Source organism: Blastopirellula sediminis (assembly GCF_020966755.1).
Lineage (GTDB): Bacteria > Planctomycetota > Planctomycetia > Pirellulales > Pirellulaceae > Blastopirellula > Blastopirellula sediminis.
In genome coordinates, this window is the sequence record NZ_JAJKFT010000010.1 from 2,591,363 (window position 1) to 2,649,033 (window position 57,671).

The 57,671-nt window shown below is 59.6% G+C and carries 46 protein-coding genes (2 of these 46 running past the window's edge); 16 read left to right on the top strand and 30 right to left on the bottom strand.

The window, feature by feature from the left end:
• On the top strand, positions 1 to 47 hold the end of the coding sequence (locus LOC68_RS22165; protein ID WP_230222789.1) for an ABC transporter permease. 811 nt of this gene lie to the left of the window's left edge; the window shows 47 of its 858 coding nt (coding positions 812-858); its start codon lies beyond the left edge, outside the window; it ends in the stop codon at positions 45 to 47.
• Between the two features lie 181 nt (positions 48 to 228).
• Here the strand turns inward: LOC68_RS22165 and asnB are convergent, their stop codons facing one another.
• The 5 genes from asnB to LOC68_RS22190 form a co-directional block, all read right to left on the bottom strand.
• Positions 229 to 2,145: an asparagine synthase (glutamine-hydrolyzing) gene (gene asnB / locus LOC68_RS22170; RefSeq protein ID WP_230222791.1), complete on the bottom strand. Its 1,917-nt coding sequence runs from the start codon at positions 2,143 to 2,145 to the stop codon at positions 229 to 231.
• Between the two features lie 286 nt (positions 2,146 to 2,431).
• Positions 2,432 to 3,727 carry an outer membrane protein assembly factor BamB family protein gene (locus tag LOC68_RS22175; RefSeq protein ID WP_230222793.1) on the bottom strand — a complete coding sequence of 432 codons (1,296 nt, stop codon included), beginning with the start codon at positions 3,725 to 3,727 and terminating at the stop codon, positions 2,432 to 2,434.
• A 37-nt stretch (positions 3,728 to 3,764) separates the two neighbouring features.
• Positions 3,765 to 7,061 carry a DUF1549 and DUF1553 domain-containing protein gene (locus LOC68_RS22180; RefSeq protein ID WP_230222795.1) on the bottom strand — a complete coding sequence of 1,099 codons (3,297 nt, stop codon included), beginning with the start codon at positions 7,059 to 7,061 and terminating at the stop codon, positions 3,765 to 3,767.
• A 50-nt stretch (positions 7,062 to 7,111) separates the two neighbouring features.
• The gene (locus LOC68_RS22185; protein WP_230222796.1) at positions 7,112 to 8,506 is read right to left on the bottom strand and encodes a c-type cytochrome domain-containing protein; all 1,395 of its coding nucleotides are present in this window, start codon (positions 8,504 to 8,506) and stop codon (positions 7,112 to 7,114) included.
• Between the two features lie 376 nt (positions 8,507 to 8,882).
• Complete coding sequence (locus LOC68_RS22190; RefSeq protein ID WP_230222798.1) at positions 8,883 to 10,826, bottom strand: hypothetical protein; 1,944 nt, start codon at positions 10,824 to 10,826, stop codon at positions 8,883 to 8,885.
• A gap of 277 nt (positions 10,827 to 11,103) precedes the next feature.
• Between LOC68_RS22190 and LOC68_RS22195 the strand changes: the two genes are divergently transcribed.
• The 3 genes from LOC68_RS22195 to LOC68_RS22205 all read left to right on the top strand — a co-directional run bounded on the left by LOC68_RS22195 (position 11,104) and on the right by LOC68_RS22205 (position 16,079).
• Entirely contained in the window at positions 11,104 to 12,492 is a 1,389-nt protein-coding gene (locus LOC68_RS22195) for an HD domain-containing protein (protein WP_230222800.1), read from the top strand.
• Between the two features lie 352 nt (positions 12,493 to 12,844).
• The gene (locus tag LOC68_RS22200) at positions 12,845 to 14,281 is read left to right on the top strand and encodes a magnesium chelatase (protein WP_230222802.1); all 1,437 of its coding nucleotides are present in this window, start codon (positions 12,845 to 12,847) and stop codon (positions 14,279 to 14,281) included.
• A gap of 94 nt (positions 14,282 to 14,375) precedes the next feature.
• Positions 14,376 to 16,079, top strand: coding sequence for a hypothetical protein (locus LOC68_RS22205; RefSeq protein WP_230222804.1), 1,704 nt, complete (start codon positions 14,376 to 14,378; stop codon positions 16,077 to 16,079).
• 10 nt (positions 16,080 to 16,089) lie between these two features.
• On the opposite strand, the gene LOC68_RS22210 is transcribed toward LOC68_RS22205, so the two are convergent.
• Entirely contained in the window at positions 16,090 to 16,719 is a 630-nt protein-coding gene (locus LOC68_RS22210; protein ID WP_230222806.1) for a hypothetical protein, read from the bottom strand.
• 109 nt (positions 16,720 to 16,828) lie between these two features.
• Positions 16,829 to 17,890, bottom strand: a complete 1,062-nt coding sequence (locus LOC68_RS22215) for an NAD(P)-dependent alcohol dehydrogenase (protein ID WP_230222808.1) — start codon at positions 17,888 to 17,890, stop codon at positions 16,829 to 16,831.
• A 287-nt stretch (positions 17,891 to 18,177) separates the two neighbouring features.
• On the opposite strand from LOC68_RS22215, the gene pepF reads away from it, so the two are divergent.
• Positions 18,178 to 20,019, top strand: coding sequence for an oligoendopeptidase F (gene pepF, locus LOC68_RS22220; RefSeq protein ID WP_230222810.1), 1,842 nt, complete (start codon positions 18,178 to 18,180; stop codon positions 20,017 to 20,019).
• A gap of 217 nt (positions 20,020 to 20,236) precedes the next feature.
• On the opposite strand, the gene LOC68_RS22225 is transcribed toward pepF, so the two are convergent.
• Genes LOC68_RS22225 through LOC68_RS22235 form a run of 3 tightly spaced genes read right to left on the bottom strand, consistent with a single transcriptional unit; the run spans position 20,237 to position 22,614 of the window.
• Positions 20,237 to 21,520 carry a S1C family serine protease gene (locus LOC68_RS22225; protein ID WP_230222812.1) on the bottom strand — a complete coding sequence of 428 codons (1,284 nt, stop codon included), beginning with the start codon at positions 21,518 to 21,520 and terminating at the stop codon, positions 20,237 to 20,239.
• Between the two features lie 7 nt (positions 21,521 to 21,527).
• Positions 21,528 to 22,058: a hypothetical protein gene (locus tag LOC68_RS22230; RefSeq protein ID WP_230222814.1), complete on the bottom strand. Its 531-nt coding sequence runs from the start codon at positions 22,056 to 22,058 to the stop codon at positions 21,528 to 21,530.
• On the bottom strand, positions 22,048 to 22,614 hold the full coding sequence (locus tag LOC68_RS22235) for an RNA polymerase sigma factor (protein WP_230222816.1): 567 nt from the start codon (positions 22,612 to 22,614) through the stop codon (positions 22,048 to 22,050). Before LOC68_RS22235 ends, LOC68_RS22230 begins: the two co-directional genes overlap by 11 nt.
• Before the next feature lie 460 nt (positions 22,615 to 23,074).
• On the opposite strand from LOC68_RS22235, the gene glgA reads away from it, so the two are divergent.
• The 5 genes from glgA to LOC68_RS22260 all read left to right on the top strand — a co-directional run bounded on the left by glgA (position 23,075) and on the right by LOC68_RS22260 (position 30,107).
• On the top strand, positions 23,075 to 24,580 hold the full coding sequence (gene glgA / locus LOC68_RS22240; RefSeq protein ID WP_230222817.1) for a glycogen synthase GlgA: 1,506 nt from the start codon (positions 23,075 to 23,077) through the stop codon (positions 24,578 to 24,580).
• 250 nt (positions 24,581 to 24,830) lie between these two features.
• Positions 24,831 to 25,832 (top strand): galactose-1-phosphate uridylyltransferase, encoded by a 1,002-nt coding sequence (locus LOC68_RS22245; RefSeq protein ID WP_230222819.1) that lies wholly within the window; start codon positions 24,831 to 24,833, stop codon positions 25,830 to 25,832.
• 127 nt (positions 25,833 to 25,959) lie between these two features.
• A complete protein-coding gene (locus LOC68_RS22250; protein WP_230222821.1) occupies positions 25,960 to 28,131 on the top strand; it encodes an alpha-amylase/4-alpha-glucanotransferase domain-containing protein in 2,172 nt (723 codons plus the stop codon).
• Positions 28,132 to 28,164: 33 nt separating this feature from the next.
• Positions 28,165 to 28,665: a hypothetical protein gene (locus tag LOC68_RS22255; RefSeq protein WP_230222823.1), complete on the top strand. Its 501-nt coding sequence runs from the start codon at positions 28,165 to 28,167 to the stop codon at positions 28,663 to 28,665.
• A 182-nt stretch (positions 28,666 to 28,847) separates the two neighbouring features.
• Positions 28,848 to 30,107 (top strand): metallophosphoesterase, encoded by a 1,260-nt coding sequence (locus tag LOC68_RS22260; protein ID WP_230222825.1) that lies wholly within the window; start codon positions 28,848 to 28,850, stop codon positions 30,105 to 30,107.
• 78 nt (positions 30,108 to 30,185) lie between these two features.
• Here the strand turns inward: LOC68_RS22260 and LOC68_RS22265 are convergent, their stop codons facing one another.
• A complete protein-coding gene (locus tag LOC68_RS22265; RefSeq protein WP_230222827.1) occupies positions 30,186 to 30,692 on the bottom strand; it encodes a DinB family protein in 507 nt (168 codons plus the stop codon).
• Between the two features lie 138 nt (positions 30,693 to 30,830).
• Here LOC68_RS22265 and LOC68_RS22270 point away from each other — a divergent pair, with 138 nt between their 5' ends.
• The 4 genes from LOC68_RS22270 (at position 30,831) to LOC68_RS22285 (ending at position 34,066) form a co-directional block, all read left to right on the top strand.
• Positions 30,831 to 31,625: a DUF4198 domain-containing protein gene (locus tag LOC68_RS22270; protein ID WP_230222828.1), complete on the top strand. Its 795-nt coding sequence runs from the start codon at positions 30,831 to 30,833 to the stop codon at positions 31,623 to 31,625.
• Between the two features lie 36 nt (positions 31,626 to 31,661).
• On the top strand, positions 31,662 to 32,447 hold the full coding sequence (locus LOC68_RS22275) for a DUF2185 domain-containing protein (RefSeq protein ID WP_230222830.1): 786 nt from the start codon (positions 31,662 to 31,664) through the stop codon (positions 32,445 to 32,447).
• 99 nt (positions 32,448 to 32,546) lie between these two features.
• A complete protein-coding gene (locus LOC68_RS22280) occupies positions 32,547 to 33,314 on the top strand; it encodes an energy transducer TonB (protein WP_230222832.1) in 768 nt (255 codons plus the stop codon).
• 2 nt (positions 33,315 to 33,316) lie between these two features.
• Positions 33,317 to 34,066, top strand: a complete 750-nt coding sequence (locus LOC68_RS22285) for a DUF1559 family PulG-like putative transporter (RefSeq protein WP_230222834.1) — start codon at positions 33,317 to 33,319, stop codon at positions 34,064 to 34,066.
• Positions 34,067 to 35,261: 1,195 nt separating this feature from the next.
• Here LOC68_RS22285 and LOC68_RS22290 read toward each other — a convergent pair.
• The 11 genes from LOC68_RS22290 to LOC68_RS22340 form a co-directional block, all read right to left on the bottom strand.
• Positions 35,262 to 35,996, bottom strand: coding sequence for a 3-keto-disaccharide hydrolase (locus tag LOC68_RS22290; RefSeq protein ID WP_230222836.1), 735 nt, complete (start codon positions 35,994 to 35,996; stop codon positions 35,262 to 35,264).
• 124 nt (positions 35,997 to 36,120) lie between these two features.
• On the bottom strand, positions 36,121 to 38,640 hold the full coding sequence (locus tag LOC68_RS22295; protein WP_230222838.1) for a serine/threonine-protein kinase: 2,520 nt from the start codon (positions 38,638 to 38,640) through the stop codon (positions 36,121 to 36,123).
• A gap of 94 nt (positions 38,641 to 38,734) precedes the next feature.
• A complete protein-coding gene (locus LOC68_RS22300) occupies positions 38,735 to 39,310 on the bottom strand; it encodes an ECF-type sigma factor (protein WP_230222840.1) in 576 nt (191 codons plus the stop codon).
• 156 nt (positions 39,311 to 39,466) lie between these two features.
• A complete protein-coding gene (locus LOC68_RS22305) occupies positions 39,467 to 40,063 on the bottom strand; it encodes a DUF4291 domain-containing protein (protein WP_230222842.1) in 597 nt (198 codons plus the stop codon).
• Positions 40,064 to 40,108: 45 nt separating this feature from the next.
• Positions 40,109 to 41,470: a tetratricopeptide repeat protein gene (locus LOC68_RS22310; protein WP_230222844.1), complete on the bottom strand. Its 1,362-nt coding sequence runs from the start codon at positions 41,468 to 41,470 to the stop codon at positions 40,109 to 40,111.
• A 493-nt stretch (positions 41,471 to 41,963) separates the two neighbouring features.
• Positions 41,964 to 42,335: a DUF488 domain-containing protein gene (locus tag LOC68_RS22315; protein ID WP_230222846.1), complete on the bottom strand. Its 372-nt coding sequence runs from the start codon at positions 42,333 to 42,335 to the stop codon at positions 41,964 to 41,966.
• A gap of 2 nt (positions 42,336 to 42,337) precedes the next feature.
• Positions 42,338 to 43,639: a hypothetical protein gene (locus LOC68_RS22320; protein ID WP_230222848.1), complete on the bottom strand. Its 1,302-nt coding sequence runs from the start codon at positions 43,637 to 43,639 to the stop codon at positions 42,338 to 42,340.
• Positions 43,640 to 43,641: 2 nt separating this feature from the next.
• Positions 43,642 to 44,169, bottom strand: a complete 528-nt coding sequence (locus tag LOC68_RS22325) for a c-type heme family protein (protein WP_230222850.1) — start codon at positions 44,167 to 44,169, stop codon at positions 43,642 to 43,644.
• Positions 44,166 to 44,597, bottom strand: a complete 432-nt coding sequence (locus LOC68_RS22330) for an RrF2 family transcriptional regulator (protein WP_230222852.1) — start codon at positions 44,595 to 44,597, stop codon at positions 44,166 to 44,168. Before LOC68_RS22330 ends, LOC68_RS22325 begins: the two co-directional genes overlap by 4 nt.
• Before the next feature lie 91 nt (positions 44,598 to 44,688).
• Positions 44,689 to 46,167: a M81 family metallopeptidase gene (locus tag LOC68_RS22335; protein WP_230222854.1), complete on the bottom strand. Its 1,479-nt coding sequence runs from the start codon at positions 46,165 to 46,167 to the stop codon at positions 44,689 to 44,691.
• Positions 46,168 to 46,176: 9 nt separating this feature from the next.
• Positions 46,177 to 46,566, bottom strand: a complete 390-nt coding sequence (locus tag LOC68_RS22340) for a RidA family protein (RefSeq protein WP_230222856.1) — start codon at positions 46,564 to 46,566, stop codon at positions 46,177 to 46,179.
• A 121-nt stretch (positions 46,567 to 46,687) separates the two neighbouring features.
• Between LOC68_RS22340 and LOC68_RS22345 the strand changes: the two genes are divergently transcribed.
• Both LOC68_RS22345 and LOC68_RS22350 read left to right on the top strand, forming a co-directional pair.
• On the top strand, positions 46,688 to 47,989 hold the full coding sequence (locus LOC68_RS22345; protein ID WP_230222858.1) for an aspartate aminotransferase family protein: 1,302 nt from the start codon (positions 46,688 to 46,690) through the stop codon (positions 47,987 to 47,989).
• Complete coding sequence (locus LOC68_RS22350; protein WP_230222860.1) at positions 47,980 to 48,831, top strand: fumarylacetoacetate hydrolase family protein; 852 nt, start codon at positions 47,980 to 47,982, stop codon at positions 48,829 to 48,831. The genes LOC68_RS22345 and LOC68_RS22350 overlap by 10 nt, the downstream gene beginning before the upstream one ends.
• Before the next feature lie 71 nt (positions 48,832 to 48,902).
• Here LOC68_RS22350 and LOC68_RS22355 read toward each other — a convergent pair whose 3' ends face one another.
• The 8 genes in view from LOC68_RS22355 to LOC68_RS22390 are tightly spaced (at most 52 nt apart) and all read right to left on the bottom strand, a layout consistent with a single transcriptional unit that may run on beyond the window.
• Positions 48,903 to 50,114: an SGNH/GDSL hydrolase family protein gene (locus LOC68_RS22355; RefSeq protein WP_230222862.1), complete on the bottom strand. Its 1,212-nt coding sequence runs from the start codon at positions 50,112 to 50,114 to the stop codon at positions 48,903 to 48,905.
• A 52-nt stretch (positions 50,115 to 50,166) separates the two neighbouring features.
• Positions 50,167 to 51,027, bottom strand: coding sequence for a HEAT repeat domain-containing protein (locus tag LOC68_RS22360; RefSeq protein ID WP_230222864.1), 861 nt, complete (start codon positions 51,025 to 51,027; stop codon positions 50,167 to 50,169).
• A 28-nt stretch (positions 51,028 to 51,055) separates the two neighbouring features.
• Entirely contained in the window at positions 51,056 to 52,117 is a 1,062-nt protein-coding gene (locus tag LOC68_RS22365) for a pyridoxal-phosphate dependent enzyme (protein ID WP_230222866.1), read from the bottom strand.
• Positions 52,118 to 52,141: 24 nt separating this feature from the next.
• Positions 52,142 to 52,960, bottom strand: coding sequence for an SDR family NAD(P)-dependent oxidoreductase (locus LOC68_RS22370; protein ID WP_230222868.1), 819 nt, complete (start codon positions 52,958 to 52,960; stop codon positions 52,142 to 52,144).
• Positions 52,953 to 53,867 carry a succinylglutamate desuccinylase/aspartoacylase family protein gene (locus LOC68_RS22375; protein WP_230222870.1) on the bottom strand — a complete coding sequence of 305 codons (915 nt, stop codon included), beginning with the start codon at positions 53,865 to 53,867 and terminating at the stop codon, positions 52,953 to 52,955. The genes LOC68_RS22370 and LOC68_RS22375 overlap by 8 nt, the downstream gene beginning before the upstream one ends.
• Complete coding sequence (locus LOC68_RS22380; protein WP_230222872.1) at positions 53,864 to 55,528, bottom strand: sodium:solute symporter; 1,665 nt, start codon at positions 55,526 to 55,528, stop codon at positions 53,864 to 53,866. Before LOC68_RS22380 ends, LOC68_RS22375 begins: the two co-directional genes overlap by 4 nt.
• A 14-nt stretch (positions 55,529 to 55,542) precedes the next feature.
• A complete protein-coding gene (locus tag LOC68_RS22385) occupies positions 55,543 to 56,451 on the bottom strand; it encodes a dihydrodipicolinate synthase family protein (protein ID WP_230222874.1) in 909 nt (302 codons plus the stop codon).
• Between the two features lie 42 nt (positions 56,452 to 56,493).
• Positions 56,494 to 57,671, bottom strand: partial view of a sialidase family protein gene (locus LOC68_RS22390; RefSeq protein ID WP_230222876.1) — the 3' portion only. Its footprint extends 103 nt past the window's final position; 1,178 of the gene's 1,281 nt are visible here — the last part of the coding sequence; the start codon falls outside the window, past its right edge; it ends in the stop codon at positions 56,494 to 56,496.

Sequence of the window (57,671 nt, forward strand, 5' to 3'; positions counted from 1 at the left end):
GGGTCTTTAAGCGGGCGCTGCTGAGCTACCGCAGCGCGTCGTCGTAGGTCGTGACCCTAATCACTAACCCGAGGCGCGAGCCGAGGGAGTGCGGTCTCCAGGCGATATCGAGCTTAGAAGCGTGGGGCGATGAGTCGTCAATATCGATGCCGTTCGCGCTTCGACGTTTGACATCTACTAGCGTCCGCATTCCCTCGGCTCGCACCTCGGGTTAGTGTGCGGTTCGCGCTAGGCGTCGATCCATTCCCGTTGCCAGAGCTCCAGCACCAACAGCGCCCAAAGCCGGGCGCTATGGTCGAACTGGTTGCTCATATGCTCATCAAGCAACTCGCGAACCGTCTCTTCGCGGAAGAGCCCGCGGCTGAGCGCTTTCTCGGAGAGGAGCGAATCGGTGAGGAGCTCTTTCAATTCGTGCCGGAACCAATAGTCGAGCGGCACGCCGAAGCCCATCTTGGGGCGGTTCCAGATCTCCTTCGGCAAGCGATCGCCGAAGACCTTGCGCAAGATTTGCTTTCCCCGGCCGCGACTATATTTGCGGCTGATCGGCAAGGCCGCCGCATATTCGACCAACCGGTAATCGAGAAACGGCTGCCGCACCTCTAAGGCGTGCGCCATCGACGCGATGTCGACCTTGCAGTTCAAGTCGCACGGCAAGTAGGTCACCAGGTCGGCCAGCGAAGCGCAGGTTACTGCGTCTCGTTTGCCGCACCGTTGCCAGGCGGCTTTCAAGAAGTCGAACGGATCATTGTCGCCCAGCTGAGCGACGAACTCATCGCTATAGAGTTGCCCGCGTCTCGACTCGTTGAAGATGCTGATCCAGTCGAGATACCGCCGCTGCGGCGACATCGAGATGGCTTCCGAGAACCGTCTCCCTTGCCGCAGCCAAGACTTTTGCCGCCCGCTCGACGGCAGCTTCTGCCACACCTTGGCGCCCAGCACGCGTTTCAGCGGACCAAGCCGATCGATCATCGCCCCCAGGCCGACTGCCCGGTAACGTCGATACCCGGCGAACAGTTCATCGCCGCCGTCGCCGCTGAGCGCCACGGTCACTTCGGCCCGCGTTTGCTGCGAGACGTACCAGGTTGGAATCGCCGAACTGTCGGCCATCGGTTCGTCGTAGTGCCAAATCAGCTTCGGCAAAATCTCAAGGGCGCTCGGCGTGACTTGAAACTCATGGTGCTCGGTTCCCAGATGGGTTGCGACCTGCCGAGCGAAACTCGTCTCGTCATATTCCTTCTGCGGAAAGCCGATCGAGAAGGTCTTCACCGGGCGATCGCTGAACTTCTGCATTGACGAGACGACCAGCGACGAATCGATCCCGCCAGAGAGAAACGCGCCGAGCGGCACGTCCGCTTGCAGGCGAAGACGAACGGCGTCGTCAAACAGTTCGCGCAGTTCCGCCTCTTGCAGATGGGCAGGGCGTTTATCTTCGTGGGCGAAGTCCGGTTTCCAGTAGCGTTCGACATGAAGTCCGGCGTCGCTGAAGACCGCCAATTCGCCAGGCGCCAGTTTCTTGATCCCTTTCAGGATCGTGTTCGGATGGGGAACGTATTGATAGGTCAGGTACTCGTCGACCGCCGAAGGATCCACTTCACGCGGCACGTCGGGCAGTGCGAGGAGCGTTTTCAGTTCGCTGCCGAAAACGATTCGCCCGGCGTGGTGATAGTAGTAAACCGGCTTCTGGCCAAGTCGATCGCGGCCGAGAACCAGTCGCCGCTCACGCTGATCCCAGATTGCGATGGCGAACATCCCATTGAAGTGGCGAAAGCAGTCCGGCCCTTCGTCTTCGTAGAGATGGACGATCGTCTCGGTGTCGCTATGGGTGCGGAAGGTGTGCCCGGCGCCTTCAAGTCGCGAACGCAACGCGTGGAAGTTGTAGATCTCGCCATTGAAGACGGTCCAGACCGTTTCGTCTTCGTTGGCCAACGGCTGATGACCGCCGGCCAAGTCGATAATCGACAAGCGGCGATGTCCCAGGGCGACGCCGGGGATCGGCGGATAGGGACTGCGCGACTGAAAATCGCGCTGATAATAGCCGGCGTCGTCCGGACCGCGATGCGAAATGCTGTCGGTCATTCGCCGCAGCGCATCAGCCGAAACCGCAAGTTGTGGATCGGTCCAAGCCGCTCCGGTAATGCCGCACACGCGCTAGTCCGCCTTGCTGTCAGTCAGGTAAGTGCCGTTTTATCTTTAAGAATAGAACACGGAGGCCACGGATGGGCCACGGAAAAACAGGGTAAGAAAAGAAGATTCTGCAGTTAGAAAGAGGATCGGTTCTCAAAACCCATTCTCTCTTTTTTCCTACCGTGTTGCTCCGTGCTCTTCGCCGTGGCTTCCGTGTTCTATTCTTTCCGAATCGCCGATAAGCGCAATTACAAAGATTGTAATCGGGCTCAGCGGGGCGACTAGCTGCAGAAAAAACAGGCGAAAATCAGCGTTTGAGGCTGACGCAGACGATTTCCTGGTCATTCCGGACGAAAACCGACCGATCGGCGAACGCGGGATGCGCCCAGGTCACCCCGCCGCGACGGGAAAGTTGGGCGGTCGTCGGCGCGATGATCGCAGCCCGGTCGATTTCGTGATACCCCTGCTTCGAGAGTTCGGCGATGATCAACTCTCCCTTTTCGTTGAACAGCCAATAGAGCGTGCCGTTGCGAACGAAGTGGATGTTGCTCCAGCGACCGGGCGGCGTCGCCGTCAGGTCGGTCCAGAGGCGATCGCCGGTGTTGGGATCAAGACAGCGGAGTTCGCCATGGCTGTCGCAGCCGTAGATCGCGTTGCTGGTGAAAACCGGCGTGCTGATGATCGACTGCAGCGCGTCGGTGTCTCGTTCGCTCGGCCCGACCCGTAGCCACAGCTTTTCGACGGTCGGCTGATTCTGATTCTGGTTCAGCTTGAGCATCAGCGAACCGTCGTAGAACGACGTCAGAAACAACCGGTCTCCCTGCACGACTGGGGTCGAAATCCCGATCGGCATGTTCTTCGGCGCCCATGGGAAACGCCAATAGACGTTCCCGTTTTTCGGACTGATCCCGGCGACGCTATCTCCGGTCCAGCAGACGACCACGTCCTTGCCCCCTTGATCGATCAGGATCGGCGCCGAATAGCCGGCCCGGTCATTCAGGGCGCGCCATTCTTCTTCGCCGGTCTTGGTATTCAGCGCAACAATGCAGGCGCCATCTGATCCGCCGATCTGTACGATGACGCGATCGCGATAGACAAGCGGCGCTGCGGCGATTCCCCAGTCGGGCATCCGAATCTTGTAGTCGGCGTTGAGATCGCGCTGCCACAAGATCTGCCCTGTCGCCGCGTCGAGACAAAACAGATTTCCCATCGTGCCGAGGGCAAAGGCGCTGCCGTTATCGATGGTGACGCTGGCCCGCGGACCGGCCTGATAGCCGACGCCGACGTAGGGGCAGTCATATTCATGCGTCCAAAGCTTTTGGCCGGTACGCTCGTCGAAGCAGTGAATTCGCTCGATCTGCTTCGGTTCGACCAGGCGATCGGTCACATAGACTTTGCCAGCGGCGACGGTCGGGCCGCTATAGCCGGAACCGATCGGCGCTCGCCAAACCACTTCCGGTCCCTCGGCGGGAAACTTGCGGAGGATTCGATCTTCGCGCCAAACGCCGTCACGATTGGCGCCGCGCCACTGCGGCCAGTCGTCGGCCGTCGCGACGGAGCAAACGGCCAGACATACGGCGAGCGAAAACCAGGTTGTACGCATCTGTCGAATCCTTCCGTGCGAACTGAACTGCCGCGACTTAACGATTGAACAAAAAGGCGGGGCTGTTGATCAATGCCCAGGCCAGGTCTTGCACGCCGGTCAGACGCTGATTCTTTTCGAGCTCGGCCAGCTTGGCGACCTTCTCTTGCAGTTGTTTCAGTCGACCGTCGCGCGAGCGATAAAACTCGGTCAGCTTTTTCGTCTGCTCTTCGGTTCGCTCGGCTGCGGCGACCGCCAGGATTTGCTGAATCTCTTCCGGCAAGCTGCTCTTCAGATGGAGCGGCCGCGGGCTGGTGGTGACCGAGACGCGGAACTTGCCGAGCAAGTGATTGCCGTCGGTATACTGGAAGCTCATCCGCGCGGTCAAGTTCGTCCCGTCGGCGAAGCCGGCGTCGTCGGCCGTTTCGAAGATCGCCACGTGGGTCTCGTTGAACCGCGGACTAACTGCCCAGCCGCTGCCAGGATTGCCGTCCACGGCGCCGCGGACGTCCCAGCCTTGCTGCGAGAAGGTGGCCTCGCCGCCGGTCAGCGGCACTTCTGCCGACTGATTGGCGTCTTTGCTGCTCGTCGCCGTCAGCTTCAATTCGTTCAGCACGAAGTTGCCGTTCTGGGCGCGACCCGGTCCGCCGGCTGGCAGATTGGAATCGGCGAGCGCTTCGATCCGCACGCCGGTAATGCCGGTCAGGTCGGTCGGAAAGACGAGTTCATATTCATCCTTGGCGAGCGGGCCGGTGACGAAGATCGACTGATCGTCAAGCGATTTGAACTCGGCGCCGACGGTCGACTTCATGCTGGTCGCGGTGAGCGGCTTCCAGTCAGGCGTGCGAGCTGAACCGGCTTCCCAGTCGGCCATTTTCGCCATCAGCTCGGCGTCGTACTTGGCCAACTCTTGTTGGGCCTGTTCGTAGTCGCCGATCGATTCGTGCAACGTGCGGATCGCCAGTTCTCGCTCTTCGGCGGTCGGCTTGCGAGCGAAGAACCGCAGGAAGAGCTCTTCGACCAGCTGGCCGTCGTCAGGCGTCGACTGGGTCAACTTGGTCAGGGCGTTGTTCGGATCGACGATCGCGTCGGCGATGGTCGGACCGTTGATCAGCTTCATCACCGGGCCAAGCATCACGCCGCCAGAGCGTTCGCATTCGCAAGCGCTTTCCCGCGGCGGACGACCGAAGTCGTCGAGGAACGGAATGCGGGCCGAGACGTCGGTCAGCTGCGTCGCCCGGAAGCCGGCCGGAACGCCAGGAAGCTTCGGCGTGCTGCCGGTCGCTTCATGAATTGCGTCGTATAGCACTTCGGCCGGCAAGCGACGCGGCAACGCGTGCGAATAGTTGATCGCGTCATCTTCGTTCCAGCGATTCGTGTCGACCGAATGTTGATAGACCCGCGACGTGCAGATGCGACGGAGGATCGCGTGCATGTCGAAGTCGGTGTCGATGAACTCTTGCGTCAAACGATCGAGCAACTGCGGATTGACGGCCGGGTTGCCGGCGCGGATGTCGTCGATCGGCTCAATGATGCCGACGCCGAACAGATAGCCCCACAGTCGATTGACGTAGCTCTTGGCGAAATACTGGTTCTCCGGCGAGGTCATCCAGTCGGCCAGCTTTTCGCGGCGTGAGTCAGCCTCGACCGCCAGGTCATTCTGATAGGGGAACTCCGGCGGCGCGACGCTCCCGGTCAGCAGATGCTTCACTTCACCCGATCCGGTGTCGTAGATCACTTCGGCCAGCGGCGTGGCGCCTTCGACCGCGGTGCCGCCGATCTTTTGACCGGCGAAATGCTTATCTTCTTTGCGACCGACTTGGGCGAAGAAGGCGGAGAGGTGATAGTACTGGCTCTGCGTCCAACGCTCAAACGGATGGTCGTGGCACTTGTTGCAGTTGAAGCGAACCGCCAGGAAAAGCTGCGTCGTGTTTTCCATGGCGCCTTCCGGATCGCGGAGGATCTTGTAGTAGGAGCTCGGCGGGTTGTCGATGTTGGAACCGGAGGCGGTCAGGATCTCATGGACGAACTGATCGTACGGCTTGTTCTCGGCGATCGATTCTTTGATCCAGTCGCGGAACGCATGGACGCCCGGCTCGCCGAGGAACTTTTCGTTCACCTGCAGCAGATCGGCCCATTTGTTGGTCCAGTATTCGATAAACGGAGCGCTGCCGATCAGCCGATCGACCAAGGCTTCTCGCTTCGCTTGGGTCGGCGCCTGATCGGCGAGGAAGGCTTTCACCTCTTCGGCGGTCGGGGGCAACCCGGTCAGGTCGAGCGAAACGCGGCGGATAAACTCTTCATCGCTGCAGATCGGGCTCGGCAGCACTTTGACGCGCTGCAGCTTGTCGTAGACCAGCTCGTCGACGTAGCTTTCGGTCGGCGGATTGTTCCACTCGAAGCCGGTACGATCACCCATCACGGTGACGGTGGTCGCCGCATAGGCGCCGTCGAACCGCGCGAGCACCGCCGCTTCGCCGCGACGCATCAGCGACAACACGCCGTAAGCGTCGGCGACCGCCACTTCGATATTGCCGCTTTCGATAAACGCGTCGGCGGTAACGTCTTTGACCGTGCCGTCGGCATACGTGGCGAGAATCACAAACTGCTGCTTCATCTTCGGCAGCGGAATCACCGGGTTCTTCGGCAGGATCTCGATTGAAGTCACCTTGGGCGATTCAAGATTCAGTTTCACGCCGCCGGCGATCCAGTTGCGCAAGATCTCGTAGCGGCGATCTCCCGGCTTGGTCAGTTGCCCGCCGACATGCGGAATGGCGCCGCTCGTCTTCAGCAGCATCAAGCTTTGATCGGGCGCCGCCCGATTGAATCGGCGGCCGGCGATATCGTCGACCAGCGCCCGGTGATCGTAGATCGGATCGTAACCACGGAGCGAAAGCTTGAAGCCGTTCTTGCCGTCCTTCGCCCCGTGACACGTTCCTTGGTTGCACCCCATCTTCGACATCGCCGGGTTCACGTCGCGGACATAGTCAGCGTGGACTTCCGCTTCCTGATTGCGCACGACGACCGGGATGTTGACGCTCTGATCGCCGTATTTTAGGACTAGCTGAGTCTCGCCATCGGCGGCGGGAGAAACGAGCCCGGTCGGCGAAATCTGGAATTGAGTCGACTGATCCTGGCGCTGGGCGACGCGGGTCAGGTCGACGATCTCGCCCGAGTCGAGCGTGCCGGTGACCAGCACCTGGGCGTAGGCGAACGGCGAATCGAGTTCGATCCGCTCGGGCCACGCTTCGACTTTCACCAATTGCTTGCCGGCGGGAATCGTGTTCTCAGCAGCAGCGGCGGCCGCAAACATGGCCAGCAGCGACAACGTGCTGTAGATGACGTGCGATTTCATAAAAGCGTTTCCTTGCCGAATGGATGTGCGCCGCTGAGCGGAAGGAAGGTTTAGTTCGTGGAGACCGTTTGACCCGTCAGCGGGACTGCCGAGAACTCTCGCACCAGCGAGCCGTCTTCGACCTTGTTGATACGAATGACGCCGTCAAATCCGACCGACGCCAACTCTTTGCCGTCAGGACTGAACGCGATCGAATAGACCGGGCCATGCTGCCCCTCCATCTGCCGCAGCAGTTTGCCGTCGGCCGCGTCGAAGAGGTGAATCTCGCCGGTCTGGTCCTTGCTGCTGCCAGCGGCGACCAACTTGGCGTCGGGCGAAAAGGCGACGTCGTACACGCGGCCCGGCAACGCCGGGAACGCGCGGATCAGGTTGAAGTCGTCGCCGATCTTGCGATCTTTTTCGCGGAACATCTTGTAGATCTTCGGCGCCCCGTCGGCGCCGCCGATCAGCAGTTGATCTTCGGTCGGATGACGCATCACCGACACGATCCCTCCTTTGAGCGCCCCCGGCGTGATGCTGGTAATGTTGTCGATAAAGCGTTCGGTCTTCACCTCGTACAGCTTCATCGTCATATCGCGGCTGACCGAGACCAAGTGCGAGCCATCTTTGGAGAAGGTCGTATCGAGAGCCCAGTCTTCATGGGCGCCGTTGAAGAGTTGTTGTTCGCCGGTCTCGGCGCTGAAGACGCGGACCGTGTTGTCGCCGCAGCCGACCGCAACTTGCTTACCGTCCGGGGACCAACTGCCGCCGTAAATCGTGTCGTACGAAACGGGAATCGAGAACGACAGTTCGCCGCTCTTCACGTCCCACATTTGCAGTTCGCCCAAACGTCCCGGCGAACCGCCGGCGACGACCAACTTTTCGCCGTTGGGAGAGAAGCGGGCCGATTCGATTCGCTCCGACATCCCGACCAAACGTTTGGCGATCCCGCTGCCGTCCGCATGTTGCAGCAGCACTTCGTGGTAACCCGATACGGCGAGCAAGCCGCCGTCAGGCGAGTATTCGATCGACGTGAGGACCGGCGGCATCGAATAGATCGGCGGATGATCTTGATCGAAGATCGGGCGAGCCGACTCCGGTGTATCGTCTTTGGCGCCTTGCGAGATCCAGAGGCTCAGCGTCTGGCGATCGGCTTCGCTCAGCGGCGGCTTCCCTTTCGGCATGTCGGCCTTGCCATCGGTCGGCGTGGTCTGCGCGACCAGCGAGCTTTCGTCCGGCTTGCCGGGCACAATCGCCGCTTCGCCGCTTTCGCCGCCGGCGATCAGCTTGGCGAAGTCGGTCATGACGTACTCGCCTCCTTGCTTGGCCGGTTGATGGCAGCCTTGGCAATTGGCCTGCAAGATGGGACGAACGTCACGATAGTAGCTGACCGTGCGCTCTTCTTCTGCAAAGAGTGGAGCGGAGCTGAATAGGAGCAACGCAAATACGAACAGCTTCGACGGCATCGCAACGGATCCTTTTCGAAAGCGCCGGCTTGTGAGCAGGATTGGGGAGTAGGGAAGGGAAGGGGGCCGCTGGGGATTTGCGGCGCGGGATGACGTGAGATTAATGCTAACCGAAAAGTTGGCGAGATTGCAAGAATTTCCTACCCCCCCGGCGGAATAATGGGGCGTAACAAGAGGTTAGCCGCGATAGCTCTCGCTATCGGGGCGGCGCAGCCGCTAGAAGCATCAAAGCTCGGCTGGGAAATAAATGGGGGTAGACCACTTCAGAATGGACTCGACCGCCGTGGGGCGGTGCGCGGCTAGATGCTTCCTGCCGACTTCGTCGGCCCAGATAGCGGGAGCTATCTGGGCTAACCCGTTGTCGTTGATTCGACGACTACTTTCGCAGCGTCACGCCGGTTTCCATCCAACCATCGGGCTCGGTGGTGACGAAGAACCCGGCCGGGCCAAGGTAGGGCGCCATTTGCTCGAACGGCGGCAACTTCGACGCGTCGAGCTCTTGCATGCGATGCTTTTCATCTTCGTGACCGATCGCCCAGATGCGATTGATCGCTTCGCCCAGCAGCGACTTCGACTGCGGCATTTGATTGGTGCGAAGCATTTCGTGGGTGACGCGGAACGATTCGTCGGTCCGGCCGAACTGATAGAAGCTGTCCTGGTCCAAGCCAAGCGAAGCGAGCGCTTTTTGGACGCGAACGAAATCGGTCGCTCCGGCGAGATCGGATTTGCTCAGCAACGTCTTTTCCAGCAAGCCGACATGCGACGAAACCAACAACCATTTGTCATGGATGGTGATCGCCATGTTCGGCATTTTCGGTTGCTCTTCTTCTTCCTTGGCGGTCGCCATTACCAGGGCGGTCGGCATCGTCGGGCCGACAATCGTCAGGGTCGGCAGTTCTTCTTCGACTTCCTCCAGCTTCCAGCCTTCGATCTGGTTGCCGTCGGCGTCTTTCAGTTCGAGCGGTTCGGCGTTCGGTTCGTTCTTCAGGATCTTCCAGACCGCCGCTTTCACCTTGGCGACGTCGGTCAGTTCGACCGCCATCAAGCGGCGTTCGCTTTCGGTGGTGACCGGAATGGCGCAGTCGGAAATCAGAATCACTTCGTCGCCGAGATACGGCACGATGTCTTGCGGAATGTCGACCTGCGGACCGAGGTTATCTTCCTTCAGGCTTTCCATCACTTCGTCGAAGATCTCGTCGTCGGCGTAGGCGTTGACGATCGTCTTCACGTACTTGAAGGCGTCCTGCATGTCGAAACGGAAGGCGAAATAGGTCGCCACTCCATCCGGAACCCATGCCGGCGGAGCGATCATCGCGCCGTTGGGGAAGTCCATCACGCGGGCGCCGCGGACGAAGCGGTCGCCGGGAGCGGCGCTGGGATCGTTGGGAGCGTAAGCGAACGAGCGGTGCAGAATGTCGAATTCGTTGTTCGGGCCAACGTTGAAGTTGACGACGCCGCCGCCACCTTGGATCGCTTCAAAGCCTTCCCCTTGGAGCAGCTTCAGCAGGTCCTTGCCGCGCTTCTTGCGACCGCCCGATTGGGCCCGCATCACTTCGACCAGGCCGAACGGTTCGACGAACCAGCGGATATCGGGCGCCAGGCCAGCCGCCGCTTTGTCGACGCGGGCTTGCACTTCCATGTAAGCCTTCAAACCGGAGAGGGGAGTGGCCGCTTTGCCAGCCGCTTGGGCTTTCACGACGGCGGTCATCACGTCCAGGTTATCGCCGGCGAGGAGCTGGTCTTGGTTGATCAGGTAATAAGCGATTCGCGCTTCGACTTCCCCTTTCTTTTTCGGGAAGACGTATTTGACGCCGGGGGCGCCGCCGATGGTGACGCTCGACTTCACGGCGCCTTGCTCGACTTGATTCTTGTCGATCTTGGCGAGCAGCGCGTTCGCTTCTTTTTGCTTGCCGGTCACGTCGACGATCAGCATCATCGCGTGGGTCGGGTTATCCATCTTCGGGTAGTCTTCGTCTTTGCCCGGTTGGAGCAGCGCGAAGGCGATTTCGCCGGCGTAGACTCCCTTCAGGTCGTCGACCTTGATCCCCAGCTTTACGCCGCCATCCGAAAGCCGCTCCTTGAACTGCTCCAGCAGGTCGTCGGTGAACGGCTTCATGTTTTCGTGCTGAGCCAATTCCCCCAATTGGGTCTTGTCAAAGTGAGCGCTCAGCTCGTCGAAATCGGGAAGGGAGACGAAACCCTTCGTCGTGTCGGGCAGCAGGTCCACAGCCGGAGGGACCGCTAAGGCCAGGGAGGTGGAAGCGGCAACGCAAATTGCGCAGATTGCCAAACGGAGACTCGGTGGCATGCGAAATTTCACTTCTTTTCTTCCTCCGCCTTACTTTCTATCTGCCTGATCGAGAGAGTGTGCCGGCATTCGCCTGTCGCGCACTCTTCCTATATCGGCAGCGGCGATCGCAAATAAAAACAATGTGTGGTCAGGAAACGCTTGCCGGTTGGTCTGCTATCACAAACCGGTCAAATTGTGCCGGATTTTCCGGATCCATGATTCTGAAGCGCCTGCGCAGTTTATGCAACCTGACTGGTCAGGGCAAACCCGGTGGACGCTACCGGGGACAAGTTTCATAATCGGCCGGATGAATCCATATTCTAGCGAAAGCCTCTGTAGCGACCCGATCCACGGCTATATCCCCTTCGTCGTTGATGGCGAGCCTGGGGAAGTGACCGAGCGTCAGATTATTGACTCTCCCTGGGTGCAGCGGATGCGGCAGATTCATCAGCTGCAAACTGCCTGGTGGGTCTACCCAACGGCGGAACATACCCGCTTTCAGCACATTTTGGGGGTAATGCACCTCGCGAGCCGGGCGATCGAGCAGTTGTATCCGAGCTTGAAAGAGTCGTGCCCGGACGTGCCGAGCCGCGGATATGTCGAAACGCTGTTACGCATGGCGGGGCTCCTGCACGACGTCGGCCATGGTCCGTTCGGCCATTTCTTTGACAGTCATTTTCTGTCGCAATATGGTCTGACGCACGAGAAACTAGGCGCCCAGATTATTGAAGAAAAACTTGCGGGGATGCTCTCTCAGCTCCGCCGAAACCCCAATAGCGCCCTGGAACCAGACGAACAGCTCAATCCGAGCGAGATCGCCTGGCTGATTCAACGTCCGCGTGAGGAAGAGCAGTCCGCCTGGCCGCAGTGGCTTATTCACTTGCGCAGCTTGCTGAGCGGCATCTACACGATCGACAACATGGACTTCGTCCTCCGCGACGCCTACATGACCGGCTACAGCAGCCGTTCGTACGATCTCGATCGCTTGCTTCATTACAGCTTTTTCACGCCGAAAGGGCTGACGATTCATCCGCGCGGCATGGGAGCGCTGAATCGCTTCATGAATGCTCGCGCCGATCTCTTTCACAATGTCTATTTTCATCGCGAAGTGATCGCGATCGACAAAGGGTTGGAAGACTTGTTCCGCGATAGCCGCGATCATTTCTTCCCCGGCGATCCCTCGCACGATCTCGAGCGTTATCGGCAGCTGACCGAGTTTTCGCTGCTGGTCGACGTCGCTCGCTGGAGCCAAAGCGAAGATCCGCAACTGCGGGCACTGGGCCAGCGGTGGGATCGCTTGTTGGAGCGGGATATCCACTGGAAGTTCGTCTGCGAACGCTCGATCAGCTTCAATGATGCGACCGCCGAACAGTCGAACATTTTGCGCTCGGACCGCATGGCCGAAGTCGCGATCCGCGATGGACTGCCGGCCGAGCTGAAAGAGTTGCCGCTGAAGGTGGCGGTCAGCCGGTATATCTTCCGGCACGAAACGGCCGGATCGCAGCAGAATTATTTGTACGATGCCGCACACAACGAAGTGCGTCCGCTGACCAGCGATCAGATTTTTCGCAGCCTGCCGATCAGCCGCAAGATTTGCCGGATCTACGCGGAAAATACCGACCACGCGCGGCAGCTATCGTCCGCATTGGACGCACTGTTCGGGGGACATCGGATCGACGATCTGACCAACATGTGAACCTGGTTCCTGGTTTCCCCTACTTCTTGAAGAATGGAACACGGAGGCCACGGATAAATCACGGTATTTCACGGCAAATCGAAGATGTAGGGCGGCTGGAATAAACGGAAGTCGAAATGCCACAGCAACGTGGAGTTGTTCGCTTTCCTGGCCCGCCTTTTGGCTTGCAGTCGCAATGTTGGGTTTCGCTTCGCTGCACCCAACCGACCACAGAGACTTTCTCTTGCCGTGTCTTTCCGTGGTTCTTCACCGTGGCCTCCGTGTTCCAGTTTCCGGTCAGTTGGCGATTTGTCGGAGCGCGCTATAATGCCCTGCGACGCGACCACTTACGAATCTTTGCGACAGGAATCTCATGGCGTCTGAATCGTCCGCAGAGCGGACCCATCGACCGCACACGCTGCGCGAGCTTCGCGACAGCGGCTGGAAATCGAAAAGCGTAAAAGACGAAATTCGCGACAACTTTGTGCGGATGCTCTCGGCGGGAGAGCCCCTCTTTCCGGGCATCGTCGGTTATGACGATACCGTGATCCCGGAGATCAACCTGGCCCTGTTGGCCGGGCACGACATGCTGTTCCTGGGCGAAAAGGGGCAAGCGAAAAGCCGCATCATGCGGATGATCTCGCGGTTTCTGGACGAAGAGGTTCCGTATCTCGACATCCCCGGCTGCCCGGTCCACGAAGATCCGTTTCATCCGATCTCGAGCGTCGCCAAAACCTACCTGGCGACCCATGACGAAAACCAGGTCCCGATCGGCTGGTGGAAGCGGGACGATCGCTATGTCGAACGGCTCGCGCCGGGGACCAAGTTCGCCGACGTCATCGGCGAAATCGATCCGGCCAAGTTGGTCGGCGGCGTAAGCATGTCGACCGAAGACGCGCTTCACTTTGGTTTGATCCCCCGCATGCATCGCGGCATCTTCGCGATGAACGAATTGCCGGAACTGGACGAGCTGGTGCAAGTCGGTCTCTTCAACATGCTGGAAGAACGCGACGTGCAGATCCGCGGCTATCCCGTGCAGTTCGACATCGACTTGCTGTTGCTCTTCTCGGCGAACCCGGCGACCTACAACCGAAGCGGCAAAGTCATTCCGCAGCTGAAGGATCGCATTGGTACCGTCGTGCACACGCACTACCCGCGCGAGCGTGATCTTGGCATTCAGATCATGGAGCAGGAAGCGGCGGTCGATCTCGGCGGCGACTTTCCGGTCGTCGTTCCGTATTTCATTCGCGAGATCTTGGAGCAGATCACCGTCTGCGGTCGTAAGAGCAAGTACATCGATCACCAGTCCGGCGTCAGCGCACGCTTCAGCATCGCCAACTATCGAACCGCAGTCGCCAGTGCGCGACATCGCGGCGTGATCCTGGGCGAAAAGCCGTCGGTCGTGCGACTGTCGGACCTGGGGCATCTCTACTCGTCGTCGCTCGGCAAGCTCGAGCTCGACATGATGGGGAGCCATCAGATGTCGGAACGCCAGGTTCTCGACGCTTTGATCGCCGAAGCGGTCCGCATCGTCTTCAGTGAGTATGTCGAACAGCACGGGCTGGAAGCGATCGGCGACATCTTCAGCCGCGGTGTGAAGATCGAAGTGGGGGATTTGCTCCCGTCGAGCCAATATGCCGAACGGCTGAAACATGTGCCGCCGATCTGGGACAAAGCGTTTGAGCTGAACGCCTCCGAAAACGAAGCGATGCGGGCCTCCTGCGTCGAGTTCGTGTTGGCCGGCTTGCACGCGATGGATCGCATATCCCGCTCGCAGCAGCATGGTCGGATCGAGTACGAGTTCGAATAGTAGTGACTTGCGTTGAAATTGACTGGTGCCATGCTCTTGCGGCGTCTTCGCCGGATGAGCATGTCTTCCCCGCGCGAAACGAATAGGGGCTAGCGTGAAACAACCTTACCGTCCCGGCGGCGTCATCCACACGTATCAAAAGTACGATCCGCAGCGGTTCCCCAGCCCGACGCAGGAGCCCCCGGACCTCGTCTCGCCGGCGATGGAGCATATGCTGATGTACGGCGAGATGCGCGAGCTGACGCCGGAAGAGTTGGCCCGCGCGATCAAGCTCGATCCGAGTCAGATCGCCGGTCTCGGTCCGAGCCTCGAAGCGCTGATCAAAATGCTCCAGGAGCGGAAGCGGAAAATCCTGGAGACGTACGAAACCGACAGCGTCCAAAAGAAGGCCCGCAAGAACTACTACAAAACCGCCAAGCAGATCGACTATCCGAAAGGAAAGCTGGGAGACGCCGCCCGAGCTGCGGTCGATCAAGAGCAGATCTACTCGCTGGAACGGTTGTGGTATCTGGCCGATGACGCCCGCTCGCCGCTGGCCGGCGAATTGGTTCACTTGATCGAACGGCTCGGCGAAAAGTACGAAGTTGACGAACTCGCTGCAAAGTGGGACTTCACCGGGCGGACTTCAATGACGATCCCCGAAGCGATCGCCATCAAGGAAGAGCTAGAGCGAATCGACGAGCTGCTGAAGCAACTCGACGAGGCGAAGGAGACCGCGCAGATCGGCGTGATCGACATGTCGGAACTGTCGCAGTTCGCCGAGCCGGGGCAGATGGAGCAGTTAATGGAACTGCAACGTCAGCTGGAAGAATACGTCCGCAACATGGCGGAGCAGCAAGGGCTGACCGGCAACAAGGGCGCCTTCCAAATCACTCCCCAGGCGTATCGCATCTTCCAAGGAAAGCTGCTCGAGAAGATCTTCTCGAATCTGCAAGCGGCTCGGACCGGTCGTCATCAAGGACCGATTCTCGGCGAAGGCGCCGTCGAACTGCAGCAGACGAAGCCGTACGAGTTTGGCGATTCGATCACGCAGATGGATATCCCGCAGTCGATGATCAACGCCATCCTGCGTCAGGAAGGAGAGTTGCCGCTCCGGCTCAAACCGGAAGATATCGAAATCCACAAGACGCGCAACAGCCCGAAGTGTGCGACGACCGTCATCATGGATATGAGCGGTTCGATGCGATACGAAGGGCAGTACGTCAACGTCAAGCGGATGGCGCTCGCGCTGCAAGGTTTGATCCGTAGCGAATATCCCGGCGACTATCTGCAGATGCTGGAGATGTACTCGTTCGCCAAACCGGTGAAGCCCGGCGATGTGATCGGCCTGTTGCCGAAACCGGTGACGCTGCACGATCCGGTCGTTCGCCTGCGGGCCGACATGAGCGACCCCAGCGCCAGCGAATTCCGAATTCCGCCCCACTTCACCAACATCCAGCACGCGCTGCAGCAGTCGCGGCTCTTCCTGGCCAACCAGGACACGCCGAACCGCCAGATCATTTTGATCACCGACGGTTTGCCGACGGCCCACTTTGAAGGCTCGCAGCTCTTTTTGCTTTATCCGCCAGACCCATCGACCGAAGCGGCGACGCTGCGTGAAGGCGCCCTGTGCGCACGCGAAGGAATCACGATCAACATCTTCCTGATCCCCAGCTGGTCGCAAACCGAAGAAGATGTTCGCTTCGCCTATCGCTTAGCCCAAAGCAGCAAAGGAAGAGTCTTCTTTACCGCGGGGCGCGATCTCGACCGCTACGTGATCTGGGACTATGTCCAGCACAAACGCGAGATCATCGGCTAACGCAAGCAAGCTAATCCGTTTCCTTCCCCTCCAGCGCCAAAGTCAAATAGCTCTCCGGCCCGCCAAAGATTTGATCCAGCTTCTTCGACGCGTCGAGCAGCAGTTGCGTGTTGTCAGGGTGCTGCGTACGTAGTGCCGGCGCGCGGGTAATGTGGGCGGTAGCGGCGATGCTGTACGCGGGATAGTTGTAGAACAGCCATGCAGTGTAAGGATCATGCTGCATCATCGCTTGGAGATAGAGTTCAGCCAACTCGTTGGTCATGACGATCGGCTCCCCTTCGACCGGAGTTACCCGGCCTGAGCCGATCGCATCGGCCATGACGGCGCGGCAATACGTGATCGAGCCGGTCAGCGATTCGCCAAGCAGCAGGAGCAGCGTCCAACCTGTCAGCAGCGGATCCCCTCCGGCTTCGACCAGCAATTGCGACAGCTTCGTAAAGCGATTCGTGACTAAACGATGGACGCGTGCGTCCGCCAAGACTTCTTGCGCCAGCGTGAGCGACTCATTCAACTGCTCGACGCTCGACCCAGGGATTGCATCCTCGACCCCTTTGACCGCCGCGTCGATCAGATCCATTGTCGCTTGAGGAGATCGGGCGATTTCGGCCAACTGGTTCATCGCTGCGGGCAAATCAGGCACGTCGTTCTGGCTCCATGAAAAGAAAAGGGGCGTCCGACTCTCGCTCAAGTCGGACGCCCCAAAAGTTTGACGCAAATCTCAACAATTTTCCAGTCGTAGCAAACCCGGACTACTCCGCTTTCAGCGAAGCCATATCGATCGAGAAGCGATACTTCACGTCGCTCTTGACGATCCGTTCGTACGCTTCGTTGATCTTTTGGATCGGGATCACTTCGACGTCGGCGGTGATGTTGTGCTGGCCGCAGAAGTCGAGCATCTCTTGCGTTTCGGCCAGGCCGCCGATCGGGGAACCGGAGAAGCTGCGGCGTCCCATGATCAGGCCGAAGACGTTGACCGAGAGCGGTTTGTCCGGGGCGCCGACCATGGTGATGTTGCCGTCGCGGGTCAGTAGTTGGATGTAGGCGTTGATGTCATGCTGGGCGGCGACGCAGTCGAGAATGAAGTCGAAGCTGCCGACATGCTTGTTCATCTCGTCCACGTTTTTGCTGATCACCACCTCGTCAGCGCCCAGCCGTTTGGCGTCTTCGACTTTGCTCGGCGAGGTCGTAAAGACGACCGTATGGGCGCCCATCGCATGCGCGAGTTTCACCCCCATGTGTCCCAAGCCGCCAAGGCCGACGATCCCCACCTTTTTTCCCTTGGTCACGCCCCAATGTCGCAGCGGCGAATAGGTGGTGATCCCGGCGCAGAGCAGGGGAGCGGCCCCGGCCAGATCCAAGTTTTCGGGAATGCGCAGGACGAACCGCTCGTCGACGACGATCGAGTCGCTATAGCCGCCATAGGTGACCGGCGCCGTCCCATGCCGATCGGGCGAACCGTAGGTCAGCACCTGACCGGGGCAGAATTGTTCGAGCCCTTCGCGGCAGTTGGGGCACGTATGATCCGAGTCGACCAAACAGCCGACGCCAACCAGATCGCCCGGCTTGTATTTGCTGACTGCCGAGCCGACGGTGACGACGCGACCGACGATTTCATGCCCAGGGACGGCCGGATAAACGGCCGGCATCACTTCATGCCATTCGTCGCGAGCATAGTGAATGTCGGAGTGGCAGATGCCGCAGAAGAGGATTTCGATCTGCACGTCGCGCTCGGTCGCGGTCCGGCGTGCAATGGTCGTTCCGGCCAGCGGCGAAGTTTTACTAGCGGCGGCGTAGGCTTTGGCGGTAAACATCGGATCGGGGTCCTTTTTGGTTGTCTGTTCCTGACGTTGGTCAGTCCTGATGAAACCATTAAAGGCCCTGGCCCCCGCGATTCGTAGCGACGATCCTCCTGACGTTTTGCCTAATCCTGCGACATCCAAAGATGGGCCGCCGTTTTTGATCTGACCGCGACTTGCCGTGGAGCTGTTGTTCCATTCTTCTGACGATGCGGTAAATCTTTGCCAGGTTCTCTCTTTTCGCAGCGGGCCCGTGGCGTTACGATTGCGACCAGAACCGCTACAAATTGCCGAGGATAAGAATGGCCGCCAAGAAGAAAACTGCGAAGAAGTCCCCGAAAACGAAGTCGAAATCTCTCCCCAAACGCTCGGAAGTCGCCGTTGGCGATACCTGGGATCTCACGAGCTTGTACGACTCGCCGGAAGCGTGGGAAAAGGACTTCGCCAAACTGGCCAAAAAAGAAGCTGGGTTTGAGAAATTCAAAGGGACCTTGGCCGAAAGCGGCGCCGCGTTGGCCGCCTGTTTGAAGTTTGATCTGGAAGTCGATCGGCTGGCCGAACGGATCGGCACCTACGCCTTTTTGAAGACGACCGAAAACCAGGCCGACGACGAAGCGCAGCGGCGGATCGCTCGTTACCAATCGGTCGCCAGCAAGTTGGGTCAGGCCGCTAGTTACATTTCGCCCGAGATCCAGGCGATTTCCTCCAAACGGCTCGGCGAACTGCTCGACGAAAAGCCGATGAAGCCGTATCGACTGATGGTCGAACGGATGACCCGCTACAAGAAATATACGCTGAGCAAAAAAGAAGAGCGCATCCTGGCGATGCAGAGCGAAATGTCGTCGGCCGCCGGCCAGGCGTTTCGCCAGTTGCTCGACGCTGACTTGAAGTTCGGCACGCTGAAGAACGAGCATGGCGAAGAGGTCGAATTGGCGAACTCGAACCTGAGCGAGTTCCTCGTTTCGCCTGACCGTAACGTTCGCAAAGCGGCGTTCCACCAGTATTACGCCCAGTTCAAGGCGCACGAAAATACTCTGGCCGCGACCCTCTCCGGCTCGGTCCAGCGCGACGTCTACTACGCCAAGGTTCGCGGCTACGACAGCGCCATTCACCAGGCCCTGTATGCTGACGACGTGCCGCAATCGGTCTACGACAACCTGATCCAGTCAGTGCACAACCATTTGCCGGCGCTGCATCGCTATTACGATCTGCGTCGCCGCAAAATGAAGCTCCGCGACATTCATCACTACGACACCTACGTCCCGATCCTGAGCGACATCAAGACGCGTCACTCGTGGGACGAAGCGGTCGAGGTGATCATGGACGCCCTGATTCCGCTCGGCAATGAATATTGCGACGTCCTGAAGAAAGGGTTGACGACCGCTCGCTGGAGCGATCGCTATCCGAACGCCGGCAAGCAAAGCGGCGCGTTCAGCTGCGGGACGTTCGACGGGGCGCCCTACATCCTGATGAACTACAAGCCGGACGTGCTGGACGACGTCTTCACCCTCGCTCACGAAGCGGGGCACTCGATGCACAGCTACTATTCGGCCGGCAATCAGCCGTATCAGTACTACAACTACACGATCTTCGTCGCCGAAGTGGCCAGCACGTTCAACGAGCAGCTGCTCAGCCAGTACATGCAGGAAAACGCAGACGACGACAAGCAGCGGGCCTACCTGGTCAACCGCGACATCGACGCGATCCGCGGCACGATCATTCGCCAGACGATGTTCGCCGAGTTTGAGAAGATCACGCACGCGATGTGCGAAGCGGGCGAACCGCTCACGGTGCGAACCTTCCAGGAAGCGTACCTCGGCCTCTTGAAGAAGTACTTCGGTCCGGACTTCGCGATCGACGACGAACTGTCGCTCGAATGCTTCCGGATTCCGCACTTCTACCGCGCGTTCTACGTTTACAAGTACGCGACCGGGCTCTCGGCCGCGATCGCGCTGAGCAAGCGAGTGCTGAACGGCGGCGCGAGCGAGCTGAACGATTACCTGAACTTCCTGAAGGGAGGTTGCTCGAAGTATCCGCTCGACCTGCTGCGGGACGCCGGGGTCGACATGGAACAACCGGCCGCCGTCGATACGGCGCTGGCCCACTTCGAAGGGTTGGTCGACGAGTTGGACGGTTTGCTGTAAGCGACCGTCGTTTGATACGTCGCATGGTTAGCCCCGATAGCTCCGCTATCGGGGCGGCGCAGCCGCAGGAAGCATCAATCCCCGGCGATCGCCATGGGGAGGTGCGCACGCTCAAACGACGAGCCTTCCTCCGCTAGAACTCAAGCTTCGGCCTGATGCTTCCCGCCGACTACGTCGGCCTCGATAGCGGAGCTATCGCGGCTAACCGTCCGTTCGGTTACTTTTCGGCTTCCAGCTGCTTCACCTTTTCGCGTTCGGCGTCCAGCTGTTGCTGGTAGAACTCGATCAGCTTGGCGTAGCGATCGATCGCGCGTTGCAAAATTTCGATTTGCTCGTCGCGAGGATCGACCGGCTGTTCGTCTTCGCCGGCCGCTTCCATCACGGCGAGCGGATCGCGCGGCTCTCTTTCTTTCGCGGCCAGGCGAGCCAGTTCGATCCGCGGATCGTTGAGCAAACGGCGATCGGGGCCGAGTAGCGCGATTTGATTCGGAAACTCCACGCCGCCGCCGAGCGTGACGTCGATCGTCGCCAGCTTTTCTCCCTGCAGCACTTTCAGACGAATCTTGTCGCCGGGCTGCTTGGCGAGGACCGGGCCGATCGCCTGGTAAACGGAACGAATGTAGAGCCCGTCGACCGCGAGGACCTGGTCTCCTTTGGCGATGCCGGCCTGAGCGGCAGGGCCGTTTTCTTCGACTTTCTCGACCACGACCGTTTCCGCTTTTTCGCCGGCGGTTAACGTCAGACCGAGCGTCGGACGCCGGCGCTGCAGCACGACTACTTTGTCGGCCGCCTCCGAAGCGAGCAGCCGCTCAATATGTTTGCTGGGGACAGCATACGTACGGGGAGCGTCGTCATTCGGCTTTTGCACGGCGACGACGATGCCGGCGAGCGTGGCGTCAGGATTGGCGATCCCTGATCCAGCCGCGGTTGCAGCGCCGCGGAGATCGCACTCGAGCAGCGGCGGAAGTTCGGCCCCGGGGATTTTGCGGTCGACCGCTCCGAGCATGCCGAAGGTTTGCACCGCTTGAGCGGCGCCCCAACCAGCGGCCGAAATCACCCAGCGGCCAGAAGCAGGTTCTTTCGGCGACAGCGTGATCGCGGGGACTTCCAGTTCGGTCAGCTCGAGAATCGCCAGGGTCGAGAAATGGTCGATCACTTTCAACTGCGCGTCGGCCTGACGACCGTCAGCCAGCGTCACGCGGAGGCGACTCCCAGCTTCGTAGCGGAGGCAGGTGACGATGCGCTTGGGCGCAATCGCGACGCCGGTGCAAACGGTGACCCGCGACGGCGAGTTGGGTTGCTTGGCGAGCGGATCGGCCTCTGCGCCTTGCGGCGCGGCCGGCAGCGCGATCATCCGGACCGTGACGGTGGCGTCGGTCAGCTTCTTCGCGGCAGCTTCGAACTGCGGCAGCTCTTCCGCGCAGACCAGGCCGGTAGCCAAGCCGCAGGCGGACAACGCCAGCAGGATTGCTGCGAATCGAATTGTCGACGTCAAAGTCATGGGCGAATTACAGCGAAACGGCGACCGAAGCGGCGTCGTGCTGCATCAAGTCGAGCAGCGCGTCGAGTTCAGCGGCGTTAGGACCTTGTTGGACCGGCTGCGGAGCCGGCAAGGAAACCTGGTGAATGTTCGGCGAAAAGTCGACCTGCGGCGCGACGATCGGCGTCACGGCGACATGGGGCGCAACCGGGGTCGGCGGCGACGCCGGGCGACCATTCCAGACGAGCGCGGCAGTGACCAGCGCGACCGGCAGCATCCACAGCAGCGCCCGCCAAGGGGACGGTCCGCGGGGAGGAGCGGCCAACTCGGCTCGCTGCGCACGTTCCGGTTGCAGCAGTTCACGCTGCACGCGATCGGCACGATTCGACTCGTGCAGACGCAAGGCGTCGCAGCGGAGTTGATCACCCAACAGCAACAGGTCGTCGGGAAGCGCGGCGGTTTCCCACGCTTCGTCGGTTAGTTCAACTTCCGGCAGATCGGCTTCGGGCGAAGCGTCGTCGAAATCGCCGGGATCAAAAATTCGTGGTTCAGATGGCATCGGATCGTGAATCTCCAAGTTCGCGAGGGATCTCGCGTAGTTGGCCGGGGCTTTCGGCAACCAGTTTTCTGAGGGTACCCAATCCATGGAAAATGCGACTCTTCACCGTTCCCAAGGGACAGCCGAGGATATCGGCGATCTCCTGGTAGGGGAGCTCTTCGCCAAAGCGGAGGACGATCGCTTGACGTTGACCGTCAGGCAGCTCGGCCGCCAGGCTCCAGAGGCTCCGTTTCCATTCTTCCGATACGACCGGCACATCCGCTGCGACCGCTGCGGCCGACCCGTCTTGCTGCTGGGCCAGCTTCTCGGTTTTTTCCTGATGCATCCGCCTTTTGCGGCGCAATCGGCGCTCCAAGTTCAGCAGAATCCCGTACAGATAGGTGTAGGGACTACTCCGTCCTTCAAACTTGGTCGGGTCGTTGGCGACGATCAAAAAGACCTCTTGGGCTAGATCGTCGGCATCCCAGGCGTTGCCGCACATCAGCAGCGCCGCCCGGTGGATCCGGTCGAAATAGAGGGAGGTCAGGTTTTCGACGTCAAGTCCGCGAATTTTCATGAAAATTTTTTCTTGAAGTTCGGCCGCTCTGGTAGGGGATTCAAGGCGAAGTTACGCCGCAAAGGATTCGATTTAACGGTATATTAACGCCCTGCAATTCACTCCCGCCCTGATTGGCCTCCGGACTTGGTCGGAAGTCGCCGCACAAAGGTTAGTGCCCTCCCCACGGGCGTAAGTTCAAATACGCAGGCAGATTGCGTAACCTGCCCCCTTCCTCGGCGTCAAAATAGAGGTATTTGCAAGTAAACCGATACTGTGCAACACTTTAGCCAAAAGAGGTTTGAGTTTGTCGGCACGCTAGTACAATCGTTGAATATTTTGCAGAGCACACTGTTTGCGCAGATTTCGGAAACCCCCAGTCTTTCCTGTTGTCTTACCAAAGCGCCTATCTGTGTGGTATTATTTTTCGCAACTTTGCTGTCTCCACCTTAGATAGCCCCGCCCCAGGAGTTTGGCGACTTTGAATATTCTACTCGCCAGCAGTGAGGTATACCCGTTCGCCAAAACCGGCGGCTTGGCAGACGTTTGCGGTTCTCTTCCCTTAGAATTGCGACGTTTGGGCCAGGATGTCGCGGTCATCATGCCCGCGTTTCGGCAGTGCTTTACATGCGGTCAGCCCATTGAAGAGCTGCCCATCCATTTCGACTTGCCGATCGGAAGCAAGGTCGTCAGCGGCCAATTGCTGAAAAGCTTTTTGCCGGGATCGGACATTCCGGTCTATCTGGTCAAGAACGACGAATACTACGATCGCCCTCAGTTATACCGCGAAGACGGCGAAGACTACCAAGACAATTGCGAACGCTTCGTTTTCTTCTCGCGCGCGATCCTGGAAGCGATTCGGTTGCTCGAATTGCCGGTCGACATCATTCACTGCAATGACTGGCAAACCGGCCTGGCTCCGGCCTATCTCGATATCGAATACGCCGCGACGCATGGCTACGAAAAGATCGCCACGTTGCTGACGATTCACAACATGGCGTACCAGGGCAATTTCTGGCACTGGGACATGGTCCTGACCGGACTCGACTGGAAGTACTTCAACATGCATCAGATGGAGTTCTACGGCCATCTGAACTTCCTGAAGACCGGCATCGTCTTCGCCGATTCGATCAGCACCGTCAGCCCCCGTTACGCCCAAGAGATTCAAAGCAGCCCGCTCGGTTGCGGTCTGGAAGGCGTACTGCGTGATCGCGCCAACGTCTTGTCGGGCGTGGTGAACGGCGTCGACTACGACAAGTGGGATCCGGCGACCGACGACGCGATCGCCGTGAAGTATGGCCTCGGCGATTGGGAAATGGGGAAGCCGGCCTGCAAGAAGGCGCTTCAGCAAGAATTCAACCTGCCGACCGATCCTCAAGCGCCGATCATCGGCATGGTCGGTCGTATGGCCGATCAAAAAGGTTTCGACCTGGTCGCCGAAGTGATTCAGGAATGGGCTCGCACGCGAAACACGCAGTGGGTCATCCTCGGCACCGGCGAACCGGGACACCAGACGCAACTGGCCCAGCTTGCCGAGCAATATCCCGACAAGGTCGGCGTGAAGGTTGAGTTCTGCGAAGCGAAAGCGCGACGCGTCGAAGCGGGCGCCGACATGTTCTTGATGCCGAGCTTGTACGAGCCGTGCGGTTTGAATCAGCTCTATAGCTTGAAGTATGGCGCCGTGCCGGTCGTGCGCGAAACGGGCGGTCTGGCCGATACGATTACCGACGCCGACGAAGACAGTTTGGCGGACGGTTCGGCGAACGGCTTCAGCTTCCGCGAATACAGCTCGCACGCGCTCGCCGACACGCTGCAGCGAGCTTGCCGACTGTATCAAACCGACAAAGCGACCTGGAAGAAGATCGTTGATAACGGCATGGCCCAGGATTGGTCGTGGAAACGAAGCGCTGCCGAGTACGTTCGACTGTTTGAAGAGACGGCCGCCCGCAAGCAGAGCAAGGTCAGCGGCAACAAGAAGAAACGCTAAACTAGCGTTTGGCGTCTTGCTGTAGGTTAGCCGCGATAGCTCCGCTATCGGGTCGGCGCAGCCGCAGGAAGCATCCATCCCCGACGCATCGCGATGGGGAGGTGCGCATGCTCCAACGACAATCGTTTCGCCGCTAGAAAGCGAGCTTCGGCTTGACGCTTCCCGCCGACTTCGTCGGCCCCGATAGCGGAGCTATCGCGGCTAACCGGGAAATGAGACGCAACTTCACAAGGATGCTCACACCGATCTTATGAGCGAGATTCGCCGCGAGCCTCTGTTAGGGTACGAAGTCGTCATCGCCGCGCGCCGCGCCGAACGGCCCCATCAATGGGATCATGCTCTGCCGACGGCCAAGCCGCTTGATTGCCCATTTTGCGAAGGAGCGGAAGTTTCGACGACTCCGGAGTTATGGGCGGCTCGCCCGGAAGGTTCGCCCCCCAATGGACCCGGCTGGAAAGTGCGCGTCGTGGCGAACCGCTTTCCGGCGTTCGACATGTCGGGAGAGGTGAGCGAAACCCACCCTGACGATCCCTTCTTCCCCAGTCAGACGGCGCATGGTTGGCAGGACGTGGTGATCGAGACGCCGGAGCATCTGGCCAGCTTCACCGAACTACCAGCCGAGAACGCTCGCCTAACGTTCGTCGCCTATCAGACTCGGCTCTCCGCCCTAAAAGAGGCTGGTCGTTGCAACTATGCGCAAATCTTTAAGAACGTCGGCGCTGCGGGGGGAGCTTCGCTGGAGCATAGTCACAGCCAGATCATGGCGACCGAGCGGACGCCGCTGCATGTGCAAAAGGAATTGGACGCCAGCCGCGACTATTTCCACCACTATGGCCGCTCTTATTGGGCCGAACTGATCGAGCGCGAGTTGGCTGCGGCTGAACGTATCGTCTATGCAGACGACGACTTCGTCGCGTTCTGCCCCTTCGCGTCGCGCGTGCCGCTGGAAACGTGGATTCTGCCGCGGCAAGCGAGTAGCGATTTTTGCGGGGTTGATCTTACTCGATTGGAACAGCTTGCCCAGCTTACTCAACGCTGCCTGGCGCAGATCGAAAAAGCGTTAGAATTCTCGGCTTACAACTATCTGATTCACACGTCTCCGTTTGACATAAATGCGCAGGCCTACTATCACTGGCGGTTAGTGATTTTGCCGCGCGCAACGACGCAAGCCGGTTTTGAGTGGGGGACGGGGATGTTCGTCAATCCTGTTCCGCCGGAACGAGCTGCGGAGCTGATGCGACTGGCGAAGTAGGGCGGACTGTTGCGAATCGTCGCTTGTCGGCGCCGACCGCAACCTGGAAAAGCGCTCCCCTCGTCGGCGGCTTTGCCGATTTGCAAAGTTAGCTGTCGTATTCACCTTCCTCTTGAACGACCAAGCGATGAGCAACTCGATCCGCCTTTGCCTTGTCCTGCACAATCATCAACCGATCGGCAACTTTGACGGCGTCTTTGAGCAGGCATATCAAGACAGCTATCTGCCGTTCCTCGACGTCTTCGATCGTTTTTCGGATGCGATCAAAATCGGTCTGCATACCAGCGGACCGTTGATGGAATGGCTCGACATTCATCATCCCGAATATCTTGATCGCCTGGCCGCGCATGTTCGCGCAGGCCGCATCGAGATCATCGGCGGCGTCTTCTACGAAGCGATCCTGACGATGATTCCGGGTCGCGATCGCGTTGGTCAGATTCGCAGCTACACGCAGTGGCTCGAGAATCGACTCGGCGCGACGATCGGCGGGATGTGGATGCCGGAACGCGTTTGGGAGCAGCAGCTAACCTCCGACATCGCTGACGCCGGCATTCGCTACACGCTGCTCGACGACTTCCACTTCAAGAACGCCGGCGTGCAGCAGGACAAGCTGTACGGTTATTACGTCACTGAAGAAGCGGGCCAGGTGTTGTCGATTTTCCCCGGCAGCGAACGGATGCGATACTTGCTGCCGTTCGCCGAGCCGCAAGAGACGATCGATTATCTGCGCGGCATCGCCGAGAATCATCCGAACAGCGTCGTCGTCTTTGGAGACGATGGTGAGAAGTTCGGCACGTGGCCTGACACGAAGGCGCACGTCTACGATCGCGGCTGGTTGCATAACTTCTTTACGGCGCTGGAGCAAAACCAGGATTGGCTCCACACCACCACGCTCGCCGAAGCGGTCGATTCGCTGCCGCCGGTCGGTAAGGTCTTCCTGCCGGAAGGCAGCTACCGCGAAATGACCGAGTGGGTTCTCCCGGTTCCGCAGCAGGTCGCGTACGAAGACCTGGTTCACGAACTGGAGCACGAACCGAACTGGCCCCGCATCAAGCAGTTCGTCCGCGGCGGTTATTGGCGGAACTTCAAAATTCGCTATCCCGAAACCGACGAGATGTACAGCCGCATGATGGCGGTCAGCAAGCGCTTGGATCTGGCGCGTCGCAAGAGCGGCGCCGATCAACATCTGCTCGATTACGCACAAACCGAACTCTATCGCGGGCAGTGCAATTGCAGCTATTGGCACGGGGCGTTCGGCGGCGTTTATCTGCCTCACCTCCGGAACGCCGTCTACAACCATCTGATCGCGGCCGACAACATTATCGACTCGGCGATCGGTCAGCCCGGTTCGTTCATTGACGCGGAAGCGGCCGACTTCAACTTTGACGCTCGCCAAGAGGTGAAGCTGGTTGATGAAAAGCTGCTCGCGCTCTTCGCTCCTTCGCAGGGTGGAATGATGTACGAGCTCGACGTTCGTACCATCTGCCACAATCTGCTGGCGACTCTCACGCGTCGACCGGAAGCGTATCACCGCAAGGTGCTCGCCGGACCGTCGTCGGCCGGCGGCGAAGTCGCGAGCATCCATGATCGCGTCGTCTTCAAGCAGGCAGGACTCGACGAACGTTTGCAGTACGACTCGTACGCGCGCAAGAGCCTGGTCGATCATTTCTTCGACAACGACGTACCGGCGCCGCTGGTCGCCAATGGCGAAGCGCAGGAACGGGGCGACTTCGTCCACGGCGCTTACGAAGCGAAGATTCGCCGCAATCCCGATCGCATTCAAGTGCAGATGAGCCGCGAAGGGAACGCCTGGGGCGTGCCGCTGAAGATCACCAAGGGGATAACCCTTTCGGCCGGCAGCTCGACGCTGGAGCTCGCCTATCTGATCGAAGGGGTCCCGCAAGATCAGCCGATGCACTTTGCGGTCGAAATGAATTTCGCCGGTCTGCCGTCAGGCGCCGACGATCGCTTCTTCCATCAAGGAGACGATCGCTTGGGACAGCTCGGTCAGCGGTTGGACCTGCACCAGACGACGACGCTGGGTATGATCGATGAGTGGCTCGGGGTCGACGTCCGTTGGGAGGCTGATCAGCCGACCAGCGTTTGGACCTTCCCGATCGAAACGGTCAGCCAATCGGAAGGGGGCTTTGAATTGGTTCACCAAAGCGTGGTGATGATGCCGCATTGGTGGATCCAAGGGGACAAAGAAGGGCGCTGGAGCGTGACGATGAAGCTGGAAATCGACACGTCTCTAGCCGAAAGTCGAATGCCATCGCAGGAGGTAGCGGCGACGACGTAGAACTTCCAGCAGGTCCTAGGCGGATCTAATGCGATGGTTTCTGCGGATATGATCGCGCAATCGCTCAAGGCTCTCTTGGGCGAAGCGCTGGACGGCGGCAAGCCGGAGGGAAGTTGGTTTATCAACCGAAACGACCCCGGGCTGATACGTTTACTCTATCGTTATTCGGCGCTCGAAGCGTCGACTCCACCGGCCCCGGGCCGGATGCCGATCGCGGCACATGCCGAACATCTTCGGTATCACCTCTCGTTGATCGAGGCGACCTTGCGCGGCGAAACCGACGCGTTCGCCAACGCCGATTGGACCGCGGCGTGGCAAGTTCGCGAGATCCGGGACACCGACTGGCACGCCACGATCGCCGAGATCGAAGCGCTCGGCCGCGTCTGGCTTGAAGCGTGCGAATGTCCGCACGACTGGGACCAGACGATGCTGACCGGCGCGTTCGCCTCGGTCGCGCATTTGGCCTATCACATGGGAGCGATTCGCCAGATCGGGCTGATCAACGAGTCGCGCGACGACTACAGCTATCGCTAGTTGACTCGTGATATGATCGGCAGGTTGCCGAAGTTTGGCGTCTGTTGCCCGGCGATCCGGTCGCTTTGGGGGAAAGACTTTACGTACCCACTGCGGGCGGTTAAACCGGGAGAATCGCGGCTGCGCATTCTGCCTTTTCGCACGCCGCTTTGAACCATCCCGCCCTCTCGGAATCCTTCCCCATGAGCGATCCTGCCCCGCGTGCCGATCGGCGCGAATTCATCACCCAGATGTCGACTTTGGCCGTTGGCGCCGGCGCTTTGGCGGCGCTCGCCGCGCCTACGGAAGCGGCGGAAAGCGAAGTCACGCTGCAACCGGGACCGCCGGTCTTGCAAAACCCGACGTCCAGCGCGATGGCGGTCGCGTGGTCGGTCAATCGGCTGGCGACCGGCTATGTGGAATATGGAGAGACGCCCGAGTTGGGGCAGCGGGCTTACGCTCCGGAAACTGGTTTGAACCCGCTCAGCAGTCGGTTCCTACAGGCCCGTCTCACCGGACTGACGCCAGGGAAAAAGATCTACTACCGCACGGTGACGACGCCGATCACCTTCGCCAACGCCTATAGGATCGAACAAGGCGACCCAATTGAGAGTGAGGTCTACGCGTTCGAGACTCCGAGCGCCGATGCGGCCGCCGCATCGTTCGCCGTGATCAACGACACGCACGAGAAGCTGGAAGTGTTGAAAGCGGCGACGTCGCAGTTGGCCGCCGATCCGGCCGACGTGACCGTTTGGAACGGCGACATCTTCAACGACATTCGCAGCGATGATCAGATCGTCGCCCAAGTATTGCGTCCCGCCGATGCGCCGTACGCGTCGACCCGGCCGATTCTGTTTACCAGCGGCAATCATGACGTTCGCGGATCGCACGCTCGCGCGTTGTCGGCGGCGCTGCTCGATTGGCCGGATCAAGGCGCTTTGGGACGCAACTTCGCGGTGCGGCAAGGTCCGCTCGCTTTGATCGGTTTAGATACCGGAGAAGATAAGCCGGACGCGCATCCGGTCTTCGCGGGGCTAGCCAACTTCGAGCCGTATCGCGAAGCGCAAGGAGCGTGGCTGGCCGAAACGCTACAGCGTGCCGAGATCGCATCGGCGCCCTACCTGGTGATCTTCTGCCACATTCCGCTCTGGGGACTTCCCGGCGACAACCCCGGCGACACTTTGGAAGGTTACGCCAGCTATTGTCGCCAAGCGCAACGAGCGTGGCATCCACATCTGGCGAAGGCAGGCGCCCAGCTACTCATTTGCGGGCACACCCATCGCTTCCGTTATGATGCGCCGACCGATGAGCGGGCCTATGGACAGATGGTCGGCGGCGGGCCGAGCTTGAGCGGCGGAACGATCATCCGCGGTCGGGCCGATAGCAAAGAACTGAAGATCACAGCGACGTCGCTCGACGGCAAGTCGCTCGGCGAGTGGAGCATCTCGCCGCGGCAAGGATGATCCAGAGCGGAATCACTCGAGGGAAAAAAACGGCCGCAAAGTGCGGCCGCTTACCTTGAGGTATTTTAATCTGATTTGTTAGCGAAGAGCCTTCCGGTTCTCTTTCACGTGCTCCAAATGGTGGTGGACGTGATTGATCGCGTGCAGCACCAGGTGACGCAGCGTCAGGGTGCCGAGCTCGCTGAGGGTCGCTTCGCGATTCCAGGCGTCACGCGGCAACAGTCGCAAGGTGCGAGCCATTTGGCGGCGGGTCGCTTCGATCAGCAGCAGTTCTTCTTCCAGGTCGTGATGCTGATAGTCCATCGCGTCGTTGTAGCGAAAGCCATCAACTTCAATCAATTCCGGTCGATCGGTCGCGGCGGTCCGCTTCATTCGATCGGCGTAGAATTGCTCGCAGTCGGCCAGGTGGCAAACGACCTCGAGCGTGCTCCACATATCATCAACCGGCTTGGCGGCGATTTCCTCTTCGGTCATGCCCGCGATCGCGGCGCGGATTTCAGAAGAACCCTTTTCGTAAGCGTCGATCAATTCTTCGATCGAAAACTCCTCGTGCTTGGGAGGCACGGGAGCAAGTGTGGTAGGCATTTTGGTATGGTGGGTAGTGGGCGGATCGCTAGGGACCAGCGCCGCAGGTATCATGTAGCGGAAAGTACATCATTTTTATTCTACGGCTCGAATTCAAGTCGGGCCGTAGATTTTCTCGGCTTTTGAGGGTTTCCACGAATGTACCTACGGGCACTTTTATGCGTATTGTGCGTTTCTACGCCTCTGTGTGCGCACGATACATGGGTCGAAACCAACTCAAATGTAATCCGGACTGGGGATGCGATTTACGTCGACCTCAAACTCGGGAATCACGGCAATGATCATCGCGATTTTAAACTAGCGAGCAAGATCGATTTGACCGACTGCAAGCTGGCTATCGCGGGTCCTAGTGGTAAGGAATTTGACCTTATTCCCGAGCTGGTTGACGTCGGTTACGCGCCCAAAGAGGGATACTGGAACGCCAAGTTCGCGGCCGCAAAGCCCGGCCTCTATTTGGTTTCCCACTCTTTGGACAAGCTCGTAAATCACGGCCATCCAGTTCGTACTCTCAAAAGCGGAAAAGCGTACTTCCTTGTTACAGACAGTTTGGACAAAGTTGCTGAAAACGTTCCCGGGTACGACAAGCCGCAGGGACACCCGTTGGAGCTCGTACCGCAGGTTAGCCCGGTTGCGCCGATGGGACCGGGGCAGCCGATCACCGTTCAATTGCTACTTCACGGCAAGCCTTTAGCGGACGCGGTCGTTTCGTTCATCCCGCGGCGGCAGACGCTGAAGCCGGAGTTCGACGAAAACTTCGAACGCAAAACCGACGCCCAAGGGATCGCCTCGTTCACGCCGACCACCGGCGACCAGTACCTGGTCGTGGCGCATCATCATGCTCTCGATGAAAAGACGGCCGACTATGACGAGACCGCTTACTCGGCGACGTTGACCGTCTTTGTCCCTGAAGTTTGTCCTTGCTGCGGCGAGTAGTCGCGGCGCGTTGATCTTCGCAGGAATCGAATCTGCATGACTGAAAAGAAGTTTCGCTTGGCCGCGGATCAGATCGAGTCGCTCATTGAGCCGATGGGAGGCTGCATCGCCACCGATCGAATCACGGTCGACGGTCAGCCGGTCGGCTATATGTATCGCGAACCTCCTTCCAATCCGGATGACAGCGGCTGGCGGTTCTTCGCCGGCGACGAATCGGACGATTATGTGAACGACGCCGACAACCTGGAGGTGTACGACGTCAACACGATCGCCAACTACGATCGCGAAGTGATTCCGCTGCTCGACTCGCCGATCGGCAGCGCCTTCGCGCGAGAAGGAGACGAGGGGGAGTTGATCGCCGTCGAAAGTCCGTTTGAAGCGGACGAACTGTTGCACCCGGACTTTCCGATTCTGGAGCCCGGCGTCTTTGCGCTCACCGATCGCTGGTCGCTCGATTTGCCCCTGCGCTTCAACAAGCGGCTGGAAGAAGATGGCCAGATGGTGCTGTGGCGCCCCGGCGTCACCATCTACGCTAGCGTCTGGGGGATTCCGGAAGATTACGATTCGTCCTTTGAGCTTCTCCGCGATCTGACCCGTGACCGGGACCCGGACGCCTTTGACTATCAAGAGCTGAAAGAGGGAAAGCTGCTCCGGATCGCCTATCGTCTGGTCGAGGATCATGACGGCGTCGACGTCCATGCGCTCTACTGCTTCGTCGCCGACGCCGATGGCTACGTCCATCTGTCGATTTACTTCGACGCGCCGGAGGATGTAGATCTCGCGAAGTCGATTTGGCAGGGGATCGCTTCCTCCGCCCCCTAACGCTCCAGGTCGACGCTAAGGCCCTCTTCAGCTAATCTGGACTCTTTGTCAGAGCGGGTTGGTCCCGCTCCTGTTTCGCCGTATTTGCTTTCACGCTCGATGCTCGCTCGGACTTCCACAATCTCGTACTTCACCAGCATTTCCTTGCACGTCGCAGCGGCGGCGGCGCTGGTGTCATGGAGCATCCGGCCCGAAAGTTGGCGGCATCAGGTCGACGCCGGCGGAACGGTCACGCTGACCGCGACGATGGCTTCGGCCGAGTCGCAGCTGCAAGACGCCCCGGCGGTCGAGATCGAAGTGATCGAGACGGCGGAGGGGAGCGACGAAACGACCGAAGAGGCGCCGCTCGATCTGCAAAAGCAGCCGACCGCGATTCCGCTGCCGCTTGAGTCGTCGGAGGTGATCTTCACGCCGCGCAGCGCCCCGGCCGCCATGTCGCGAAAAGAAGCGGCGTCGCAGCCGACTCCGGCCGAAACCCAACCATCCGAAACGCTCCCCCGCCGCGAAGCGACGAAAGAGCCGCTCCCGGAGTCGGTCGTCGCCGAAGCGTCGCCCCCGACCGTCGATAGCGTCGCCGGCGCACGGATCGACGTTCCGCCGCAACCTACGCCGACGAACGCAGCGCCTGGCTATCCGCCCACTTCCCGTAGTCGCCGCGAAGAGGGACGGGTTATCTTGCGGGTCACGATTTCGGCGACCGGCGAAGTGGCCGAAGTCGAAATCTTTCAGTCGAGCGGATTCGAACGACTGGATCAGGCGGCGCTGCTGGCGGTAAAACAGTGGAAGTTCACGCCGGCGCAAAGCGAAGGACGCAACGTGGCGACGCGTGTGAAGATCCCCGTCTCGTTTTCTCTGCGTACCGATTGAGTATGCCGCGACTATTGTCCACCTTCCAACGACTCACGCGGGGGATGATGGGCCTGATTGTCGTCTTGCTGCTGGGTGCCGCGGCCTTTTCCTGCTGCTTTCCCTATCAGGCGAAGAGCCAGGCCGATTTAGAAACGATAGCGCGGGCAGTCTATAACTATCGGGATTTGTTCAACGATTTTCCCCCGCTGGTTGTGACCGACGCCGAGGGAACTCCGCTCCATAGCTGGCGAGTGCTGATCGTTCCCATGGTCGAATCCAATGGCTTCTATGACGCATATGATCTCGACTCTGCCTGGAACGGCGAAGCGAATGTCGACTTGCGAGATGGAACGCGGCGAGATGACGGGGCGAAATTCCCGAATCCCTCCGACGTCGCTGGGGCCTTCACTTCGGAGCGAAGGCCCCACATCCTTGAGACGATCTACGTGGCGGTGGCGCGGGGACCGTTGCAGGAACGCCCGTTTGACCATGGCAATGAAGCGCCGCAGGCAGGGCATTATCTGTCGCGCGATCAATCGTTCATCATTCTCGAAGTCCAGAACTCCGGCATTCATTGGATGGAACCACGCGACGTAAAGCTGCAGTTAGAGAGCTTTCCTGAGTGGACGGGCGTCGACGATATCCGTGATCAGATCGTCCGTTCCGTCGAGGTCTTTCGTACGACGTCCTATGACTACAAGGATGCGTGGCGCGTGCGTGATCGGGAGGAGACGCTCGCTTATCTTGACTCGCTGCGCGAACGTCCTTAGGCTTTCTCGTCTCCTAATTGCTCATCGTTGATGGAAAGTCCTTCTCTTCGGAGTAAGGCGTTCCGCCGAGCTCCGCCCCTGACCAGTGGTTGAATTCTCTCTTGACCTGCGGGTTGAGATTGTAGTATAAATTTGTACAGGCGTTGAGCCCTCCCTTCGTTCTCGAAACCGTCGAGAAATCAGCAGGTACGCGCTCGCGAAAACGGAATTGGCGATCCCAATTGTCGTTGGATGCGAGGTCGGCGTTTGATGGGTTCCGCCCAGTCTGACGGATGAATAACGTCGAAATGACGCCAGCGTTCTAGCGCTAGGATGTGCCGGAGTCTGCCCGTTCGCCGTTTGCGAAACTTGCATGGAAATGCGACTGGCGCCGCCGATCGCTTTCGATGCGAGCGCGTCGCGCCGTTCTTGTGTGGGATCCAGAGCGGCTAAAACGGGCCCAGAAAAAAAATTACGCAGTCCAGTCCACTCCGACGCGAAAAAAAATTGCGCTGCGGTCCAGTCCACTGCGGAGCCAAAAGAATGCGGCTTGAAGTCCACTCCGCGCCGAAGTGAAAAAAGTTTTGCAGTCCAGTCCACTCCTCAGCCCCAACGGGGCGACGCTAACCTAGCCCAGGGCGACAGCCCTGGGAAAATCGGGCGCAATTGAGCGTTGACGTTGGACTTAGCAATTTCCGGTTTAGATCGCCCCATTGGGGCTTGCGATGGATCGGCAGACTTGACCCGGGGCTGCGTCGCCTGGCGGCGACTTACCCCGGGCTATATTAGCACCGCCCCGTTGGGGCTGAAGAGAGAATTGAACTGCTAATGGTCCAGTCCACTCCGGCTTAAAAAAAAATGCGCTGCAGTCCAGTCCACTGCGGAGCCCAAAAAAATGCGGTTTGAAGTCGACTCCGCGCCGAAGCGAAAAAAAGTTTCGTGGTCCAGTCCACTCCTCAGCCCGAACGGGGCGGCGCTAAAGCAGCCCAGGGTGGAATCGCCGCAGGCGATGCAGCCCTGGGATTGCGCATCGCCAAAAAACGTTGACGTTGAATTCGGCCGAATCGGTGTTTGGCAATTCGTTGCGCTGGTGATCCTGTCGAAGGGAGATGGGCGCCGCATTCCCTTGCTTGCTCTGCGGGCTAGTTAAGAGAGGGCGCAAAAAAAGGGTGCGACTGATCGCACCCTTGGAGATTCGCTTGTCCTCGTGTCCGCTTTACGGCAGTTCGCGGATGCGGATGTTGCGGAATTCGATCGGGCTTCCTTCCGATTCAAGGCAAAGGTAGCCCGTCGCCGGTACCGCGTTGTTGCCGCCGGAGACTTCTTCGCCGTTGACCCACAAGCGGACTTCGCCGTTGATCGCGCGGACGTAGTAGTGATTCCACTCGCCAACTCCTTTGCTCAGCTCCTTAGAAGGAAAGCTGCGCGAGCCGTTGGGCGACAGAGGAGGGAAGGGGGTCAGCTTCGACTTGCCGACCGGGAAGATGTCGCCGTTGGTGCTGAACCAATCTCCTTCTTTGCCGGTCGATTTTTTGTAGGAGTCTTTGTAGCCGTGATCGAGAATCTGCACTTCGATGCCGCCGGCCGGCAGGCCCGGTTTGGTCAGCTTTTCGACTTCGGCCGGAATGGTCCAGACGAAGCAGCCGGAGTTGCCCCCCGATTTCAGATGCTTCCACTGCAGCACCAACTCGAAGTTGGTGAACTCCTTCTTGGAACGCATCACGCCGACCGGTTTGCCGGTGCACTGGATGCCGCCGTCTTTGAAGGTCCAAGTATCTTCAAAGCAGTTGACGTTCTGGAAGTCTTCTTCGCCGAGCGAACGCCAGCCGTCGCCGGTCCCGTCGATGAACGCTTTCGGCAGCGAACCGGAAGCGGGCTCTTCGGCAATCGCCAGGCCCAAGGAGAGAAGCGAAACAGCGAACGCGGCGGTGATTTTGGAGGTGATGTTCATGCCGACAGATTAGGCCGGTTCGGCGCCGTTTGCAAGCAAATGCAACGTTTTGCCGAAGAGCGCAAAGGAATGACCATTCGATTAGGTCATTCCTCAACAGGGAGGGAGGATCGAAGCTACGTCGCTACTCCTTCGCTTCGAGCAGCTTCCACTGAATCTTGCAGTCGGGTAGTGCGGTTTTCAGTTGTTCATAGCCTGCTTGCGAGATCCCCGATCCTTCGAGATTCAACTCGGTCAGCTGTTTCAGTTGCGACAAGAAGGGAATCGTCGCATCGGTGATTTCAGGAAAACGAAACTCCAACTTGCGCAAGTTGCGAGCGACGGCGAACGGTTCCAAGTCGGTGGGAAGCAGCTCTTGCGGAGCGTCAATTGAAACTTCGCAAAGTTGCATGTTTGGGTTGTCTGGCGTCTCGCCGTGATGATAGGTCTTGTCGAGCGTGCGAATGGTCGAACCCTTCCACGACAGAGCGTAGCTGCCGAGCTGGAAATCATTCCAGGTCGCCTGCGACTTGTATTCGCCGGTCGGCACGTCGGGGAAACCTTCCCACAGGACCGTCCCATCGGGCGCGGTGACTTTCAGATTGCGCCAACGCGTGACCGTGTTGTGCGAACCGAGGCCGATCATGCCGCGCGGATGCGAATCGTCATGACGATCGAACATCATTTTTCCATCGACGAAGCAGCGAATATGGTCGCCGCGAACTTCCACCTTTTGCGTGTACCACCGCCGGAATTCATGCTCGATTCCATACGGCATACCAATTCGAATCCATTCTCCTCGGACCCGTTTAGTGACGTCCATGATGGTGCCGCCATAGCTGCCGGTGATCAGCACGCAATTATCGCGATCGGAAAGGGCTCGAAAGAAAAGGGCGCTCCCTTCCGACTTGGGACCAGCGTACAAGCTCCTCGCTTCGACGGTGACGTCATAGTCGGTCCAGTTGGGCGAACCGAACAGCATGACCGCTTTGCCTGGCTTCTTTTGGACCAGTTCATCTCCCTCCATGACCCAATCGCCGATCCCTCCCGCTTCGCCGGCGAAATGCGGTTTTCGGCTTACCGGGGCGCCCGCGTCAAACGCTGGCATGGGTTCCAACAAATGCTGGGCCGGCGGAACGCTCAGCGGGCCTTCCTGCGTGACGCGAACCGTCTGGCGGCCATTCTGGGTGATGGTGATCAGCTCTTGGCCGACCGGTCGGCCATCCTTGGTCGCTTGCAACTGGTACTTGCCGGGCCGCAGGCGAATCTCCTGCACGCCGGGCGTAGAGATTACCAGGTCTTTGCCGTCGATTCGCACCGCAACGCCAGGATCGTCGATTTCAACGACCAACGTTCCGGTCTTCGTGAAGAGACGCACGACCGTTTGCGACAAGCTGGTCGTTCCGGACGCTTCGCTCCAGCCGACGCCGATCACGGCGACCAGAAAAATCGCGACCGCCGCGGCCAGTGGCCATCGATTACTGGTGCGGCGATCGCGTCTTCCTGTTTCGGCAAGCGTAACCTTGTTTTCATTTCGGGATTGGAGGAGATGTCCATCTTGCGCGTAGCGACGTTCAAAGTCGGCCAGCTGCTTTGCGACTTCGGCCGCCGTTTGATAGCGATCGCTCGGATCCTTCGCGTGCAACATCGCGATCAACTCCGTCAGCGGAGCCGGGACGTCCGGAATGATTTCGGCGATCGTGCGCGGCTCGTCCTCGATCACCCGTTTCAAGACGGCGATCGTCGTCGCAGCGCGGAAGGGAGGTCGGCCGCTGCACATCAAATAGAGAACGCCGCCGAGACTGAACAGATCGCTACGCGGATCGACAGCCTCGCCGCGAGCTTGCTCCGGCGACATGTACAACGGAGTGCCGGCAATCACGCCGCTTTGCGTAATGCTGGCGTCGTCCGCCGTTCGCGCCAAACCGAAATCGCTGATCTTGATCCGCTGCGAGCTGGAGTCGAGCAAGATGTTGCACGGCTTGATGTCGCGATGAACGAGTCCCGTGGAATGGGCGACGGCGAGACCTTCCGCAATCTGGCGGCCGATCTGCAACGTTTCGGCCACGTCGAGCGGTCCGGTTTCATCGACGCGGTCTTGCAACGTTCCGCCATCGAGATACTCCATGACCAGGAAAGGAATCGGCTCATCCTCCACCGAGTAGATGCTGACGATATTCTCGTGGTGCAGACTCGCCGCCGCTCTCGCTTCGCGCAGAAAACGTTTGCGAGCCGGCGACGTCGTCGCCAACTCAGGCGCGATCACTTTAATCGCGACGACGCGGTGCAGTTTGTTATCGAACGCTTTCAACACAATCCCGCAGCCCCCTCGTCCCAAGACTTGCAGCGCTTCGTAATGCCCGAGCAAACCGAGCGAATTGGGAGAAGCGGAAGGCTGCAAGAACGACAAGTTGATTTCGGCCGGAGAATCGCCAGGCTCACATCGCGTTGGCGAACTGCAATCGATCGAATCGTCGGCGGCGGGAGCGAATTGACGCATCGCGGGCACCTTCAGGAAGTCGCCCGATCGCTCGTCGGCTTCCAGCAGAGATTCCACTTGTCGCCGCAGCGCAACGTCGTCGCCGCAAGCTTCGTCGAGATATTCCGCTCGCTGATCGGGGTCGGTCAGTTCGAGAGCTTGGCAAAAGATCGATTGTTCGTTCATGGGAAAACGACCGTCGCGGGGGTTTCGCAATGTGAGGTAAGACTGGCCTGGAGTAATGTGCGCAAACCAGGACGCGACGCGGCCAAAAAACTTTTTAAGCGTCTGAGTTCGCCTCGCCCTGCTCCAATTCACGGCGTAACCAGGCCCTGGCGTACGCCCAGCGGCGACGCGTTGTGCGGGGGGAAATTTCCAAGACTTTCGCCGCTTCAGAAATCGTAAGTCCGCCGAAGTAAAGGAGTTGTACGACGTCAGCGGCGAGCGAGTCGATTTGCTTCAAGCGATCGAGCGCTTCGTCGAGGGCAAGCAAGTCTTCACGCGGCTCCGGCAATGCGGCTGCGACGACATCCAAATCGTGCCGGGCGAGATCGCCTCCCCGCTTTTGGCTTTGTTTGCGACGCGCGTGATCAATCAAGATCCGGCGAATCGCGATGGCCGCCGCCGAGAAGAAGTGGCCGCGGCTGTTCCAGGTCGGCGACTCGTCGTCGCCCAAGAGACGCAAATAGGCCTCGTGTACCAAGGCGGTCGGTTGCAGCGTGTGCCCTGGCTTTTCCCGAGCTAGGTGGGTCGACGCGAGCGCTCGCAATTCGTCATAGACAAGCGGAAACAAGCGATCGGCGGCGTTTGGATCGCCTGAGTGCACGGCTTGCGCGGCTTCGAGAAACTTACTCATTTTGCGTGGGGCGTTAAGCGGCGAATCGTACGCGCGAACCGAGCCGTGCGAAAAACGCGCAAGCCAGGTTCGCGTCGTACTATTCTAAGCGCCGAGACGATCTCGTTCGACGAGATTGTCTCACAAAATGTTGGTTTCGAAATTGGAGACTCGATTTCACGATTCGATCCCCAGCCGCGCAGCGGTCGCTTCCTCCACCTTGTAGATCGACTCGCGCGGCAACAATCGCTTCGCTTTGTCGTAGTCGCCAGCTTGGCGGAACTGACGAAGCTTGGCGGTCAGCGGCGTGAGGTCGACGATTTCGCGAGTCCACTTTTCCGCGTACTCGGTGATCAGATGACGTCCGACGCCAACCTGGATCGAGCGGTACTCGAGCTTCTTGCCGCGAAGCGATCGTTCAGGGTCCCATTGGACATGGACGATCGCATCAGCGAACTGCGAGCGCCACTCGTCTTGCGAACGATGGACGCCGCTGTGATAGGAAGTGAGGACCGCTTGCCGCAGCGCTGCGTCCCAGCCGCTTCGCAAGATGCGCACGGCGAGGATCCGCGTTTGATTCGGCTTGGCGCCCCAACCGCTCCGCTCCATCAGCCACAAGTAAGAAGGCTTGATCCAGGTCATCCGCTGAAAGGAGAACGGAGCGACAAACTGGCCGGCCGAAAGCGCAGCATCGGCGATGGCGTCGTTGTACGCCTGATAGACGACGATCGTCTCGCGATCGAAGTCGGCGCGGATTTCACGAAAGTTGGACATGGCCAACAGGGAGGGACGATGCGTACGATAGGTTCGCGCTTCGATTCACTTACCGGGCCAAAGTTCAACTCGCCCCGTCGGGCCAGGTTCGGCGATGCACGAGAAAACTCGCTCGCCGTAGATCAATTGCCCCTTGGGCAAGAATGGACGATGGAGCCACAGGTCGACGTACCAGACGAGCGGGCCGCCGGTCAGCTCGCGCGGCAAGGGGCGACGCCGATTGAGCGAACCCATCTCGTGCGAGACCATAATCGCGACTTCGTTTTCCGCGGGGTTGGTAGAGACGGTTCCTTTGAGGTTGCCGACGCGAACCGCCAGGTCGGAGAGAGCCTGAGGGTTTTCGCAGTACGGCTTTTCAAACGAGAGGACCCCAAAGGCGAACCGGCCGGTGTCGCCAGGGAGGTAGAGATCTTGGTTGGCCATAACGATCGCCAGCGGGAGTTGCGTTCCCTTTTTCGCGATCTCCGTGACGCGGCGGCGGAAGAGTTGGTCGATCTGGTGCATCTCACGGCGAACTTGGTCGTTCTGTCCGAGCGCCTTGTAGGCGAGCAACCGATTGCAGTAGTTGGGGATCCAGTCGGGATCGATCTCGATCGCCCGCGAGTAGTCCCGAATCGCTTCCTCATAATGTTTCGCGTCAAAGTAGAGGTCGGCCCGGTGCTCAAAAACGTCGGCGCTGTGGTCTCCCAGACGCAGCGCGGCGCTGAAGTCGTCGAACGCCTCTCGGTTTCGCTCGAGCAAACGATAAGCGAGACCGCGAAAGGTGTAAGCGCGAGCGAATTGCGGAAACTGCGCGATCGCCAGGTTCAGATCGGGGAGCGCCAAGTCAGGCCGCTCGAGATGATCGAGCGTCGCGCCCCGATAGAAGCGATAGGTTCCGTTATCGGGCGCCGCTTCGACCGCCTGGTTGAGATAGCTGTACGCTTCGGAGTAGTAACCCATTTCAAAGTAGTACTGCCCCATCCGGTAAAGGTTGTCAGGCTCCAGCGGATTGAGGAAATAGGCGCGTTCAAAGTCGGCTTTCGCCGCCGGCATATCGCCAAGTTCGATATAGACCGAGCCGCGGTTGGCGAACGACGCGTCCAAGTTGGGGTCAAGCTGGATCGCGGCGTTGTGATCGGCCAGCGCTTGATGGTAGTCCCCTAGCTTTTCGTACGACGTGCCGCGGCCGGTCCAGGCCAACGGATCGCGCGGCGCTAGTTGAATGGCGCGGGAATAGGCCTGAACCGATTGTTGGTACTCTTCGCAGAGATAGTGAAGCGTACCGAGTTGCGTCCAGGCGTCGGCGTAGTTGGGGTCTTTGGCCAGCGCCTGCTGAATCAGGTGCTGCGCTTCGGGGTATTTGCCCGCGGCGGTTTCGTCGACGGCCAGCTCAAAGAGGTGAACGGCGGCTGCGTTGGTAGACATTCGCCTGGATGACCGGAGCGTGGATGGGAAGACACGAGGAGCGTGGTCCTATTGTATCGATCCACGAGCGCGAATGAATCAAAGATTCTTGGGGATGGTTCGCATGCGAGCGAAGCGGTCGTCGTTGGCGGCTCGATAAGGTGGGATGGTCGAGCTCAGGTTTCCAGGCAAGCGGCCCGGCGATGGCGTGTGGTTTGTCGGTGGCGATTTAGCCGAAGCGGCGGGCGAAGCGAAGCGAACGCCATTTGGCGTACCAGGTTCGTTTGGCTCGGTCGCAGGAAAATCGTCGTTTTCGTGATCCGTCTGGCATTGTTCTGTCCTCCGCAAATAGGATTGTCTCTCCCTTTGCTAAGCGGAAAACGAATTGCGTTCCGACGAAAAAAATCGACAGATTTTGGGCTTCCTCATCAGGGCGTTTCGAAATCGAACAGGTATATTTCGACTCGACGATGCGAAAATAGCGGGAGGACGTATTATGCGGACCAGCGTCGTCCTAGGCGGAGTCGTCTGCCGCTCGCTCCAAGTAGGCCTGCAAGATGGCGATATGGCTGTGAGACAAGTCCTTCACGGCGGTAAGCAGCGTGACGGTTCGATCGCCATACTCCGAGAGAAACTGTCGGACCTGATCGGAATGATCGTTAAGTTCGGCGGTGTATTTTGCGACGAACTGGTCGTAACGCTCAGGATCTTCGTGCAGCCATTTGCGGAGATCGTGAGACGGGGTCAGCTCTTTCGCCCAAAGATCAACTTGGGCGTCCGCTTTCGCGACGCCCCGCGGCCAGAGACGATCGGCCAGAACCCGCAGGCCGTCTCCCTTGGCAGGCTCATCGTAAATCCGTTTCGTTCGCAGGCGGAAGGTCGCCATCGTTACGACTTCGTATTCCAGAGATCGGGCTTCGTCTCCGTCAGGATCTCGCGAATATTTTCACGATCCTCCGGCGTTAGATGCGGATAGTCGGGATCGCCGTTTTCGAGGATTTCCTGCAAGCGGCGAGCGATGTAGCTTTTGGCGGGCGGCGGCAGTTGGTCGAACTGTTCGGAATAGATCAGGTAGCTGCAAGGATAGCGAAACAGCCGCGTTTGCAGATCGAGGTCACGCAAGGATCGCTGCTGAGAGTCCTTCGGCCCGGCCGCGGCGAACTCGCGGGCGAACTGGGAGGTTCCCTCCACCTTCGACTCCAGCGGGAATTCCTCAGCGAACAACATATACTGCAGCAGCTTGTCGCAGGCATTGGCGATCCGCCGCTTCGTCGTGTCGCTGACGTAATCCTCGGATCGCTCCAGCGCCTTGTTCATCACCGCATCATGATGCTGCGCCATCCGCGTTTCAAAATTAACGAGCGTCAGAAAGTTTTGCATCTGGGTTTGATGTTCGAGCACCATCAGCGCGACGATGTCGCTATGCGGCGTCAGGTAGCGAGCGATGTCGAGCCGCTCCGTGAGATCGGTGACGTTGGCGCCGGCTTCGCGATCGATCTTCTCGGGGAAGTCGCGATCCTTGGAAATGACGTTCCCCATGTGCCGCATCGCGCCATGCGTGCCGGTTACGTACCAACCTCCCCAGCGATCCTGGAACTGACTGCTGTGATCGGTGGTGAAGGTGCCAGAGCCATAATGCGGCTGACCGGCCGCGTTGACGAACGCGGAACGGACCAAACCGCCGGGGACGTTTTGCGTGCGGCTCGAAGCATGGCACGAAAGGCATTGTCCTCGATCCTGGATAAACTTGGGCGAACCATCGGTGTCTTGCGACAGAGTGTAGAAGATGGCGCCTTGCTCTGGGTCGGTCGTCATCACTTCGAGGACGTCGCCCCCTTGGACCCAGCCGATGTACGACTTGTCGTTGAAGTAGAGGGCACGAGGCCGGCGCGGGGTAATACGGGAAAGCTGAAAGCTAGTCTTGGAGTAAACCAGCACTTGCGACTCGGGCGAGATGTTCAGCTTCTCAAGGACCGAGTTGAGGTAGCCATGATCTTCGTCATAGTCCAGCTTGGTCTTCCCGGCGTCGAGCTCTTTTTGCAGCTGTGCGACTGGGTCGTGCTGGAGGTCTTGGCCGTAGTTGATCGGCTCGTTTTCAAACGTCAGCTGGGCGTGACTTTCAGTCGTCAGCAGTAGAACGATCGCGACGACGGCGGACCAGCGAACGATGCGCAGCGGAAGGGACTTCATGATTACTTCTCCTCAGCGATCGGCATCGAAATGACGAGCCCGGCGATGCGGCTCTCGGTGCTCTTGCGATTGGGGACATGGCACTTCAAGCAGCGGGAGGCGAGCCGAATCGCTCCGGCATATTGGTAGCGACCATTGTCGACGGAGTCATGTTCCGGCTTTCCTTCGGCAAGCTCTTTCGCAGCGAGCTTTTCAAAAGGACTTTTCGGCTCGTTGTCGATGTTCATCGCGTTCGTATTGACCGAAATCCAACGGATTTTGACATGATGGCTGCGCTCCAGCTCGGCGAAGACGTCTTCCAGCGATCGAGACGGAATCGCATGCGACTCTTCTTCGTCAAAGAAGTCGCGATGCATTACTTGAAGCGTGCCATGCAGCGTCTCATGCAAGAGTCGCGCTCGACTGCGGGCTTCTTCGATTCGAACCGGCGGAGCAGGGGAGGCTTGCTCGGAACTCTCGTCGGCGATCGTAGCCGCGGCGAGACCGGCGATCGACAGGAGCAGAGCGAGAACAATGGGGGCTCGATTCATCGTCGTGCTCCGAAAGCGACAAGTTGACGAGCGCCAGGAACGACGTCGGCCAGGGTGACGCCGTCGAGATAACTGCGCTGCACCCGTTCCGCTTCGGCCAGCACTCCTTTGAGTTTGCAGAATGATTGAATGGCGCAGACCTCTTCGTCGGTATCGATACAGTCAAGCAGGTGCATGCTTCCCTCAAACCGCTCGATGATTTCGCCAATCGAAATCGTCTCCGGCTTGCGGGCCAGTTCGATGCCGCCGCCGACACCGCGGACGCTCCGAACGTAACCATACTTGGCGAGCAAATTGACCACCTTCGCCACGTGGTGGACCGAAATGTCGAACAACTGCGCCACGTCGGCGACGTTGGCGCGCTCGCCGCGCCTGGCGAGAAACATCAGCGTTCGCAGGGCGTAATCGGTTTGCGTCGTCAGTTTCATCGGCCCAAACGCCTAAAGGTGTAAAAGCGGTGCATCTTTTACAGGAATAGCCGATCGCCGCGACGAAGTCAAGTTGGGCGGCACATCGGAACTAGCGCCAAACGGCATCCCGTTCGAACGGATACATCCCGCTGCGGCGATGCGCATATTGCAGTCGCGAGAGATTCGCGGTCGTCACCCCCGGCGTATCGACCCGGAAGAATTGGGGGCAAACGGCGGCGTAGGCGGCCAGCGGCGCGTTGACCCCTTTGGCGACGATGATCTGAAAATCGGTCGGCGCCAGGTTGCAATAGGTCAATTGTCGCAGCGACCAGGGCGCGGTTCGCTCGGACGTGAGTTGGAGCGTGAGCCCGCTCTTGGTTCGCACGATCGCGGTTGGTCCCATGTCGTATTCCGTCTTCCCGCCATGCCGCGGCTTTTCTTCGGCGAACCGACCTTCGTGGAGCGAAATGACCTGGCATGTGACTCGTAACGGATCGCCATGCAAGCGATCGAGCTTGGCGCCGATTTCGAGTGCAACCGTCTGGCCGACGCCTGCCGCTGTCGCCGCAGCGACCGCTTCCGGATCGCAGATCGCGACGAAGGCTCGCTCAACGTTGCGATCGACCAGCGCTTGAGCGATCGTCGTTCCATCCGCCGGCGAACCGGCGCCGACGTTGTCTCCCATGTCGAGCAGGCAGACCGGACCTTCACAGGCCAGCGCCTTATCGATCGCCTCATGAACGCTCAAGAACGTACCGAGCGTCCTCTCGCGATCGTCCCACATCTTGTGCGCTAACTCGTCGGCCGTACTGGCGGCCAGCGCCGCGTCTCCGTCGGCGATGCAGAGCATGGCCGTACCCATCTCGGCGACGTCGGAATAAGGAAAGCCGTAGAAGAGGCTCGCGCCGAGAATACCGGGTCGCTGGCGCACTTCCTCGACCCACGCTGCATATTCGCGGCAAGGTTGCTCTTCCGAGCATTGCCGTTCGATATTGATCGCCAGCGGCGGAAAGGAGGCCGCTTGTCGCGGACGAACTTCCCCTCGTAACGTGCGAGCCATCAGCAGTGCCGCTTCTCGTCCCCGGTCGGCCTGATCGACATGCGGGTTCGTGCGGTAAGCGAAGAGTGCGTCAGTCGCTTTGACCATCTGCGGCGAAAGGTTGGCATGGGGATCGAGCGTGCCGATGATCGGCTTGTCGGGGCCGAACGCTTCGCGCACCGCTTGCATCCAGTAACCGTCGGCGTCGGGATGATTTTCGGCGACCGTCGCGCCATGCGGTGCGATCAACAAACCGTCGAGCGGCTGATGATGTTCCAAGTGATCGAGCATGCACTCGACCAGTTCATCGAACGTATCAGCCGTAATCACTCCGCTCGGCAAGGCGCGCGCTGCGAAGACGCCGACCGGTTCGATGCCGGCGTCGCGCAGGCCGGTAATGAAGCCGCCGATTTCGTGATGGGCCGTTTCAAAATGAGGCAGGATCTCGTGGCCAACCAGCAGAACGTCGCGGCGGAAGTTGTCGAGCGTCGTCGGCGCAGTGACGAACGTGTTCGATTCATGCAGCAGCGAGATGATGCCGACGCGCATTTCCAACTCCTAGGCGATCCGGGGGGCGACGGCGACCACGTCGATTTCGTACTTCAGCAGCGTACCCAAGCAGCCGATCAACGTCGTGCGGGCCGGATAGGGCTTCTGGAAGTATTCAGCGTAGATCTGATTGAACTCCTGCAGGTCCTTTTGCTCGCCGACGTAGTTCCGCGTCTGCACGACATCGTCGAGCGAAAGTCCCGCCGCGGCCAGAACCTTGCGAACATTATCCAGGCTGCGGCGCATCTCGCCGGCGAACGTATCTTCGACGATCTTGCCCGTCTCGTCGACCGACGCCTGGCCTGAGACGAAGACGAATTGCCCGACCTGAATCGCGGGGCTGAACGGCAGGTGGCTGACCGGCGTGTCGGGGTTTTGGATAGCCTGAAACGGTTTCACGGAAACTCCTTGACTTCTGAAATGTGGAATAATACATTCAGAATAGTGGAATGACGGGCGAGTGTCAAAGCGTGTCATTTCCCTTTGAACTGACGATTTTCTCCGTAATTTGGAGAGCCCTATGGCTTCTATCCACACGACCTCCCGTTCCGCGGAGCTGTACGAGCGGGCGAGTCGCTCGTTGGCGACCGGCGTTTCCAGTTCGTTGCGACGGTTCGTGACGCAGCCCCCGCTCTATATCGATCATGCCGACGGCCCGCACTTCTACGATGTCGACGGCAACTGCCGAGCCGACTACACGCTTGGCTGGGGGCCGCTGATCGTCGGTTCGAATCATGCCGGCATCAACGCCGCGGTTGCGCGGCAATTGGAAAAAGGATACACCTACGGCTGTCAGCATATCGCCGAGATCGAATTGGCTGAGTTGATCGTCGATTCGGTTCCCGGCGTCGAGCAGGTGATCTTCTCGAATACCGGAACGGAAGCGATTCAGTCGGCGATCCGCATCGCACGTGCACATACCGGCCGCGATAAGATTCTGAAGTTCGAGGGGCACTACCACGGCTGGCTGAATAATGTCCTCGTTTCTTACCGGCCGAAGATCGAGGATTCGACCTTGCCCCAGGCGACCTGCGGCGGTCAGCCGGCCGGCGAGTTTTCTGAAACGCTCGTTTTGCCGTGGAACGACGTCGACGCGCTGAAGGATCTGTTTCAGCGTCGCGGACAGGAAATTGCCTGCGTGTTGACCGAGCCGGTGTTGGCCAACTCGGGAAGCTGCATGCCACGGCCTGGTTACCTGGAAACGCTGATCGAACTTTGCCGCGAATACGGCGCCGTGTCGATTTTCGACGAAGTGATCACCGGCTTTCGAATCGCACTCGGCGGCGCTCGCGAGTATTTTGGCGTCGAGCCTGACTTGTCGGTTTACGGCAAGGCGCTGGCCGGCGGCTTTACGATGTCGGCCGTCGGCGGCCGCGCGGAAATGTTTGAGGTCCTCCGCGACATGCGGACGATTCACTCGGGGACTTACAACGGCACTTCGTTTAACATCGTCGCCGCGATCGAGACGATTCGCGAGTTGCGCAAGCCGGGAACCTACGATCGCATGAACGCCCACGGTCACGCGGTCGCCGAGGCGCTGACCACAACGGCGGCCAAATATGGCCTGGACGCGGCGGTGAGCGGCGTGGGGACCGTTTTTTCGGTACACTTTGGCGTAACGCAGGCGCCGCGCGACTATCGCGAGACGACCCGCACTGATATGGAAACCTATGGTCGCTTTCGTGAGGCGATGCTCGCTAACGGCGTGCAGCTGCTGCCGGACGCTCGCTGGTATGTCGGTACGCAACATGACGACGCCGTCTTGCAGCATGTGATCAAAGCGATTGAAACGTCGATGAAGGAAACGATGCGATGCAGTTAATTCAGTTTGGGCCGCTGGGAAAAGAGAAGCCCGGGTTGCTGACCGCCGGCGGCGTGCGAAAAGATTTGAGCTCGGTCGTCGAGCGGTATGATCGCGACTTCTTCCAGGCGGGCGGATTGGCTCGCCTGGCGGAATTGGCCGGATCCCTCGATTCTTATCCTGACGTGCCGGAAGCAGTTCGTTGGGGCGCGCCGATTGCGCGACCGGGCAAAGTGATTTGCGTCGGGCTCAACTACGCCGACCACGCCAAAGAATCGGGGATGGCGATTCCGGAAGAGCCGATCATCTTTTTCAAAGGGACCAACACAGTCGTCGGTCCGTATGACGAGGTGCTGATCCCGCGGAAGAGCGAAAAGACCGACTGGGAAGTCGAACTGGGCGTGGTGATCGGCAAAGAGGCTCGCTACCTGGACAGTGCCAGCGAGGCGGCCGCGTGCATCGCTGGCTACTGCATCTCGAACGACGTTTCGGAACGTCACTTCCAACTGGAACGTGGCGGCCAATGGGTCAAAGGAAAGAGCTGCGATACGTTCAATCCGCTTGGCCCGTTTATGGCGACGACCGATGAAATTGCGGACGTGAGTGACTTGGCGATGACGCTCGAAGTGAACGGCGAGCGGATGCAGACGGGCAATACGAAGACGATGATCTTCGATCCCTGCTTTGTGATTCACTACTTGTCGCAGTTCATGACCCTGGAAGCCGGGGACCTGATCTCGACCGGCACTCCGCCGGGCGTTGGTCTGGGACTGAAGCCTCCCCGCTTCCTGAAAGCCGGGGACGTGATGACTCTGTCGATCGCCGGCTTGGGTGAGCAGCGGCAAGTCTGCAAAGACGCCTAGTTGCGGATCACAAGAAGAAATAGAAACGGGCTGCGACGCTTAATAAGTCGCAGCCCGTTTTTTGTTTCGCCTTACTTATGCTCGGCGATCCACGCGGCCACGATTTCGTCGGCCGAACGCTTGTCGCCGCTGGGACGCGAGATAAACCGCAACTCTTTCCCGGCGATGATGCGAGCCGCCAGGTCGGCATACGCCGGATGCGAGTCGATCGGCAAGACCGGAACGACGTCCCAGGCGGCTCCCTTGCTTTGCGGCAAGCTGTAATTTAGCACCCATTCGTAGTCGCGAATAAACTCTTCCTGCGAAGCTTCAATCGCTTTCGGAGGAAAGGGAGAAACGACCAGGTCCGGCTTCAGGCCGCGAACTTGCTTCGCCCACTCCGCTGCGGCGGCGATCGTTTGTTCTTCCGCCGGCCAAACGACGACGTCGAATTTCGCCTCCGGATAAAGCTTTCGAAACTGCGCCGGGATGATCGTGTCGAACGGCGGTGCGGCGACCAGTTTGACGGTCTCTCCCTTGGCGAGACGACCAAGCGTCGTTTTCAGCGTCTCGATCGGCGGAGGAGTTTTGTCGAACTTCAGTGGACGCCCGACGATGGTTGAACCGATCAGCTCGGCGAATCGAATGTGCCCGGTCATGTTTGGATGAATCTCATCGCTCATTAGGAGCGACCAGCCGACTGGATCGTCTTCGCGCAGCTGTTTCCAGCTGGTGAAGATGTCGACGACCGGCAACTGAAGCTCGGCGGCGACGGCGCGGATCGCTTCGCTGTACTTCGCGACCTTCACTTCGGGCCGAGGTTCCGTTTCCGAAACGGCGTTGGGGGTGCAAAGAACCACTTCGGCGCCAACTTCCTGGCAGCGGCGAATGATCTCCCGCAGGTTCGGCGCAAACTCTTCAAACGGCGTGCGGGCCACATCGTTCATCCCAAAGCCGATCACAACCAGGTTCGGTTCTTTCTTCAGAACGTCCCGCTCAATTCGCGCGAGGGCGTTCACGGTGGTGTGCCCACTGACGCCGGCGTTGATCATTTCGAGTTTGGCGCCCGGATACGCTTGCTGCAGCAGGAGGCCGAGCATGTCGCACCAGGCTCGTTTGCTCCCAGAGTGATAGTAGACGCCGGTGATGCTGTCGCCGAAACAAACGATCTTGGTCGGCTCACCGCTGGCCAGTCGCTGGCGCGATTTTTCCAGCTTGTCCTGGGCGAAGCTGTTCGTCGCGGCGATGAGGGTAACGGCAATCAGCAGCGCAGCGCGCAGCGAAGTGCGAAAAGGAGTGGACATGCGTCTCTTCGGCGGGAAAGGCGAATGGGTGGGAAGATGCTTCGAGCGACGCTTACGCGTTCGTTCCTAGCATAGTCAATGCTTGCGCCGCGCGAATCCGGACATCGAGGTTTTCGTCTTCCAGCAATTCGGTGAGGACCGGCAGTGCCGCGGAGATATTCGAGTGCCCGCAGAATTCGGCGGCGTAGACGCGAACCATCGGATCTTCGTGCTTCAGATCGGCTTGCAGCGCCGTTTTACCATCTGCGTCGCCAAAGCGGGCCAGCGCGGCGTGAAAGTAAACGAGGTGCTGCGGATTGGTGATCGACTTGGCACGCTCGCGCAGGGCGGCGAGATCGCTGGAATCGCCGCTGACCGCCATCGTCCAAGCGGCCAGGCGAGCCATGTTGTCATCGTCGCCGATCAGGAAGTCGTGAATGCGAAGTTTCGCTTCGCTGTCGCCATGTTGGGCCAAGGCCGCGGCCGCGAGCAGTTGCTTGATCGGCAGTGTTTCATCGGCCAAATGTTGGCGGAGGAGCTTGCCGTCCCCCATCTGGCGAATCTTGAACAGCGACTCGCAGGCATGGTTATGACCGTACGGATCGTCGCTGCCGAGCACTTCCCATAACGTGGCGACCGCCGACTCGTCGCCGGCGCGAAACAGTTCACGAGCGACGCCGCAGCGATGTTGGGCGTCTTGGACGTTCGGCAGCTTTGGTGTGAGGGCGGAGCGCACTTCTTCGCCGTAACCAGCCAGGGTCAGCGCTTCGGCGGCGTGCATCGAAGGCCAGAATTGATCGCTGGTGAGTCCATCTCGCAGGGTTTGCATGCAACGGTTCCGAGTTTCAGGAGAAAGGAGAGTCGGCGCATCGGCCCACGCAGGCGTTGCGACCAACAGCAGCGCCGCCGTCGCGAATGTTTTGATCGCTTGCATCAGTCTTGGTCCTTCGCGGTGGTGAACATTAGCTTTTTGACGTCGCTGGGAAACGCTCTTCCCATTCTTCCAACGTGACCGTTTCGCAATCGCTCGCGCCGATCATCGCATCGACCGACGCGAGGTCTTTGAAGCCAGAGCCGGTTACCAGGCAAACGACCGTCGAGTTCAGCGAAACGGTGCCGTCGGCGATCGCTTGTTTTAGCCCGGTCAGAGGAACGGCGCCGGCCGGTTCAGAGAAGATCCCTTCCAGCTGAGCCAGTTCTTTCTGCGACTCATAGATGGATGCGTCTTCTACAGAGTGACCGGTTCCGCCGCTGTCGCGACATGCGGCGATGACTGCGTCTCCGTCGATCACGGACGCGACTTGAAGGCCGCTGATCTTCGTCGTGCAGGCGACCGCTTGGGCTTGTTGCGATCCACGGCGGAGCGGTCCGGCGATCGTGTCGTTGCCGATCGGTTGCACACAGTGGATTTTCGGCGCGACGTCGAGCATGCGAACGTTGAACGCAGTCCGGAATCCGCGCGCGACCGCAAGCGTTAGGCCGCCGCCGCCGGCACAGGAGAAGACGTGATCGGCCCGTTGGTTCAGGGCGGCAAGTTGTGCGGCGATTTCGTGGCCGATCGCCTCGACGCCGCTCATGCCGACGGGACTGTATTTGTACGCGCTGACTTGCAGTTGAGCCTCTGGCTGCTGGCCAAGTTGCTGTAGCGACTCGAGGACCGCCTCGGTCACTTGCGGGTCATGGCCGAAGCCACGAATCTTTTTGATCTCGGCGCCGTAGGCCATCATCTGACGCAACTTGCCGCTTGGCGCCCCGTCGACGATGGCGATCGAACAGGCCATTCCTGCGGCGGCGGCGTAGGCGGCAAGCGCAGATCCGGTGTTGCCGCTCGACGTCGCGATCACGTGCCGTTTCCCGTTGCGTCGCATGTCAGAGATCGCCGCGGCGGCGAAGCGATCTTTGTACGAGCCGGTTGGACTGACCGTTTCTAGCTTGAAGTACAGATCGCGGAGGCCGAGCGCCGGTCCGATCTGCTGCGAGCGGACCAGCGGCGTGTTTCCCTCTCCGAGCGAAATTGGATCCATAGCGTTGCGACTCAAGTCAGGGGATTAGGGAGAGGGAAACTCGTGCGGGAATTGTTTCCGTTTCAGCGAATAAGGAGTCGCCTGGTGATTCCAGCCCCCGTCCATTTCGAGACAGGCTCCGGTCAGGTAACTCGCGTCGTCGCTCGCGAGCATCGCAATCGACCGAGCTATCTCGTCAGCCTGAGCGAAGCGCTGCAGCGGAATCATATCTTCGGCATAGCGGCGAAGCAGCGCGCTGACGTCTTCGCCGTCACTCGAAACGTAATCAGCGCTCATCTCGGTGTCGATCGCTCCGAGGTTGAGACTGAGCACACGAATGCCGACCGGCCCATACAGCGCGGCTAACTCATAGGCGAGCGAGTCGAGTCCCCCCTTGGCGGCGATATAGGCGGGGCAAATTCCTGGCGCCAGTTTCGACTGGATGCTCGAGACATTCAGAATCACCCCGCGGCGGGCCGGTTCCATCGCCGCCGCGCACCACTTCGCCAAAAAGGCGGGCGCGGTCAGACAAACCCGCAGCGTCTGATCCCACTCGTCCGCTTCGATCTGCCGCATCGTGCCGATCTTTCGCCAGGCGGCGTTGTTCACGAGAACGTCAATGCGGCCGAAACGATCGGCCGCTTGATCGACCGCCGAACGAGCAAACTGCAGGTCGGCCAGATCGCCGGCACAGACGTGCGACTCGCTCCCCAACGCTGCGATCTCGGTCGCCAATTGTTCCAGGCGTTCGGCGTTGCGAGCTACGAGCACGCAAGCATATCCGCGACGCGCGAACTCCAAAGCGGTTTGGGAGCCGATTCCTTGCGACGCGCCAGTTACAAACGCCACCGGTCGATCAGGCATGCGGCGTCTCCTTGTCGTCAGGTAGTTCGAGAATCACCGCCAGGCAGTCTCCGTCATTGACTGCCGGCAAGACGCGGCGGGTAATCAGACGTCCCTGTTGCGTCGAGCAGATGCTGGTCGATTCGTTCGATTGGATGTCGTAGATCCGCCCTAGCTCATCGCCGGGAGAAACCATCGCGTCGAGCGGCGCCGTCGTTTCATAATAGCCCGCGACCGGGGCCGGGTAGTTGATCTGCAGGTGCCCGCTCGCTTCGCGCTGATCTTCAATCACGCAGCGGTCGATTTCGACCGGTTCTTGCGGCGGGATCATATTCAACTCGGCCATCACGCACAGACAACCTTTGACGTAATCATCAACGCCGGCAGCGCGGCAACCGGCCCCTCCGCCCCATTCGGCGTAGATCGCAGGGACGTTCGCATCGCGAGCCGCCGAGAGAGAACGCCCGTCGAGCCGCGACGAGGTCCCCCAAACAATCGGCAGTCCAAACGCATGGGCCATCCGGCGCTGCGTTTCCAACGTCGCTTCATTGGAGACGAGCATGTAGCCGACGAGCGGCGAGATTTCGAGCGCCAGTCCGCCGGTATGGAGATCGATCAGGTAGTCGGCCGCTTCGATCAATTGGTTGACGGCGAAGGCGATTTGCTCGGTAGGCGTTCCATCGCGTGATCCCGGAAAGGTGCGTGCGAGATCCAGGCCGTCAGGACCCGTTCGACTGCGACCGACAAACGCCGGCTGGTTTGCGATCGGTACCAACGTCACCTTGCCGTGCAGTTGATCACGATCGATCAATGCGGCAAGTCGCCGAACGGCGACGATCGGTTCGTATTCGTCGCCATGCACGCCGGCCATGATCAATAGGTGCGGGCCAGCGGTGGCGCCGACTATTTCAATGCGATATGGATTCATCCAACTGAGGAATCGAAGGAAGGGGTAGGGGATGGTTGCGAATGCTCCTGCTCGAGCGCGTTTTGGGCGTCGAGGGGAGTTAGCGTATAAATAGTCAAGCCGGTTAGGTCGCGCTGCGGTGAGGGAACGAGTCGACTGACAAGGTAGCCGACCAGGAAGCAGGTGAGCGTACCGGCCGCGCCAGCCAGATAAACGTGCAGCGTCGAATCCAATTGCACGACGGCGGTCGCGGCGGCGCCAGCGGCAAGTCCGACCAGCGCGCCAATCCAATGGCCGCGAGTGGTGAAGATCGCCAACAGGAACAAGCCCGAAAGTCCGCCGCCGAGCATGCCGAGCATCAGGTTGAAGTAGTCGAACAGCGACGTGATCTGCGAGACCGCCATGGTGAGGGCCATCGACGTGCCGAGGACGCCGATCAATAGCGTGAGCCCGCGGGCGACGCGGATTTCGGTTTCCGGTTTGGCAGGTCCACGAAGACGGAGCCAGAAGTCGTTCACCACCGCGGATGCGATCGAGTTCATGCTCGAATCGAGGGAGCTCATCGCGGCGGCGAAGATCGCGGCGATTACCAGCCCGGCAATGCCTGCTGGAAGTTGATGCATGACGAACCAAGGGACCGCCTGATCGACTTGAGCGGGAGCGGTCGCATCGGGATGCGTTTGGTAGAAGCCCCAAAGCGCCGTCCCCAACAGCAGGAACAGCACGCCGGTCGGGATCGTCATCAGGCCATTGAGCCAGATGCTGCGAGCAGCCGCCGATTCGTCGCGGGTCGTCAGATAACGCTGCACGACCGTTTGATCGGTGGTGTAAGCGATCAGGTTGATGAAGAAGAAACCGACCACCAGTACCCAGGTCGACGGTTGACCAGGATCGGTTGACCAGTGGAACATCGTCAGTTTGTTGGATTCGGCGGCAATGTCAAAAAGCTGCACTGGCCCGCCAATTTCCAGAAGGGAAACGATCAGGCAGAGGAGGGCGCCGCCGATCAAAACGATCACCTGAACGACATCGGTCCAGATCACCGCTTCGATCCCGCCGAGCACCGTGTAGGTCGTCGCCAGGACGCCCATCAGGATGACCGCGGCAAGCAGATTACAGCCGGTCGTCGCCGAGATCGCCGCGGCCGGCAGCAGCAGGACAATTCCCATCCGGCCGACTTGAAACGCGATGAAAATCAAGCTGGCGATCAGGCGTACGGCGACGTGAAAACGCCGCTCGAGGTACTCGTACGCGGTTTGCACTTTCAGCCGACGGAACAGCGGCAAGTAAAAGCGGATGACCAGCGGCGCCAACAGGAGCGTCGTCCAGCCGCCGACGATCTTCGTCCAGTTTCCGTCCGGAGTGAAAGCGATTGCGGGGACCGCCATGAAGGTGATCGCCGAAAGCTGGGTGCCGTAGATCGAAAGTCCCGCCGCCCACCAGGGAATTCGTCCACCGGCTAGAAAGAAATCTTCGCTTGACGATTCGCCGCGCGAGAAGTAACCGCCGATCCCGACCATCGCCCCCAGATAAGCGATCAGCACCGCCCAGTTGAGCCAGCCGAACTGCGGCGCCACGGTTGCGGAGGCGGCCTGCGGATCTTCGGCGCAAGCGACGGTCGCCGTCGCCAACAACAGCAGCGGCGTCAGAAAGGGAACGACGGTAGCGGAGGAAAACTTCAATTTGGTTCTACGGTCTAGGTCGATTTGGCGACGGCAAGCTTTAGTTCGTTGGCGATCACGCGATGGATTGTCGGATTGCTCAAGAACGCTTCTTTTTCCTCCGCCGAAAGTTGATAGTACGGTTCCGGCGCCATCAGTCCTTCCGTTCCCATCTCGTTCATGACGCAAGTGACCGCGCCAAAGAGGTGCTTTGCCCGAATAACTTCCAGGAAGCTGTTAAGATCGGCTTGCAAGCTGGCGGCCTCTTCCCACTCGCCCCGATCGGCGGCGTCAGCGAGCGCGCGACTTTGATTCGGGAAGATCGCGAACAAGCCGTCGAGGTTATCCGGTACCCCCAAGCGAACCAGATCGGCGACCCGTTCCGGTTGCGCCGGCACGACGCGCGTCTTGCCCCCGAAACGTTCCCACAATTCGACGGTCCATTCCCAGGTCCGCGTGCATTTCAAACCATGAATGTTGGGATGCGCGACGACCTGCTCGATTAACTCCATCGAAAGGGCCGTGCCGGTCAAGCCAGGCAAGTCATACAGGAACAGCGGCTTGTTGGCGGCGTCGGCCAGGTTCAAGTAATAGCGAAGCAGTTCCTCTTCGTCGAACTTCATCAAATAGGGAGTCAGAATGACGAGCCCGTCGACCGGCTGTCGCTCCGCGATGCGAATTCGCTCCAGCGTCCGCTGATACCCGGCGTCGCCGACGCCAACCCATAGTTCCGTGCGACCGGCGACGATGCCGACGCTTTCGTCGATCAGTCGCTGGTAGGTCGCATCGGTTTGCAGTTGCATCAGTCCCATCGTCCCGGCGACCAGCAGGCCGTCGATGCCGGCGGCGATTTGCGCCTCGATATGGGCGGCGAGTCCCGCGACGTGGAGATCGCCGTTGAAATCAACCGGGGTACAGATGGCGGAGATTAGGCGTGTGGGCATTGCGTGCGTATTTCTATCGAAGTGGAAATAATCAGGAAGGGGCTAGTTAGTGCTGTTCGTCGTGGAGGAAGGGGAGAGTCGCAGCAACGCGAACTCGCGCTCGCGGTAACTGTGGTGCGCTCGCGGGTAGGTCAGAATCAACTCGCCGGTTTCACGGTCTTCCATGAGATGAACATGCGAGAGATCGAGTCGTCCCTGCTTTTCATCTTCCTCCGACTTCTGATCGACGATCACGACGCTGCTGCGAATCAGGCCGAGCGTTTGCGGATCGACTTCGCCGATCGCCAAGGGAAAGCGGGGAAGGTTGCCGTCGGGATTCTCCGGCGTAATATTGCCGACCCAGAAAACGCGGCCGCTGCTGTGCCGCATAAGTACGCACATGCTGCTGGGTGAATAGAACGACGTGCCGTCGTCATAAGTCCAGCGCTGCGGTTTGCTCCAGGTTTCGCCGTCGTCGCTGGAGACGGAGCACCACTTGGTTGCGGCGACGCTCGGATCATGCGAGTTGCTGCCACGCATTACCATCAGGATGCGGCCGTCGGGCATTTCGGCGATCGTCGGTTCGATCAAACCACGAACGGTTTGGGTGATGTCGCCGGCGACGCGCGGAGCCATTCGCCAGGCCAGGCGATCGCCTGCAGTCCACTCGCCGATCAGGACGGCCGCTTCGGTGTAGGTGTGCGCCCGCGGCGGTTTGTAGAGTTGGCCTTGCTCATCGAGAACCGTCATTTGGGCGGGAACCAGCACGCGGCCCGACTTGGTGACGATCGGAGCGCAACCGTTGTCTCCCAGGTAGATCGCGTTCTTCCCAATCCAAAGATCGGCGAAAGGGTGCATCGCGTCAAAATCGCCGACGCCGACGATCGGATCATCGCACAACCAACTGCGGCCGCCATCCAGGGAAAGTCGATAACGCAGATAATAAGTCTGCTGGGCGATCGGCGGTTCGGCGATCGTCGGATCCAACTCCGGCGTGTCGAGCGCGTTGACGATTGAGATCACGCAATTGCGGCTTTCGTCGAGCGTCATCGTCGTCGGGTTGCGGCGGAAGCCAGGAGTCAAATCCTTGGCCAACGCCTGATGCGATCGGAGCGGCGCCCAGGTCTGGCCGTTGTCGTCCGATTGCCAGCTAGGAGCGGCCAGGCGGTTGTTCTTGGCGTCGACGTAGATCGCTTTGTAGATCGGCGACGCGGTCGGCGTCACTTCGCGGTGGACGATCG

Bases quoted from the DNA above. Each gene is read 5' to 3' on its own strand.
- LOC68_RS22175 (WP_230222793.1), bottom strand. From the start codon at position 3,727: ATGCGTACAACCTGGTTTTCGCTCGCCGTATGTCTGGCCGTTTGCTCC.
- LOC68_RS22180 (WP_230222795.1), bottom strand. From the start codon at position 7,061: ATGAAATCGCACGTCATCTACAGCACGTTGTCGCTGCTGGCCATGTTT.
- LOC68_RS22185 (WP_230222796.1), bottom strand. From the start codon at position 8,506: ATGCCGTCGAAGCTGTTCGTATTTGCGTTGCTCCTATTCAGCTCCGCT.
- LOC68_RS22195 (WP_230222800.1), top strand. From the start codon at position 11,104: ATGAATCCATATTCTAGCGAAAGCCTCTGTAGCGACCCGATCCACGGC.
- LOC68_RS22200 (WP_230222802.1), top strand. From the start codon at position 12,845: ATGGCGTCTGAATCGTCCGCAGAGCGGACCCATCGACCGCACACGCTG.
- LOC68_RS22215 (WP_230222808.1), bottom strand. From the start codon at position 17,890: ATGTTTACCGCCAAAGCCTACGCCGCCGCTAGTAAAACTTCGCCGCTG.
- pepF (WP_230222810.1), top strand. From the start codon at position 18,178: ATGGCCGCCAAGAAGAAAACTGCGAAGAAGTCCCCGAAAACGAAGTCG.
- LOC68_RS22225 (WP_230222812.1), bottom strand. From the start codon at position 21,520: ATGACTTTGACGTCGACAATTCGATTCGCAGCAATCCTGCTGGCGTTG.
- LOC68_RS22230 (WP_230222814.1), bottom strand. From the start codon at position 22,058: ATGCCATCTGAACCACGAATTTTTGATCCCGGCGATTTCGACGACGCT.
- LOC68_RS22235 (WP_230222816.1), bottom strand. From the start codon at position 22,614: ATGAAAATTCGCGGACTTGACGTCGAAAACCTGACCTCCCTCTATTTC.
- LOC68_RS22245 (WP_230222819.1), top strand. From the start codon at position 24,831: ATGAGCGAGATTCGCCGCGAGCCTCTGTTAGGGTACGAAGTCGTCATC.
- LOC68_RS22250 (WP_230222821.1), top strand. From the start codon at position 25,960: ATGAGCAACTCGATCCGCCTTTGCCTTGTCCTGCACAATCATCAACCG.
- LOC68_RS22255 (WP_230222823.1), top strand. From the start codon at position 28,165: ATGGTTTCTGCGGATATGATCGCGCAATCGCTCAAGGCTCTCTTGGGC.
- LOC68_RS22260 (WP_230222825.1), top strand. From the start codon at position 28,848: ATGAGCGATCCTGCCCCGCGTGCCGATCGGCGCGAATTCATCACCCAG.
- LOC68_RS22265 (WP_230222827.1), bottom strand. From the start codon at position 30,692: ATGCCTACCACACTTGCTCCCGTGCCTCCCAAGCACGAGGAGTTTTCG.
- LOC68_RS22270 (WP_230222828.1), top strand. From the start codon at position 30,831: ATGTACCTACGGGCACTTTTATGCGTATTGTGCGTTTCTACGCCTCTG.
- LOC68_RS22275 (WP_230222830.1), top strand. From the start codon at position 31,662: ATGACTGAAAAGAAGTTTCGCTTGGCCGCGGATCAGATCGAGTCGCTC.
- LOC68_RS22280 (WP_230222832.1), top strand. From the start codon at position 32,547: ATGCTCGCTCGGACTTCCACAATCTCGTACTTCACCAGCATTTCCTTG.
- LOC68_RS22285 (WP_230222834.1), top strand. From the start codon at position 33,317: ATGCCGCGACTATTGTCCACCTTCCAACGACTCACGCGGGGGATGATG.
- LOC68_RS22290 (WP_230222836.1), bottom strand. From the start codon at position 35,996: ATGAACATCACCTCCAAAATCACCGCCGCGTTCGCTGTTTCGCTTCTC.
- LOC68_RS22295 (WP_230222838.1), bottom strand. From the start codon at position 38,640: ATGAACGAACAATCGATCTTTTGCCAAGCTCTCGAACTGACCGACCCC.
- LOC68_RS22300 (WP_230222840.1), bottom strand. From the start codon at position 39,310: ATGAGTAAGTTTCTCGAAGCCGCGCAAGCCGTGCACTCAGGCGATCCA.
- LOC68_RS22305 (WP_230222842.1), bottom strand. From the start codon at position 40,063: ATGTCCAACTTTCGTGAAATCCGCGCCGACTTCGATCGCGAGACGATC.
- LOC68_RS22310 (WP_230222844.1), bottom strand. From the start codon at position 41,470: ATGTCTACCAACGCAGCCGCCGTTCACCTCTTTGAGCTGGCCGTCGAC.
- LOC68_RS22315 (WP_230222846.1), bottom strand. From the start codon at position 42,335: ATGGCGACCTTCCGCCTGCGAACGAAACGGATTTACGATGAGCCTGCC.
- LOC68_RS22320 (WP_230222848.1), bottom strand. From the start codon at position 43,639: ATGAAGTCCCTTCCGCTGCGCATCGTTCGCTGGTCCGCCGTCGTCGCG.
- LOC68_RS22325 (WP_230222850.1), bottom strand. From the start codon at position 44,169: ATGAATCGAGCCCCCATTGTTCTCGCTCTGCTCCTGTCGATCGCCGGT.
- LOC68_RS22330 (WP_230222852.1), bottom strand. From the start codon at position 44,597: ATGAAACTGACGACGCAAACCGATTACGCCCTGCGAACGCTGATGTTT.
- LOC68_RS22335 (WP_230222854.1), bottom strand. From the start codon at position 46,167: ATGCGCGTCGGCATCATCTCGCTGCTGCATGAATCGAACACGTTCGTC.
- LOC68_RS22345 (WP_230222858.1), top strand. From the start codon at position 46,688: ATGGCTTCTATCCACACGACCTCCCGTTCCGCGGAGCTGTACGAGCGG.
- LOC68_RS22350 (WP_230222860.1), top strand. From the start codon at position 47,980: ATGCAGTTAATTCAGTTTGGGCCGCTGGGAAAAGAGAAGCCCGGGTTG.
- LOC68_RS22355 (WP_230222862.1), bottom strand. From the start codon at position 50,114: ATGTCCACTCCTTTTCGCACTTCGCTGCGCGCTGCGCTGCTGATTGCC.
- LOC68_RS22360 (WP_230222864.1), bottom strand. From the start codon at position 51,027: ATGCAAGCGATCAAAACATTCGCGACGGCGGCGCTGCTGTTGGTCGCA.
- LOC68_RS22365 (WP_230222866.1), bottom strand. From the start codon at position 52,117: ATGGATCCAATTTCGCTCGGAGAGGGAAACACGCCGCTGGTCCGCTCG.
- LOC68_RS22370 (WP_230222868.1), bottom strand. From the start codon at position 52,960: ATGCCTGATCGACCGGTGGCGTTTGTAACTGGCGCGTCGCAAGGAATC.
- LOC68_RS22375 (WP_230222870.1), bottom strand. From the start codon at position 53,867: ATGAATCCATATCGCATTGAAATAGTCGGCGCCACCGCTGGCCCGCAC.
- LOC68_RS22385 (WP_230222874.1), bottom strand. From the start codon at position 56,451: ATGCCCACACGCCTAATCTCCGCCATCTGTACCCCGGTTGATTTCAAC.